This window comes from Enterobacter cloacae complex sp. 394F7, assembly GCF_057320385.1.
On the sequence record NZ_JBXWCS010000005.1, the window covers coordinates 288238 to 343178 of the forward strand.

Here is a 54941-nt window from a genome sequence, read left to right on the forward strand (position 1 = left end):
AATGATGGTTGCCGGTACGTTGCGCAGGAACAGATAGATGATCATCACCACCAGCGCAATCGCCAGCATCAGCTCAAACTGGGTATCGGTAACCGACGCGCGAATGTTGGTGGTGCGGTCGGAAAGCACCTTCACAGTGACCGATTTGGGCAGGCTTTCAATAAGCTGCGGGAGCATGGTGCGAATGCTGTCGGCGGTTTCAATGATGTTAGCGCCCGGCTGGCGCTGCACGTTCATCACAATCGCCTGCTGTTTGTTGGCCCACGCACCCAGCCAGCTGTTTTCCGCGCCTTGTTCAACGGTGGCGACGTCACCCAGACGTACCGGCGCACCGTTCTGGTAGGCAATAATCAGCTGACGGTACTCATCGGCAGACTGCATCTGATCGTTAGCCGAGAGCGTCACGGCGCGGGTGGGGCCGTCCAGCGAGCCTTTCGCCGAGTTGACGTTGGCGTTGCTGATGGCGGTGCGGATGGTTTCGCTGGTCAGCCCCAGCGCAGCGATGGCCTGCGCGTTAAGCTTCACGCGCACCGCCGGGCGTTGTCCGCCCGCCAGCGTTACCAGCCCGACGCCGGAGACCTGGGAAATTTTCTGCGCCACGCGGGTTTCGACCATGTCTTCCACCTGGGTCATTGGCATGGCGGAAGAGGTGACAGCAAGGGTCATGATCGGCGGATCCGCCGGGTTTACTTTGCTGTAGACCGGCGGGTTAGGCAGGTCTGACGGCAGCAGGTTGGTGGCGGCGTTGATCGCAGCCTGCACCTCCTGCTCGGCCACGTCCAGTGACAGCGAGAGCTGGAACTGCAGCGTTACCACCGATGCCCCACCGGAGCTTTGCGATGACATCTGTTTCAGGCCCGACATCTGACCAAACTGGCGTTCCAGCGGAGCGGTAATGGCGGAGGTCACCACATCCGGGCTGGCGCCAGGATAGAGGGTACCGACCTGAATGGTGGGGTAATCCACTTCCGGCAGCGCCGAGACGGGCAGGAAGCGATAGCCAATAATCCCGGCGAGCAGGATCGCCACCATCAGCAGCGTGGTGGCAACAGGGCGCAGAATAAACAGGCGTGATGGCCCACCTGTTGCGCCTGGCGGCATGACCTGCATCAGGAGTTCGCTCCCTGTTTTGCGGGTTCGACCACTTCGACTTTGGCGCCTTCGGTCAGACGATCGATACCGTCCGTCACCACTCGGTCGCCCGCAGAGAGTCCGGCGCTGATCACAACCGTCTGGCTGTCCTGAATCCCGGTTTTCACCAGGTGCTTGCTGACTTTATTGTCGCTGTTCAGCACCCAGACGAAGTTACCTTCGTTGCCCATCTGCAGCGCGGCGGTGGGGATTACCACCGCGTTTTCTTCGGTCGCCACCAGCATGCGTGCGTTTACAAACTGATTCGGGAAGAGGGCGTCGTCCTGGTTGTTAAAGCGCGCTTTCAGCTTGATGGTGCCGGTGGTGGTGTCGATCTGGTTATCCAGGCTAAGCAAAGAACCTTCGCTCAATTTCTGCTTGTTGGTACGGTCCCAGGCTTCCACCACCAGCCCCTTTCCGGCTTTCTGCGCCTGCACCACCGTCGCAATTTCGCTTTCCGGCAGGGTGAAGACTAAATCAATCGGGTGGGTCTGGGTTATGACCACGATGCCCGTGGTATCTCCGCTTGAGATCTGGTTGCCGATATCGACCTGCTTGAGGCCAACGCGTCCGTCAATTGGCGCGGTGATGCGGCTCCAGTCAAGCTGCAGCTGTGCGCTGGCCACCGCGGCTTCGTCAGCTTTGATGGTGCCCTGGGTTTCGCTGACCAGCGATTGCTGCGTGTCCAGCTCCTGACGAGAGACCAGATTGGTTTTCACCAGCTGCTGATAGCGCGCCAGATCGCGCCGGGCGTTAGCGAGCGTGGCTTTGTCTTTGGCAAGCTGCCCCTGAGCCTGGGCAAGGGCGACTTTGAACTGGCTTGGGTCGATCTCGGCCAGTAAATCGCCAGCTTTCACCTGCTGACCTTCCTGGAAGTGGATCGCCATGAGCTGACCGTCGACGCGGCTGCGTACCGTGACGGTGTTGGCGGCGGTAATGGTCCCGAGGCCTGTGAGATAGCGAGGCACGGCTTTATTCACCGCAGTGGCCGCCTGAACCGGTGCCAGCGCGCCGCCGCGCATACCGTGACGACCCCCGCCCGCAGGGCGTTTTGACTGACTGCTGGCCCCTGCCGGAGTAGAAGGCTCGGCGGATTGAGTGTGCCAGTACCAGGCGGCGGCAAGGACCACCACAATGATGCCAGCGGCGATTGCCCAGCGGGATTTATGACTGCCTTTCATCGTTATACGTTCTCATCCTGAAACACTTCGGGGAATGATACTAGTTTAGTCAGCTAACACAGCGGAAAAATGGAGGAAATATGGAAGACTGTCGGGAATTGTCTGAGTGTGGTGCCGCGGTTTTCCCCCTCTCCCCGTGGGAGAGGGTTGGGGTGAGGGCACCAGACCGCACTAACGCTAGCTAAACATCACCTGCGCCCAGCGCGCCAGCCCCGCCGTGACGGAGCCAAAGTCATCGCCGCCGGCAACTGGAATGCCCGGCAGCTGTTCTGCCAGCGCTTTCTTGATCAGCGGCGAACGGGCGCTACCGCCGGTCAGGTAAATCACGTCCGGCTTCTCTTTGCCGTTCTCCAGCGCCAGTTGCACCTGTTCCAGAATGCGCTGCAGCGGCTGGGCGAGCGCGGTTTCCAGTCCTTCCTGAGAAATGGCGGTTGCCAGATCTTCACTGATAAACGGCAAGGAAACCGCGTGCTCCTGGCGATCGGAGAGGGCGATTTTGCTCTCTTCGGCAGTACGCACTACGCGATAACTCAGACGCTGACGCCAGACTTTGTAGAGCAGGGCGACCTTGTCGGCCTCCCGGGCATCGCGCACCATATCGTTCAGGAAGCGGCCATTCGCGCTGCTGTAAAAATCGCTCTGCGCGGGGACGTCGTTGATGGCGATAGCGTTCCACCAGGGCAGGATCGGCAGAGCGATCCCTTTTTCCGTTTGCCCACCCATGCCCAGCAGTGGCATCAGGCTCTTAAAGGCGAGCGCGATATCCAGATCGTTACCGCCCACGCGGCAGCCGCTGTGCCCCAGCAGGCTGTTTTCGCGGTCACGACGGTTATGCCACTGCGGCCCCATCAGCAGCAGCGAGCAGTCGGTTGTGCCCCCGCCGATGTCGACGACCAGCACGCGCTTCTCTTCTGTCAGCGTGGCTTCAAAATCCAGCCCCGCCGCCACCGGCTCATACTGGAATACCACGTCGCGAAAGCCCGCGCGGTGCGCGGCACGCTCAAGGATCCCCTGCGCCTGCTGGTTAGCCTCGTCGCCACCCAGCCCCTGGAAGTTGATCGGACGGCCAATTACTGCCTGATCGATCGCCTCCGGTACCTGGGTTTGCGCCTGATTGCGAATGTGCAGCATCATGGCGCAGACCAGATCCTCAAACATCGCCACCTGCTGCGGCTTCAGCCCGCTGGCGCCGAGAAACGATTTTGGCGATTTAACGAAGTAGACCTCTTCCGGGTCGTCAATGTAGTGTCCGAGCGACGAGAGGCCGAACTGGACGCTCGACGGTGTGACGTCGATATCTTCTTCGCGGTTAAAACTGACGGCCCGGCGCAGCAACGCTTGTGATTCCGCCGCCGTGGCCGGAACCTGATGGTGGCGGAACAGCCATTCGCTGACCGCTTCGCGGGTTGGTGCGCAGAGCATTGACGGCAGCAGCGTACTCTCGTTTTCCATTTTCAGGAGCAATGGTTGTCCGTTTTGCATAATCGCAACCGAACAGTTCGCCGTACCGTAGTCGAATCCAATAAACACGATTAATCCCCATGCCAGTGAGAAGGGGCGAGACTTTAGCGGAATGCCCGACCGGCGACAACAGGAATATGAAAGCAAGGCGAAACAAGGCCTTTCGGTTTATGCTGAGGTGAACAAAAAAGGAGTGACAATGTATACCCTGACCTGGCAACCCCCTTACGACTGGCAATGGATGTTTGGCTTTCTTGGCGCGCGTGCGGTGGAGGGGATCGAGACGGTTACCGAACGCTACTACGAGCGCAGTTTCACCTGCCAGCGGCACCAGGGGATCTTTCGCGTCACCCCGGATCTGAACACCCATACGCTTAACGTCACGCTTAGCCCGGGGTTAATCCCGGTTGCGCAGACCTGTCTTGAACGCATCGCAGGTCTGTTCGATCTTGCCTGCGATCCGCAGCAAATTCAGCAGGCGCTGGGCGACCTTGGCGCTGCGCGACCAGGGTTGCGCTTACCGGGGGCGATGGATGCCTACGAGCAGGGCGTGCGGGCGATCCTGGGGCAACTGGTCAGCGTGGCGATGGCGGCGAAGCTGGCCTCACGGGTGGTAGCCCTGTGCGGCGAACCTGTAAAAGATGCGCCGGGCTATCTGTGCTTTCCCACACCTGAGGTGCTGGCTGCGGTGGATCCGCTGGCGCTGAAGGCCCTCGGCATGCCGGTCAAACGGGCGGAGTCGTTGATACATCTGGCCCGCTCCGTGGTCGACGGCACGTTTCCGCTGTTCCCGCCTGCGGATATTGAGGCCGGGATGAAAGCCTTACAGCAGCGGCCGGGGATAGGGCGCTGGACGGCAAATTACCTTGCCCTGCGCGGCTGGCAGGCGAAAGATGTGTTCCTGCCGGATGACTACCTGATTAAGCAACGCTTTGCCGGCATGACGCCCGCGCAAATTCGCCGCTACGCCCAGCGCTGGCAGCCGTGGCGCTCTTACGCCCTGTTGCACATCTGGTATACCGACGGCTGGACGCCATCAGTTGATGGCGAAATAGCTGGTGTTCAGCAGTAGATCCAGCGGCTGCGGCTCGCCGATGGTGTCACCGAAAATAAAATCAACGCCGATGCCGGAGAGCGTATCCATCATGATGGGTTGGTTACACGGACCGGCGATGGTACGCATCCCCAGACGCTGGGCATGGCCCTGAATAATGGTGACCATCATCTCATCCATCAGGTTGCCGTGCACATTGGTCACCACTTCGGCGTCCAGCATCAGATAATCAGCCACGTTGGCACCAAGGTGGCTAAAGAGCTCCATGTTGCGTCCCGCCTGGCTGAGCACCACGCGGCAGCCAGCGTGGCGGAGCTTTTGTAGCCCCGTCTGGACGTTTGGATCCGGGTTTGCCACAACGTCGATCGCGATGACCAGATGCAGCAGACGGCCCGGTAAAGGCCCTTTATCCAGCAGGTCGAGCAATTCGTCGATCAGCGTGGTGCTGGCTAAACCCGCGGCGGACAGGGGAAGGGCGACCCCGAGGCCTTTTTTGGCAACCGGAGCGGCATACGCGCGGAAGAATTCGCTAAATATACGGCGGTCCAGCGCATGTAAAAGCTCAGGCTCCGCCAGGCCGGAACGGAAGGCGTGCTCTTCCAGCACTTCTCCCTGGCTGGTCCACAGGCGCAGCGAAATCAGCCAGAAGTTGCAGCTTTCCGGGATGCGCGGGGAGGCCACGCTGCGGGCGATCATCATCAGATGGTTGTCTTTGATCATATGCCACTGTTCATCAAGCGACATCATGCTGCGCGCGCTGTGGGCCCGCTCCTGCTGCGGCTCGTACACTGTCACCACGCCGCGACCGTTGTTTTTCGAGGCGTAGCAGGCAATGTCGGCCTGGGACATGACTTCCGAGGCCTGATGATTATTTTCATCAATCAGCGTGATCCCCGCGCTGGCGCCGATCCGGTGCAGGCGGCCCTCCCACATAAAGTGATAGTCGTTGATGGTATGGACCAGCCGACCCGCAATATAGCGGGCACTTTCAATATTGCAGTCCGGCAGCAGCAGCCCGAATTCATCCCCGCCCAGACGCGCCAGCACGTCGCTGGAGCGCAGCATGGTCAGCATCAAGGACGCAAGCTCCCGCAACAGGGCGTCGCCCGCCGCGTGGCCTGCGGTATCGTTGACGGCTTTGAAGCGATCGAGATCGATAAACACCAGCGCATGTCGCTGGCGCGTCTCCTGCACGGTTTGCAGCAGCCGCTTGAGGTGATTTTCGAAACTGACCCGGTTTGCCAGATGGGTGAGGGCATCGTGAGAAGCGCTATAACTGAGCTGACGCAACATTTTGCGCGATTCGGTGACGTCCTGAATAACCAGCACCGAGCCGATATTCTGCCCGTCCAGCGTGCTGAGTGGGGTGATGCTGTAATGGATATCAAAAACGCCGCCGGTACGGCAGTTCAGCACCACATCCTGCTCGATATCTGAACGGGACATATCGCCGCTGTGAATATTCTCCATCAGCGGCCCTTTTTCGCCGAAGGTGATATGCAGAACCTTCAGCACCGGCTGGCCGATGGCCTCGGTTTGCAACCAGCCGCTCATTTTCTCTGCGACCGGGTTCATAAAGGTGACATTCATGTCGACATCGGTACACAGCACTGCTTCGCCGATGGAGTCGAGGGTAATATGCAAACGCTCTTTTTCCTGGAACAGGGCCTCATTGAGCTGCTTCACTTCGGTCATGTCCATATTGATACCGAGCAAGCGTTCGACTTCCCCCTGTTTGTTCAGGACCCGGTTCGCCAGGGAGCGAATATGGCGTACCCCCTCTTTCACGCGAATACGGAATTCAAGCTTAAACGGCAGCCGTGAAATGAGTGATTCCCGAAGCACTTTTTCCGCATGGGCGCGATCTTCAGGCAGCATCGTATCGTGCCAAAGCTGCCATGTAGGTTTGATGTGCGGCGGGATTTCATACAGCTCAAACATCCGCTTATCCCAGCTGATGATGTCCGGCTCAAGATCCCACTCCCAGATGCCAATGCCGCCCGCTTCATTGGCAAGGGTAATGCGCTCCATCAGCCGTTTATTGACCCATTCGGTCTGCTTAAGATCGTTAATATCTTCAATCTGGGCAATGAAATAGAGCGGTGAACCGTCGGCATGACGTACAACCGAGACCGCAAGCAGCGCCCAGACCACTTCGCCGCTGCGGGTGTAGTAGCGTTTCTCAAGGGTGTAGGTGTTAATATCCCCGTTGACCAGTTGTTCAAGCTGTTCGAGATCGGTGTGCAGGTCTTCCGGCCAGGTTAGCTGCTGGAAGGTGAGCGACTGCAGCTCCGTCTGGCTATAGCCGAGAAAGTTACACAGCGCTTTATTGGCCTGCAGCCACTGGCCGTCAATGCTGACCAGCGCCATGCCAATGGCGGAATACTCCATCGCATTACGAAAACGCTCTTCACTTTCAGTGATGTGTTTTCGCTCTGCGCGAAAGGCATACATCACCATGGTCATGACGTTGGCTGGCAGAAGCAGCATCAGGAACGGCAGCCAGGGGGCGTTCAGCATCGCGCCGGTGTGCTGCGTGGTCAGTGCCTCCGGGTTATGGGCAATCATCAGCGAAACCACCATCACGGTGACCAGAAACACCATAAAGGCTTCCATGCGCGGCAGGCGCACAGCGCTCCACATCAGCAGAACAATGACGCAGGTAAAAGGCCACGGCAGCCAGACGATGGCCGCCCAGCTGAGGACCAGCGTCACGGCCATGGTTACCAGCGTTTCCAGCAGCAGCTTCGGGTCTCGATGGCGCAGGAGATAGTGCGGCTTAAACAGTAACCCCAATGGCACCAGGGCCAGTGCGCCAACCGCTTCAGACAAGACCCACACGAGGAAATTACGCAGCGGCTCCGGGCTGGGTATCAGTAAATGCACCAGCACACCGCCCACCAGCGGGGGGATCAGCGCGCTGCCGATGGCCAGGCGGATCCAGTCATTCAGATTCTGCAGCGGGTTGTACCAGGGGAGCAGTTTGCGCAGTAATAATGCACCAACTACCGCTTCCACCACGTTAATGGCGGTATAGGTCGGATTAATCGACGACCAGGAAAAGAGCATCCACGAGGCCAGAATATTGCCAAACGAACAGGCCAGAGCAATACCGGGCCACATTTTTCCGGCGTGGCGATAAAACGCCACCATCATAATGGCGGTGGGAAACCAGAGCGGAGCCAGCAGCGCGCCGAAGCGGGTCAACTCCAGCGAAAAAAGGGTAAAGATAAAGGTGACCAGGCCCAGACAGACAAGTCGCATAAGAGGATGTGGGGTGGTAACCAAAACCCGCTGGTGTTGTTTATTCATTACCGCTTTATCCAGAGACGCCATGCCGTCAGGAGTGAAGGTCCGGACGAGTGAATGTGCTAATTTGGTTTATGCTAGTACAAACAATTTACAATTCATATGGCGACTGCTCATAATTTGACATCATAGATTTATTAAATAGTTAGTGTTTAAAAAAATCCTGTTAAACGCTGAAAAAACGCGCGTAAAAATTTCACTCAGGGAACATGACGTCACTTTTCAGCTTGTCTCGCATAACCTGCGCTTTCGACTGGTATCACGCCCGTGAAATCCCTATAATTGCCGCGTTTGACGCTCCGGCGTCGTCCTTCCTTAACATCCAGGTTAATCAGGTCGCTAAATTTATGACTGATAAGTCTCATCAGTGCGTCATTATAGGCATTGCCGGCGCATCGGCTTCAGGTAAAAGTCTTATTGCCAGTACGCTTTACCGCGAACTGCGTGAACAAGTTGGTGATGAGCACATCGGCGTCATTCCCGAAGACAGCTATTACAAAGACCAATCCCATCTGTCGATGGAAGAGCGCGTAAAAACGAACTATGACCATCCTAATGCCATGGATCACAGCTTGCTGTTCCAGCATTTAGAAGCGCTCAAGAGCGGCCAGGCGATTGAACTGCCTGTTTATAGTTACGTGGAACATACCCGCACGCAGGAAACGATTCGCATTGAGCCAAAGAAGGTGATTATCCTTGAAGGCATCCTGCTTCTGACCGACGCGCGTCTGCGCGAGTCAATGAACTTCTCCATCTTTGTTGATACCCCGCTGGACATCTGCCTGATGCGCCGCATCAAGCGTGACGTGAACGAACGTGGCCGTTCAATGGACTCCGTCATGGCGCAGTACCAGAAAACCGTTCGCCCAATGTTCCTGCAATTTATTGAACCATCCAAACAATACGCCGATATTATCGTGCCGCGCGGAGGCAAAAACCGCATTGCCATTGATATCTTAAAAGCGAAAATCAGCCAGTTTTTTGAATAAGCCGCGCGAATTGTGTACCGTTCAGAGATAACCTGCTTTGCCCTGAGTCGTTATCCTCAGGGCACGATGCACGAAAGGAGAGAGTGCCATGCGTCTTTGTGATCGCGATATAGAAGCCTGGCTGGATGAAGGCCGCCTGTCTATTACCCCACGTCCACCCGTGGAGCGTATCAATGGTGTCACCGTTGATGTGCGACTGGGGAATAAATTCCGCACCTTCAGCGGCCATACCGCACCGTTCATCGACCTTAGCGGGCCGAAGGATGAAGTCAGCGCCGCGCTTGATCGCGTGATGAGTGACGAAATCGTTATCGACGAAGGCGAGGCCTTTTATCTGCATCCGGGCGAGCTGGCGCTGGCGGTGACCTTTGAATCGGTGACGCTGCCCGCGGATCTGGTGGGCTGGCTCGATGGCCGTTCCTCTCTGGCGCGTCTGGGGTTGATGGTACACGTGACCGCGCACCGTATCGATCCAGGCTGGTCGGGCCGAATCGTGCTGGAGTTTTTCAACGCCGGTAAACTGCCGCTGGCGCTGCGCCCGGGCATGATGATTGGTGCGCTGAGCTTTGAACCGCTGACGGGTCCGGCCGATCGTCCTTACAACCGCCGTCAGGACGCAAAATACCGCGACCAGCAGGGTGCGGTTGCCAGCCGTATTGATAAAGACTGATCGTTAGTCCATTGAGGATGCCATGAGAAGAGTTCTGACAACGCTGATGATTTTGCTGGTGGTGCTGGTTGCTGGCCTTTCAGCGTTGGTTCTGCTGGTTAACCCGAATGATTTCCGCGCCTATATGGTGCGGCAGGTCGAAGCCCGCAGTGGTTATCAACTGAAGCTGGATGGGCCGCTGCGCTGGCACGTCTGGCCCCAGCTCAGCATTCTCTCTGGCCGCATGTCGTTAACCGCGCCGGGGGCTGTTCAGCCCCTGGTGTCTGCCGATAACATGCGCCTTGATGTGGCGTTAGTTCCGCTCTTTTCGCATCAGTTGCAGGTCAACCAGGTGATGTTAAAAGGGGCGGTGATTCAGCTTACCCAGCAAACTGAAGCCGTGCGTAACGCGGATGCGCCTGTTGCGCCGCGGGAAAATACCTTACCTGATGAACCGTCAGATACGGGCTGGTCATTCGATATCGGCAAACTGAAGGTGGCCGATAGCGTGCTGGTTTTCCAGCATGAAGACGATGAGCAGGTCACCGTACGGAATATCAACCTCAAGATGGAGCAGGATGAGCACCATCTTGCTTCGCTGGAGTTTAGCGGACGGGTCAACCGCGATCAGCGCGATCTCACTTTGTCTCTGAATGCCAGCGTCAATGCGTCGGATTATCCGCACCAGCTTACCGCCGACATTCAGCAGCTGAACTGGCAACTGACAGGAGCCGATCTCCCTGCCCAGGGTATTGCCGGTCAGGGAACGATGCAGGCCGTCTGGCGTGAAGAGTTAAAACAGCTTGAGATGAATAATCTCAACCTGCAGGCGAACGACAGCAGCCTGAAAGGGCAGGCGAGCGTCATTCTGGAGGCGAAGCCGAAATGGGTGCTCAATCTGCAGTTTGACAAGCTCAACCTGGAAAACCTGCTTCCTCCGCCTCCGGCGAGCGCTACGGACAACGATCCCGCGCAGCTCGGGCAAAACCAGGGGAAACAGACGCGTCCGGTTATCTCGTCTAATCTCGATCAGCCGGACTATAACGGTCTGCGGGGCTTCACGGCGGACATTCTGCTGAAGGCCAACAGCCTGCGCTGGCGCGGTATCGATTTCACCGACGTGAGCAGCCAGATGTTCAACCAGAACGGTTTGCTGGTGATCTCCGAACTGAGCGGCAAAATGGGCGCCGGGCACCTTTCCCTGCCGGGCACGCTGGATGTGCGTAAAGAGGCCTCGACTGCGGAATTTCAGCCGCGTCTCGACAACGTTGAGATTGGCACCATTCTGAAAGCCTTTGACTACCCCATCTCCATGACGGGTCAACTGACGCTGGCGGGGGATTTCTCGGGCACGAAGATCGATGCTGATGCTTTCCGCCGCGACTGGCAGGGGCAGGCTCACCTTGAACTGAAAGATGCCCGCATGGAAGGGCTCAACTTCCAGCAGCTGGTACAGCAGGCGGTGGAGCGCAGCAGCGATGTTAAAGCGCAGGAAAATTACGACAGCGCCACGCGTCTCGACAGCTTTAGCAGTGACCTGACGCTCGACAATGGGCAGCTCTCTCTGAACGGCATGCAGGGGACCTCCTCACTGTTGTCATTAACCGGCGAGGGCAAGCTCGATCTGGTAAAAGAGACGGCAGATACCCACTTCAACGTTCAGGTGCTGTCCGGCTGGCAGGGTGAAGGTAAGCTGATCGACTTCCTGAAAGAGACGCCGGTACCGCTGAGCGTATATGGCCAATGGCAGTCGCTGAACTACAGCCTGCAGGTGGATCAGATCCTGCGCAAGCATCTGCAGGATGAAGCCAAACGTCGGTTGAACGACTGGGCGGATCGTAATAAAGATACCCAAAACGGGAAGGACGTGAAGAAGCTGCTCGATAAGCTGTGATGCCTGTTGTGCCGGGTGGTGGCTGCCAGTGCGGCCTGATGCCCTCACCCCATCCCTCTCCCACGGGAGAGGGAGCAACGTGTTTTTCCTACACCTCAAAATCCATCTCGTCTTCGTCGCGCAGCGGTATCAGTTGCACCTTCTGCACGCGATGGTTTTCAATCTGCAGCGTCTTGAGCATATAGTCGCCTACCTGAACTTCTTCACCCGGCTGGGGAATGCGCTGCAGATATTCCATCAGCAGACCCGCAATGGTGTGATACTCGCGCTTTTCATCCAGCGGCAGGGGAACATACTGGACCAGGTCTTCAAGCGGCATATGGCCGTTGGCCGTCCATGAACCGTCCGCGTTTTTCTGAATGTCGTGGCGCGCATCGATTTCATCCACTTCGTTTGGCAAATTACCGGCGATGGTTTCCATCACGTCGCTGAGCGTGACCAGCCCCTCAACCGAACCAAACTCATCCACCACAAAGGCAAAGTGCGTACGCGCGTTACGGAATTGCTCAAGGGCAGAGAGCAGCTGCAGCCCCTCCGGGAACACCAGCGGCTGGCGCACCAGGGCGCGCAAATTGAGTGCCTCACCGTGCAACTGCTGTTGCAGCAGGTCAATGACGTGCACCACGCCCAGCAGCTCCTCTTCCTCGTCACCCCCCGTCACGACCACCCGGGTATGCTGGTTTCTGTCCAGCAGGGCGCGGATCTGCTCTTCCGGGGCGGTGAGGTCGATATGTTCGATGTCATGGCGCGACGTCATGATGCTGCTGACCGTGCGCTGGTTAAGATTGAGCACCCGCTCAATCATCAGCCGCTCCTGCGGGTTGAAGATCTGCCCGTCACTGTGATCGGCCAGCATCGCGGAGGATTTGGCATCCAGTTCCGCATCTTCTTTCTTCCCGCTGAGCAGGCGCATCACCGTGTCGGCGGTGCGTTGACGTAATGTCTGATTTGCCGAGAGGAAGCGGCGGCGGTTGAAAATCGCCAGCTGGTTAAGCGCCTCAATCATGACGGAGAAACCAATGGCGGCGTAGAGATAGCCTTTCGGAATGTGGAACCCAAAGCCGTCTGCCACCAGGCTAAAGCCAATCATTAACAGGAAACTCAGACAGAGAATCACAATGGTCGGGTGGCTGTTCACAAACCGGGTCAGCGCTTTACTTGCCATCACCATCAGCGTAATGGCAATGATCACCGCAGCCATCATCACCGCCAGATGGTCGACCATCCCGACGGCGGTAATGACGGAGTCCAGGGAGAAGACCGCATCGAGCACCACAATTTGCGCCACCACCGGCCAGAATTTAGCCCCACGCCGCTGGGTGGGGTTTTCGCTGTCTTTGCCTTCGAGCCGCTCGTTCAGTTCTACCGTGGCTTTAAACAGCAGGAATAACCCGCCGAAGAGCATGATCAATTCACGCGCGCTAAAGCTCAGGCCGTGAACGGAGAAAAGGGGCTTTGTCAGGGTCACCAGCCAGGAGATTGAGGCCAGCAGCAGCAGTCGCATCACCATCGCCAGCAGCAGGCCCGTTACCCGCGCACGGTCGCGCTGCGCCGGGGGGAGTTTTTCGGCGAGGATGGCGATAAAGACCAGGTTATCAATACCGAGCACTAATTCGATGACGACCAGCGTAACCAGCCCGGCCCAGATTGATGGATCGGCAATCCATTCCATAGTAATCGCAATACCTTCTGTTATATGAGCAATGTCACACTTCGATCATGGATAAAGCCAGGGGAAATTGCAATGCCGGGCTGAGATTTCTCTTAATACGATCCGGCAAAAAGGAAGAACAATGCGGAATCTGTAAATAAGCTAAATACGTAGATTTAATTACGGCGAAAGCATTTTAGGATATATCGCAATAAATGGTTTTTATTTTAATTTTGTCAATATAAAGAAAATCCTAAAACGTCAAAACTTTGCTCTTAATATTAATCTTAAAAACCGTTATTAGGACAGTTGTCTCCTTGCCTGCTATTAGGTTAGCTGCAACAATTCTCCCAGCATCAAATGTTAAATCTCCTTGTTGCTATTATTGTTCCGGTCTTCAGTGATGGTTATTCATTATCTGCCGTGTATCGCAAGCGGCTGATATATTTCCAGAAGGCCTTATCAAAGAGGGTGTCTATCCATAACGCATTGTTTAGTCAGTGGATTGGTAACTGAAAGCCAAGGGCGGTAGCGTGCCTGAAAGCGTGTGAATCAGCCTCGATTATTCTGTCAATAGCCAATGGATGAATAAGCTTTTTTTAGGACTGATGCCAGTTATATTTCTATTTGAACAACTGCATGCTGAAAGCCAAATCGACCCGGCTTATTTAATTGCACAGGATAATTACTCTGCCAAAGTGATAAATAATCAATGATGAAATCCAAAATGAAATTGATGCCATTATTGGTGTCTGTGACCTTGATGAGTGGTTGTACAGTCTTTCCCGGCAGCAATATGTCAACAATGGGTAAGGATGTGATCAAACAACAGGATGCTGATTTTGATCTCGACAAAATGGTGAATGTTTATCCACTGACACCACGTCTGGTCGAACAATTACGTCCACGTCCAAATGTTGCGCAGCCGAATATGTCTCTGGACCAGGAAATTGCCTCCTACCAGTACCGCGTAGGTCCGGGTGACGTCATTAACGTTACCGTGTGGGACCATCCGGAATTGACCACGCCAGCGGGCCAATACCGCAGCTCAAGCGACACCGGTAACTGGGTGCAGTCTGATGGCACCATGTTCTATCCCTATATCGGCAAAGTACACGTTGCCGGGAAAACCCTTGCCGAAATCCGTAGTGATATTACCGGCCGCTTAGCGCAGTACATCGCCGATCCGCAGGTGGACGTTAATATCGCCGCATTCCGTTCGCAAAAAGCCTATATCTCCGGACAGGTGAACAAATCTGGCCAGCAGGCCATCACCAACGTGCCGCTGACCGTGCTGGACGCCATTAACGCCGCGGGCGGCTTAACCGACGGTGCCGACTGGCGCAACGTCGTTCTGACCCACAACGGTAAAGAACAACGCATTTCTCTGCAGGCGCTGATGCAAAACGGCGACCTGACGCAGAACCGTCTGCTCTATCCGGGCGACATTCTGTATGTACCGCGTAATGACGACCTGAAAGTCTTCGTGATGGGTGAAGTGAAGAAACAGAGCACCCTCAAAATGGACTTCAGCGGCATGACCCTGACCGAAGCACTGGGTAATGCAGAGGGTATCGATCTCACCACCTCTAATGCCACCGGTATCTTCGTGATCCGTCCGCTGAAAGGCGAGGGCAGTGCGAAAGGCAAGATTGCCAATATTTACCAGCTGGATATGTCCGATGCGACTTCTCTGGTAATGGCAACGGAGTTCCGCCTCCAGCCTTATGACGTGGTGTATGTCACCACCGCACCGGTTGCCCGCTGGAACCGTCTGATCAACCAGTTGCTGCCAACCATCAGTGGCGTTCGCTACATGACGGATACGGCGCGCGACATTCATACCTGGTAATCCGCGATGTTTAATAAAATTCTGGTGGTATGCGTGGGGAACATTTGCCGTTCCCCAACGGCTGAGCGGTTGCTGAAACACTACCAGCCCGAGCTCACCGTCGAATCTGCAGGGCTGGGCGCGCTGGTCGGTAAAGGTGCCGATGAAAGCGCCGCGAGCGTGGCCCGCGATCATAACCTTTCTCTTGACGGGCACTGCGCCCGCCAGGTCACCGGCCGCATGTGCCGGGAGTATGACCTGATCCTGACGATGGAAAAACGCCATATTCACTCGCTATGCGAAATCGCACCGGAGATGCGCGGCAAAGTGATGCTGTTTGGTCACTGGGAAAACGAACGCGAAATCCCCGATCCCTATCGCAAAAGCCGTGAGGCCTTTGAGGCGGTGTATACCTTACTTGACCAGTCTGCCCGTCAGTGGGCGCAGGCACTGAAAGCTCAGCAGGGATAACAATGACAGAAAAAACAAAACCTTCTGCCGCCCCGATTTCGGGCAGTGATGAAATCGATATTGGTCGCCTGGTCGGCACCGTCATAGAGGCGAAGTGGTGGGTACTTGGGATCACCGCCGTGTTTGCCGCCGCGGCGATCGTCTATACGCTGTTTGCGACACCCATCTACAGCGCCGATGCGCTGGTGCAGATTGAGCAGAACACCGGCAACTCGCTGGTGCAGGATATTGGCTCTGCCCTGGCGAACAAACCGCCTGCCTCCGAGGCCGAAATTCAGCTGATCCAGTCGCGTCTGGTGCTGGGTAAAACGGTTCACGATCTGGGGCTTGATATCTCCGTCACCAAAAATACCTTCCCGATATTTGGTGCCGGCTGGGATCGCCTGACCGGGCACAGCAACGACACGGTAAAAGTTACCGACTTTGTGCTGCCGAAAGGGAGCGCGGATCAAACCTTTACCCTGACCGTGCTAGGGCCGAAGCAGTATCAGCTGACCAGCGACGCCGGCTTCAGCGCGCGCGGTGAAGTGGGGCAGATGCTGACAAAAGATGGCGTCAGCATGAAGGTGAGCGCTATTCAGGCGCAGGAAGGCAGCGAGTTTACCGTCACCAAATTCTCCACCCTGGGGATGATCAACAATCTGCAAAACAACCTGACGGTCACCGAAAATGGCAAGGACACGGGTGTCCTGAGCATGACCTTTACCGGTGAAGATAAGGATCAAATCCGCGAAATTCTCAACAGCATTACCCGCAACTACCTTGAGCAGAACGTCGAACGCAAGTCGGCTGAAGCGGCGAAAAGCCTGGCCTTCCTCGCCAAACAGCTCCCGGAAGTACGCGCACGTCTGGATGATGCAGAGAACAAACTGAACGCGTTTCGTCAGGATAAAGATTCCGTCGATCTGCCGCTGGAAGCGAAATCTGTGCTCGATTCGATGGTCAACATTGATGCGCAGCTTAATGAGTTGACCTTCAAAGAGGCGGAAATTTCTAAGCTCTACACCAAACGTCACCCGGCCTATCGCACGCTGCTGGAAAAACGTCGCACCCTCGAAGAGGAGAAAGCGAAGCTTAATGACCGCGTCACCGCAATGCCAAAAACGCAGCAGGAAATTGTGCGTCTGACCCGCGACGTGGAATCCGGCCAGCAGGTCTATATGCAGCTGCTGAACAAACAGCAGGAGCTGAAGATTACCGAAGCCAGTACCGTCGGCGACGTGCGTATTGTTGACCCGGCCATTACCCAGCCTGGCGTACTGAAGCCGAAGAAAGCGCTGATTATCCTCGGCAGCATTATCCTCGGCCTGATGCTCTCCATTGTTGGTGTGCTGCTGCGTTCGCTGTTCAACCGCGGTATCGAAAGCCCGCAGGTGCTGGAAGAGAACGGTATCAACGTTTACGCCAGTATCCCGCTCTCCGAATGGCAGAAGTCCCATGACCGTGTCAAAAGCGTCAAAGGCGTCAAGCGTTACAAACAGAGCCAGCTGCTGGCAGTGGGTAACCCGACGGACCTGGCAATTGAAGCGGTGCGCAGCCTGCGTACCAGTCTCCACTTCGCCATGATGCAGGCCAAAAACAACGTACTGATGTTAACCGGTGTCAGCCCGTCGATAGGTAAGACCTTTGTCTGTGCCAACCTGGCGGCGGTGGTCAGCCAGACCAATAAACGGGTGCTGCTGATCGACTGCGATATGCGTAAGGGCTATACCCACGAGCTGCTGGGGACCAATAACGTCAACGGTCTGTCGGAAATCCTGCTTGGCAAGGGTGAGATTAGCCAGAGCGCAAAACCGACCAGCATCCCGAAATTTGACCTCATCCCACGTGGTCAGGTGCCGCCAAACCCATCCGAACTGTTGATGAGCGACCGCTTTGCCGAGCTGGTGGAGTGGGCGAGCAAAAACTATGACCTGGTGCTGATCGATACACCACCAATTCTGGCCGTGACCGATGCGGCCGTGGTCGGTCGCCTGGCGGGAACCACGCTGATGGTGGCGCGCTATGCGGTGAACACCCTGAAGGAAGTGGAAACCAGCCTGAGCCGCTTCGAGCAGAATGGCATTGAGGTGAAAGGGGTGATCCTGAACTCCATCTTCCGCCGTGCGACCGGGTACCAGGATTACGGGTATTACGAGTACGAATATAAGTCTGACAGCAAATAACAATCTCCCTCACCCTAACCCTCTCCCGAGGGGAGAGGGAACTGCCCGGTGCAGCTATTCTCCCTCTCCCTTTGGGAGAGAGGCGGGGTGAGGGATCAGGGGAAGACTATGACCACACAACGCCCTTTAGTTTCTATTTATATGCCGACATGGAATCGTCAGCAGCTGGCGATCCGTGCAATCAAATCGGTGCTGCGCCAGGATTACGATAACTGGGAGCTGATCATTGTTGATGACTGTTCCTCTTCGTATGAGCAGCTGCAAAAGTTTGTCACTGACCTCAATGACCCGCGTGTCAGCTATACCCATAACGCGATCAACTCCGGGGCGTGTGCGGTGCGTAATCAGGCAATTATGCAGGCCAAAGGGCAGTATCTGACCGGCATCGACGACGATGACGAGTGGACACCAAACCGTCTGTCCATTTTCCTGTCGCACAAGGAACAACTGGTCACGCACGCTTTCCTGTATGCCAACGACTATGTCTGTCAGGGCGAGGTTTACTCGCAGCCTGCCAGCCTGCCGCTGTACCCGAAATCACCATACTCTCGCCGCCTCTTCTACAAGCGCAACATCATTGGCAATCAGGTGTTCACCTGGGCGTGGCGCTTTAAAGAGTGCCTGTTCGATACCGAACTGAAGGCCGCGCAGGATTACGACATCTTCCTGCGGATGGTGGTGGAGTATGGCGAGCCGTGGAAGGTGGAAGAGGCCACGCAGATCCTGCACATCAACCACGGGGAGATGCAAATCACCTCCTCACCAAAAAAATTCTCGGGTTACTTCCATTTCTACCGCAAGCACAAGGATAAGTTTGACCGTGCCAGCCGGAAGTACCAGCTCTTTACCCTCTATCAGATCCGCAATAAGCGGATGACCTGGCGTACCTTGCTGACGCTGTTTTCCGTGCGCAACGGCAAGCGACTGGCTGATGGACTGCGGGGGAAATAATGTTTCTGGAAGATTGCCGCGCTAACAGCTGGAGCCTGCGCCCGTGCTGCATGGTTCTGGCGTACCGCATCGCGCATTTCTGCTCGGTGTGGCGTAAGAAAAATGTTCTGAACAACCTCTGGGCGGCACCGGTTCTTGTGCTGTACCGGATTATCACCGAATGCATTTTTGGCTATGAAATTCAGGCTGCGGCCACCATCGGCCGCCGCTTTACCATTCACCATGGCTATGCGGTGGTTATCAATAAGTTCGTGGTCGCCGGGGATGATTTCACTATTCGTCATGCGGTCACCATCGGCAACCGGGGGCCGGAGAGCCTGGCCTGCCCGGTCATCGGCAACAACGTCGAGCTGGGGGCGAACGTGGTGATCATTGGCGACATTACCATTGGTAACAACGTCACGATTGGTGCAGGCAGCGTGGTGCTGGACAGCATTCCGGATAACGCGCTGGTAGTGGGCGAAAAAGCCCGCGTGAAGGTGATCAAATGAACATTCTGCAATTTAACGTCCGTCTCGCCGAGGGCGGGGCGGCTGGCGTGGCGCTGGATCTGCACCAGCGTGCGCTGCAAAAAGGGCTTCAGTCTCGTTTTATCTACGGCTATGGCAAAGGCGGTAAGAAAAGCGTCAGCCACGATATCTATCCGCAGGTGCACAAGCAGACGCCACGTCTGACGTCTGTCGCCAATATTGCGCTGTTCCGTCTGTTTAACCGCGATCTGTTTGGCAACCTGAACAACCTCTATCGCACGGTCACGCGCACTTCCGGCCCGGTTGTGCTCCATTTTCACGTGCTGCACAGCTACTGGCTGAACCTGCAAGAGGTGGTGACGTTTTGCCAGAAGGTACAGGCTCACAAGCCGGATACCCGCTTCATCTGGACGCTGCACGACCACTGGAGCGTAACCGGGCGCTGCGCGTTCACCGACGGCTGCGAAGGCTGGAAAAACGCCTGCCAGAAGTGTCCGACATTAACCAATTACCCGCCGGTGAAAGTGGATCGCGCTCACCAGCTGGTGGACGGAAAACGTCAGCAGTTCCGCGATATGCTGTCGCTCGGCTGCACGTTTATCTCCCCCAGCCAGCATGTGGCCGATGCCTTCAACAGTCTGTATGGGGCAGGGCGGTGTCAGATCATCAACAACGGGATCGACGTGGCGACGGAAGCGATTCTGGCCGAGTTGACCCCGGTTGCGGAAACCGCAGGCAAACCGAAAATCGCAATCGTCGCGCATGACCTGCGTTACGACGGCAAAACCAACCAGCAGCTGGTGCGCGACATGATGGCGCTGGGTGACAAAATTGAACTGCATACCTTCGGCAAATTCTCGCCGTTCGATGGCGCTAACGTGGTGAATCACGGGTTTGAAACGGATAAGCGCAAGCTGATGAGCGCCCTCAACGGGATGGATGCGCTGGTGTTCAGCTCGCGCGTCGATAACTACCCGCTGATCCTCTGCGAAGCGCTCTCGATTGGCGTGCCGGTGATCGCCACCCACAGCGATGCGGCGCGTGAAGTGCTGGAAAAATCGGGCGGGAAAACGTTCGCGGAACAGGAGGTGCTGCCGCTGGTGCAACTGCCGAAGCCGCAGATTGCGCACGCCGTTTTTGGCACTGACCTGGAATCGTTCCGCAACCGCAGCCGCAAGGCCTACAGTGGACAACAGATGCTGGAGGAATATGTCTCGTTCTATCAGAGTCTGTAGTTATCTGCTGCTGCCGCTGATCTATCTGCTGGTCAACGTCAAAATTGCCCAGCTCGGCGAAAGCTTCCCGATAACCATTGTGACCTTCTTGCCTGCTCTGCTTCTATTGTACGTCGATAAAATCAACCTCAAGAAGCTGATGATTGCCTTAGGGATGGGCTTTGGCCTGACGCTGTTTAACTACATCTTTGGCCAGTCGCTGGATCCCAGTAAGTACGTCACCTCTACCATGCTGTTTGTTTATATTGTCATTATTATTGGCATGGTGTGGAGTATTCGTTTTAAAACTATTTCTCCGCACAATTATCGGAAAATCCTCAGGCTCTTTTATATTGCCGTTGCGTTAATTGTTATGCTTGCTGCACTGGAAATGGCGCAAATTATTCTCACCGGTGGTAGCAGCCTGATGGAGATAATTTCGAAATATCTCATTTACAGTAACAGCTATGTACTGAACTTCATTAAGTTTGGCGGTAAGCGTACGACAGCCCTCTATTTTGAACCGGCGTTTTTCGCTCTGGCGTTAATCTCAATTTGGCTCAGCATCAAACAGTTTGGTATCAAAACCCCTAAGACCGATGCTATGATTCTTGCAGGAATCGTTCTGTCTGGTTCGTTCTCAGGGGTCATGACATTTATCCTGTTTTACCTCCTGGAGTGGGCATTCCAGTACCTGAACAAAGATGCGATTAAGAAAAAACTGCCGCTGGCGATCATCTCCCTGACGGTATTTTTAGTAGGCGTGATATTTGCATTCCCGTATATCTCAGAGCGTCTGGGGGATTTGGGAACGGAAGGTTCATCGTCCTATTATCGCATTATCGGGCCGCTGGTGATGGTGGGTTATTCCTTAACCCATATCGACGGTGTAGTAAGATTCGGCTCACTTTACGAATATGTTGCATCATTCGGAATCTTTAACGGTGCGGATGTCGGTAAAACCATAGACAATGGCCTGTATCTGTTAATTATTTATTTTTCGTGGTTCGCCGTACTGTTGACGCTCTGGTATCTGTTTAAAGTTTTCAAAATGATGATTCACGCGTTTGGGGATAACCAGAACTTTCGCGTGCAGCTTTATCTGTTTACGCCCGTGTCGCTGTTTTTTACGGGGTCAATATTTAGCCCGGAATATGCGTTCTTAATTGTTTGTCCGTTTATTTTGCGTAAAGCGCTTAATATTACGAATTCATGACGAGGTGGTCTTATGTTTCTTAGCGTCATTACTGTCGCTTTTCGTAATTACGAAGGGGTGGTAAAAACCTGGCGCTCGCTGCGCAACCTGGCGCGCGATCCGAGCCTCAGCTTTGAGTGGATCGTGGTCGATGGCGGCTCGAACGATGGCACGGCGGAGTTTCTGGAAAAACTCAACGGTGAGTTCAACTTACGCTTCGTTAGCGAGAAAGATAAAGGCATCTACGATGCGATGAACAAAGGCATTAACATGGCGCAAGGCCGTTATGCCATCTTCCTTAACTCGGGCGATGTGTTCCATGACGATGTGGCGCAGTTTGCCCGTCAGCTGGCGCGCCAGAAAGATGACGCGATGTATATTGGCGATGCGCTGCTCGATTTTGGCGACGGGCATAAAATTTGCCGCAGCGCGAAACCCGGCTGGTATATCTATCACAGTTTACCGGCCAGCCATCAGGCCATTTTCTTCCCGGTAAAAGGTCTGAAAAAACAGCCTTACGATCTGCAGTATAAAGTGTCATCAGATTATGCCCTGGCCGCCAGTCTGTATAAATCAGGCTACCCGTTCCGTCGAATTAAAGGGCTGGTGTCTGAATTTTCAATGGGCGGTGTATCCACCTCGAATAATCTGGAATTGTGCCAGGATGCAAAAAACGTACAGCGTAAGATATTACGCGTGCCTGCATTCTGGGCGGAATTGTCTTATTTATTCCGCCTGCGCACCACGGGTAAAACGAAAACCTTATATAACAAAGCCTGAATATAAGGAAATGTAATGCAGGATCTTAACGGGTTCACCGTGCCGAAAGGTTTTCGGGGCGGGAACGGAATTAAAGTGCAGTTATGGTGGGCCGTTCAGGCCACCTTATTTGCCTGGTCACCGCAAATACTGTATCGCTGGCGTGCCTTTTTATTGCGTCTGTTTGGCGCAAAAATCGGAAAAAACGTAGTCATTCGTCCATCGGTAAAAATTACTTACCCCTGGAAATTAACGCTTGGCGATTACGCCTGGGTAGGGGATGACGCCGTGTTATATACCCTTGGCGATATCACGATTGGTGCAAACGCGGTGGTGTCACAGAAGTGTTATTTGTGTACCGGCAGCCACGATTTTATGAGTCAGCATTTTGATATTACCGCTTCGCCAATTGTGATTGGCGAAAAATGCTGGCTGGCAACAGATGTATTTGTTGCACCTGGTGTTTCTGTTGGCGATGGCACGGTAGTCGGTGCCCGCAGCAGCGTTTTTAAATCGCTACCGGCAAATAAAATTTGCCGTGGCAACCCCGCAGTGGTGATACGCGAACGCGTTGAAACTGATTAAATTCATAAGTAGAGGAATATAAACATGTCTAAAGTCGCTCTCATCACCGGCGTTACCGGGCAGGATGGTTCTTACCTGGCAGAGTTACTGCTGGAAAAAGGTTATGAAGTTCACGGTATTAAGCGTCGTGCTTCTTCTTTCAACACGGAACGTGTGGATCATATTTACCAGGATCCGCATGCGGCGAACCCGAAATTCCATCTGCACTACGGCGACCTGACCGATACCTCCAACCTGACCCGCATCCTGCAGGAAGTACAGCCGGATGAAGTTTACAACCTGGGCGCGATGAGCCACGTAGCGGTTTCTTTCGAATCCCCGGAATACACCGCTGACGTTGACGCCATGGGTACGCTGCGTCTGCTGGAAGCGATTCGTTTCCTCGGCCTTGAGAAGAAAACCCGTTTCTACCAGGCATCCACCTCTGAACTGTACGGTCTGGTGCAGGAAATCCCGCAGAAAGAGACCACCCCGTTCTACCCACGTTCTCCTTACGCGGTAGCCAAACTGTATGCCTACTGGATCACCGTAAACTACCGTGAATCATACGGCATGTACGCCTGTAACGGCATTCTGTTTAACCACGAATCCCCACGTCGTGGCGAAACCTTCGTGACCCGTAAAATTACCCGCGCTATCGCCAACATCGCTCAGGGTCTGGAATCCTGCCTGCACCTCGGCAACATGGACTCCCTGCGTGACTGGGGCCATGCCAAAGACTACGTGAAGATGCAGTGGATGATGCTGCAGCAGGAGCAGCCAGAAGACTTCGTGATTGCGACCGGCGTGCAGTACTCCGTCCGTCAATTCGTGGAAATGGCTGCCGCACAGCTGGGTATCAAACTGCGCTTCGAAGGCACTGGCGTGGAAGAGAAGGGGATCGTTGTCTCTGTGACCGGCCATGACGCACCGGGCGTGAAACCAGGTGATGTGATTGTGCAGGTTGACCCGCGTTACTTCCGTCCTGCGGAAGTGGAAACCCTGCTGGGCGACCCAACCAAAGCGCACGAGAAACTGGGCTGGAAACCAGAAACCACTCTGCAGGAGATGGTCTCTGAGATGGTAGCCAAAGATCTTGAAGCAGCGAAAAAACACTCCCTGCTCAAATCTCATGGCTACGAGGTTGCCATCGCGCTGGAGTCCTGAGAATGACAAAACAACGTATTTTTGTCGCCGGTCATCGCGGAATGGTGGGTTCCGCGATTGTTCGCCAGCTGGAGCAGCGCGGTGACGTGGAAGTGGTTGTCCGTACCCGCGACGAGCTGAATCTGCTCGATAGCCGTGCGGTACAGGACTTCTTTGCCAATGAACGTATCGATCAGGTGTATCTGGCGGCGGCAAAAGTGGGCGGCATTGTCGCTAACAACACTTACCCGGCAGATTTCATCTACGAGAACATGATGATTGAGAGCAACATAATTCACGCGGCGCATCTGCACAACGTGAACAAGCTGTTGTTCCTCGGCTCATCCTGTATCTACCCGAAAATGGCGAAACAGCCGATCGCCGAGAGCGAACTGCTGCAGGGGACGCTGGAAGCAACCAACGAGCCTTACGCGATTGCCAAAATTGCCGGGATCAAGCTGTGCGAGTCCTACAACCGTCAGTACAACCGTGACTATCGCTCGGTGATGCCGACCAACCTGTACGGGCCGCACGATAACTTCCACCCGAGCAACTCGCACGTGATCCCGGCGCTGCTGCGTCGTTTCCACGAGGCGACCGCCGAGAACGCACCGGATGTGGTGGTGTGGGGCAGCGGCACGCCGATGCGCGAATTCCTGCACGTGGATGACATGGCCGCGGCCAGCATTCACGTGATGGAGCTGGATCGCGAGGTGTGGCAGGAGAACACCGAGCCGATGCTGTCGCACATCAACGTTGGCACCGGCGTGGATTGCACCATTCGCGAGCTGGCGCAGACCATCGCTCAGGTGGTGGGCTACAAGGGCCGCGTGGTGTTTGACGCCACCAAACCGGACGGCACGCCGCGCAAACTGCTGGACGTCACCCGTCTGCATCAGCTGGGCTGGTATCACGAGGTGTCGCTGGAACAAGGGCTGGCAAGTACCTACCAGTGGTTCCTGGAAAACCAGCACCGCTTCCGGGGGTAACAATGTTTTTAAGTCAGGAAGATTTTGCCACGGTAGTGCGCTCCACTCCGCTCATCTCAATTGATTTGATCGTGGAGAACGAACGCGGCGAGTTCTTGCTGGGGAAACGAACCAATCGTCCTGCTCAGGGCTTCTGGTTCGTGCCCGGCGGGCGCGTGCAGAAGGATGAGACGCTGGCCAACGCGTTTGAGCGTCTCACTCTGGCGGAACTGGGCCTGCAACTGCCGATGGCAGCAGGCCAGTTTTACGGGGTCTGGCAGCACTTCTATGACGATAACTTTTCAGGCACCGGCTTCACCACGCACTACATCGTGCTGGGGTTCCGCCTGAAGGTGAGTGAGGCAGACCTGCGTCTGCCTGATTCTCAGCACGACGACTACCGCTGGCAGACGCCAGAGGCGCTGCTGGCCAGCGACAATGTGCATGACAACAGTCGTGCCTATTTCCTGGCCGATCGTCAGTCTGAGGTGCCGGGACTATGAAGATCCTCGTATATGGAATCAACTACTCGCCGGAATTGACCGGTATCGGGAAATACACCGGCGAGATGGTCGAGTGGATGGCGAGCCAGGGACATGACGTGCGGGTCATTACCGCGCCGCCGTACTACCCGGAATGGAAAGTGGGCGAGCGCTACTCCAGCTGGCGCTATCGCCGCGAAGAGGGCGCAGCGACCGTCTGGCGTTGCCCGCTGTACGTGCCGAAGCAGCCCTCGACGCTGAAACGTTTAATTCATCTGGGCAGCTTTGCCCTGAGCAGTTTCTTCCCGCTGATGGCGCAGCGTCGCTGGAAGCCGGATCGCATCATCGGCGTGGTACCGACGCTGTTCTGCACGCCGGGCATGCGGCTGCTGGGCAAGCTCTCCGGTGCGCGCACGTTGCTGCACATTCAGGATTATGAAGTCGACGCCATGCTGGGCCTGGGGATGGCAGGTAAAGGCAAGGGTGGCAAAGTGGCGAAACTCGCCAGCGCTTTTGAGCGCAGCGGTCTGCATAACGTGGATTATGTCTCCACCATCTCGCGATCGATGATGAACAAAGCGCAGGAGAAGGGCGTCGCGCCGGAAAAGGTGATCTTTTTCCCGAACTGGTCCGAAGTGGCCCGTTTCCGTGATGTAACAGAACACGACGCGCAGGTGCTTCGCGCAGAGCTCGGTTTGCCTGATGACCAAAAAATGATTCTTTATTCAGGCAATATCGGCGAAAAGCAGGGGCTGGAGAACGTTATCGAGGCGGCTCAACAGCTTAGCGAACATCCGTGGATGTTTGTGATTGTCGGTCAGGGCGGCGGAAAAGCGCGGCTGGAGAAGATGGCCAGTGAACGCGGCCTGACTAACGTGAAATTCTTCCCGCTTCAGTCTTACGAGGCGCTGCCTGCGCTGCTGAAGATGGGTGACTGCCATCTGGTGGTGCAAAAGCGCGGCGCGGCGGATGCGGTGCTGCCGTCCAAGCTGACCAACATTCTGGCCGTAGGCGGGAACGCCGTGATCACGGCAGAAGCCGAAACCGAATTAGGCCAGCTGTGTGACAGCTACCCGGGGATCGCCGTTTGCGTGGAGCCGGAATCGGTTCCGGCGCTGGTGACCGGAATTGAACAGGCACTCGCCATGCCAAAAGTGAACACGGTGGCACGTGAATATGCCGAACGCACGCTCGAGAAAGAGAACGTGCTGAGCCAATTTATTGCAGATATACGGGGATAAATCATGAGTCAAACCACGTTGTATCCGGTTGTGATGGCAGGTGGCTCTGGTAGCCGGTTGTGGCCGCTGTCCCGCGTGCTCTATCCAAAACAGTTCCTCTGCCTGAAAGGGGATCTCACCATGCTGCAAACGACGGTTAACCGTCTGCAGGGTGTGGAGTGTGAAAGCCCGGTGGTGATTTGTAACGAACAGCACCGCTTTATTGTTGCCGAGCAGCTGCGCCAGCTGAACAAACTCACAGAAAACATCATTCTGGAGCCTGCCGGACGAAATACCGCCCCAGCGATTGCCCTGGCGGCGCTGGCGGCAAAACGCAGCAGCCCGGATTGCGATCCGCTGATGCTGGTCCTGGCGGCAGACCACGTCATTCAGCAGGAAGAGGCGTTCCGCGACGCAGTGCGGGCGGCCATTCCTTACGCAGAAAGCGGCAAGCTGGTGACCTTCGGCATCGTGCCGGATCTGCCAGAAACCGGCTATGGCTATATCCGCCGCGGCAGCGTGACGCCGGGCGAAGGCGACAGCGTGGCGTTTGACGTGGCGCAGTTCGTTGAGAAACCGAATCTGGAAACCGCGCAGGCCTACGTTGCCAGCGGTGAATACTACTGGAACAGCGGTATGTTCCTGTTCCGCGCCGGTCGCTATCTGGAAGAACTGCAAAAATATCGTCCGGATATCCTGAGCGCCTGCGAAAAAGCCATGAACGTGGTGGATCCGGACCTCGACTTTATTCGCGTCGACGAAGCCGCTTTCCTCGCCTGCCCGGAAGAGTCCATTGACTATGCGGTGATGGAGCGCACGGCGGATGCGGTGGTGGTGCCGATGGATGCAGGCTGGAGCGATGTTGGCTCCTGGTCCTCCCTGTGGGAGATCAGCGCGCATACCCCGGAGGGTAACGTCCATCACGGTGATGTGATTAGCCACAAAACCGAGAACAGCTACGTCTACGCCGAATCCGGCCTCGTGACCACGGTGGGGGTGAAGGATCTGGTGGTCGTCCAGACCAAAGACGCCGTGCTGATTGCCGACCGTAACGCCGTGCAGGACGTTAAAAAGGTGGTGGAGAAGATCAAAGCCGACGGTCGCCACGAGCACCATATTCACCGCGAAGTGTACCGGCCGTGGGGCAAATACGACTCCATCGATGCGGGCGAACGTTACCAGGTGAAGCGCATTACCGTGAAGCCGGGCGAAGGCCTGTCGGTACAGATGCATCACCATCGTGCCGAGCACTGGGTGGTGGTGGCGGGTACCGCCAAAGTGACCATCGACGGTGAAGTGAAACTGCTCGGTGAAAACGAGTCAATTTATATTCCGCTGGGGGCGACACACTGTCTGGAAAACCCAGGGAAGATACCTCTCGATTTAATTGAAGTGCGCTCCGGCTCATATCTGGAAGAGGACGATATTGTCCGTTTCCAGGACCGCTACGGTCGGGTGTAACCGCTTCGCATCATGCCCGGTGGCGCTGTGCTTACCGGGCCTACGAATGAATAAAAAATATTTTGCCTGTTAATTGGGCGGGCCAACTGTTGCCTGAAAAAGGGGTCATGATGGAAAAGTTAACCTGTTTTAAAGCCTACGATATTCGCGGCAAGCTGGGCGAAGAGCTGAATGAAGACATTGCGTGGCGCATCGGCCGCGCGTACGGCGAATACCTGAAACCGAAAACTATCGTACTGGGCGGCGACGTGCGTCTGACCAGCGAATCCCTGAAGCTGGCGCTGGCGAAAGGGCTGCAGGACGCGGGCGTGGACGTGCTGGATATCGGCCTTTCCGGTACCGAAGAGATCTATTTTGCCACCTTCCACCTGGGCGTGGACGGCGGGATTGAAGTCACGGCCAGCCATAATCCGATGGATTACAACGGTATGAAGCTGGTGCGCAAGGGTGCGCGCCCTATCAGCGGCGATACCGGCCTGCGCGACGTGCAGCGTCTGGCGGAAGCCAACGACTTCCCGCCGGTGAACGAGTCTGCTCGCGGCAGCTACAAGCAGATCGATCTGCGTAAAGAGTACATCGACCACCTGCTGGGTTACATCAACGTGGCGAACCTTAAGCCGCTGAAGCTGGTCATCAACTCCGGCAACGGCGCGGCGGGCCCGGTGGTGGATGCCCTGGAAGCCCGCTTTAAGGCGCTGAACGTGCCGGTGACCTTCGTCAAGGTACACAACACCCCGGACGGCAACTTCCCGAACGGTATCCCGAACCCGCTGCTGCCAGAGTGCCGCGACGACACCCGCAATGCGGTGATTGAACACGGTGCGGATATGGGCATCGCCTTTGACGGCGATTTCGACCGCTGCTTCCTGTTCGACGAGAAAGGGCAGTTCATCGAGGGCTATTACATTGTCGGCCTGCTGGCGGAAGCGTTCCTCGAGAAAAATCCGGGGGCGAAGATCATTCATGACCCGCGCCTCTCCTGGAACACCGTTGACGTGGTGTCAGCGGCAGGCGGTACGCCGGTGATGTCCAAAACCGGTCACGCGTTTATTAAAGAGCGTATGCGCGAAGAAGACGCCATCTACGGCGGCGAGATGAGCGCCCATCACTACTTCCGCGATTTTGCCTACTGCGACAGTGGGATGATCCCGTGGCTGCTGGTGACCGAGTTGCTGTGCCTGAAAGGTCAGACCCTGGGCGAGCTGGTGCGCGACCGTATGGCGGCCTTCCCGGCAAGTGGAGAGATCAACAGCAAACTGGCGCAGCCGGCTGAGGCCATTGCCCGCGTGGAACAGCACTTTGCAATTCACGCGCTGGAAATTGACCGTACCGACGGTATCAGCATGGCGTTCCCGCAGTGGCGCTTTAACCTGCGCTCGTCCAATACCGAGCCGGTGGTGCGCCTGAACGTGGAATCCCGCGCCGACACCGCGCTGATGGAAGCCCGAACGAAGGACATTCTGGCGCTGTTGAATCAGTAATCATTGCCCCTCACCCCAGCCCTCTCCCCACAGGGGAGAGGGTGTTCAAGTTCCCTCTCCCCTGTGGGGAGAGGGTTAGGGTGAGGGGTAAGGTTTTGAACTAAAGGAACAACGATGACGAATCTAAAAAAGCGCGAACGAGCGAGAACGAATGCATCGTTAATCTCTATGGTGCAGCGTTTTTCTGATATCACCATCATGGTCGGCGGATTGTGGGCGGTGTGTTGGATCAGCGGGCAATCGTTCTTATACATGCATCTGCTGATGGCACTGATTGCGCTGGTCGTGTTTCAGATGATCGGCGGGATGACGGATTTCTATCGTTCGTGGCGTGGCGTCAAGATGACCACCGAACTGATGTTGTTGCTGCAGAACTGGACATTAAGCCTGATCTTTAGCGCGGGCCTGGTGGCGTTCAGCCATGATTTTGATAATCGTCTGGTGACGTATCTGTGCTGGTATCTGTTAACCAGCGTCGGCATGGTGGTTTGCCGCTCCCTGATCCGCTTTGGCGCGGGCTGGTTGCGTAACCGTGGTTACAACCGCCGCTATGTCGCCGTTGCCGGCGATCTGCCGGTGGGCCAGGTGCTGCTTGATAGCTTCCGCAAAGAGCCGTGGTTAGGTTTTGAAGTGGTTGGGATCTACCACGACGCGAAACCGGGTGGCGTGCCGTCCGACTGGGCGGGCAACTACGATCAGCTTATTGACGATGCGAAAGCGGGCAAAATTCACAACGTCTACATTGCCATGCAGATGAAAGAGGAGTCCCGCATTAAGAAACTGATGCGCGACCTGGCGGACACCACCTGTTCCGTGATCCTCATTCCGGACGTCTTTACCTTCAACATTCTCCATTCCCGTATCGAAGAGGTGAACGGTGTACCGGTAGTGCCGCTGTACGACACGCCGCTGTCGGGGATCAACCGTGTTCTCAAACGCCTGGAAGACATTGTGCTCTCTTCACTGATCCTTCTGCTGATCTCCCCGGTGCTGTGCTGCATTGCCCTGGCGGTGAAGCTGAGCTCTCCCGGCCCGGTCATCTTCCGTCAGACGCGCTACGGCATGGACGGTAAGCCGATCATGGTGTGGAAATTCCGCTCCATGAAGGTGATGGAGAACGACAAAGTGGTGACGCAGGCTACGCAGAACGATCCGCGCGTGACCCGCGTGGGGAATTTCCTGCGCCGCACCTCGCTGGACGAGCTGCCGCAATTTATCAACGTCTTTACTGGCGGTATGTCGATTGTCGGGCCACGTCCGCACGCGGTTGCTCATAACGAGCAGTACCGCTCGCTGATTGAAGGCTACATGCTGCGCCATAAAGTGAAACCAGGCATTACCGGCTGGGCGCAAATCAACGGCTGGCGCGGTGAAACCGACACGCTGGAAAAAATGGAAAAACGTATTGAATTCGATCTTGAGTACATCCGTGAGTGGAGCCTCTGGTTCGATATCAAAATTGTTTTTCTGACCATCTTCAAAGGTTTCGTGAACAAAGCGGCGTACTAAGATGAGCTTACGTGAAAAAACCATCAGCGGCGCCAAGTGGTCAGCGATGGCGACTATCGTCATCATTGGCCTGGGGCTGGTGCAGATGACCGTGCTGGCGCGCATTATCGATAATCATCAGTTCGGTCTGCTGACCGTCTCGCTGGTGATTATCGCGCTGGCCGACACGCTGTCTGACTTCGGTATCGCCAACTCGATTATCCAGCGCAAAGAGATTAGCCAACTGGAGCTGACCACGCTCTACTGGCTGAACGTGGGGCTGGGGATATTTGTTTTTGTGCTGGTGTTCCTGCTGAGCGATGTGATCGCCAGCGTGCTGCACAACCCGGATCTGGCACCGCTGATGCGCACGCTGTCGTTTGCCTTTGTGGTGATCCCGCACGGGCAGCAGTTCCGCGCGCTGATGCAAAAAGAGCTGGAGTTCAACAAGATCGGCATGATTGAAACCAGCGCCGTGCTGGCGGGCTTTACCTTCACGGTGGTGAGCGCCCATTTCTGGCCGCTGGCCATGACCGCCATTCTGGGGTATCTGGTGAACTCTACCGTGCGTACGCTGCTGTTCGGCTACTTTGGCCGCAAGATCTACCGCCCGGGGCTGCATTTCTCCCTCGCGTCCGTCTCCTCGAACCTGCGTTTTGGCGCCTGGCTGACGGCCGACAGCATCATCAACTACGTCAATACCAACCTTTCCACGCTGGTGCTGGCGCGCATTCTGGGGGCGAGCGTCGCGGGGGGCTATAACCTGGCCTACAACGTTGCGGTCGTCCCGCCGATGAAGCTCAACCCGATTATCACCCGCGTGTTGTTCCCGGCGTTCGCCAAAATTCAGGACGACACTGAAAAGCTGCGCGTCAACTTCTACAAGCTGCTCTCCGTGGTCGGCATTATTAACTTCCCGGTACTGCTGGGTCTGATGGTGGTGTCGAGCAACTTTGTGCCGCTGGTATTTGGCGAGAAGTGGAACAGCATCATCCCGATCCTGCAGTTGCTCTGTGTAGTGGGGCTGCTGCGCTCCGTGGGTAACCCGATTGGCTCCCTGCTGATGGCGAAAGCGCGCGTGGATATCAGCTTTAAATTCAACGTATTTAAAACCTTTCTGTTTATTCCGGCAATTATCGTCGGCGGACACATGGCGGGCGCCATTGGCGTCACGCTGGGCTTTCTGCTGGTGCAAATCATCAACACCGTGCTGAGCTACTTCATCATGATCAAGCCGGTGCTGGGCTCCAGCTACCGTCAGTACATCCTGAGCCTGTGGCTGCCGTTTTATCTCTCCTTGCCGACCCTGGTGGTGAGCTACGGTCTGGGCGTGCTCCTGAAGGGCCATTTGCCGCTGGCCGCGCTGCTGGCAGTGCAGGTTGCCGCGGGCGCACTGGCGTTTGGGGTGATGATTGTGCTGTCACGCAATGCGCTGGTGGTGGAGATGAAGCGCCAGTTTTGCCGTAACGAAAAAATGAAAACGCTGCTTCGCGCAGGCTAGTTATTTAAGAGGCCATTATGAAATTATTAATTCTTGGCAACCATACCTGCGGCAACCGTGGCGACAGCGCCATCCTGCGCGGTTTACTGGATGCAATTAACACCCTTAAGCCTGAGACAGAAGTGGACGTGATGAGCCGTTACCCGGTCAGCTCATCCTGGTTACTGAACCGCCCGGTGATGGGCGACCCGCTCTACAGCCAGATGAAACAGCACAATAACGCTGCGGGCGTGATGGGACGCGTGAAGAAAGTGTTGCGTCGCCGTTACCAGCATCAGGTGCTGCTTTCTCGCGTAACCGACACCGGCAAGCTGCGCAACATCGCCATTGCGCAGGGCTTTACCGATTTCGTACGTCTGCTTTCCGGCTATGACGCCATTATTCAGGTGGGCGGTTCGTTCTTTGTCGATCTCTACGGCGTGCCGCAGTTTGAGCATGCGCTCTGTACCTTTATGGCGAAGAAGCCGCTGTTTATGATTGGTCACAGTGTCGGGCCATTCCAGGAACCTCAGTTCAACCAGCTGGCAAACTATGTGTTTGGCCACTGCGATGCCCTGATTTTACGTGAGTCAGTCAGCCTCGACATGATGAAGCGCAGCGAGATCGACACCTCGAAAGTCGAGCACGGGGTGGATACCGCGTGGCTGGTGGATCACCAGGACGACAGCTTCCAGCCGAGCTACGCGGTGCAGCACTGGCTGGACGTGGCGGCGAAACAGAAAACCGTCGCCATTACCCTGCGCGAGCTGGCACCTTTTGATAAGCGTTTAGGTACGACTCAGGCCGCCTACGAGAAGGCCTTTGCCGAGGTCGTTAACCGCGTGCTGGACAGCGGTTATCAGGTGCTGGCGCTCTCCACCTGTACCGGTATCGATAGCTACAACAAGGATGATCGCATGGTGGCGCTTAACCTGTGCCATCTGGTGAACGATCCGTCCCGGTATCACGTGGTGATGGACGAACTGAACGATCTGGAGATGGGCAAACTGCTCTCCGCCTGTGACCTGACCGTGGGTACCCGTCTGCACTCTGCCATCATCTCGATGAACTTTGGCACGCCAGCCATTGCCATCAACTATGAGCACAAGTCTGCCGGGATTATGCAGCAGCTGGGGATGCCGGAAATGGCCGTGGATATCCGTCATCTGCTGGATGGCTCGCTCGGCGCAATGGTGGGCGACACCCTTGGGCAACTGCCCGCCGTGAATGAGCGCCTGGCCGTGGCGGTGAAAGCCGAGCGCGAAAAGGGAATGGGGATGGTGAAGTCGGTGCTTGACCGCGTGCGGGAGGGGAAATGAAGGTTGGTTTCTTCTTACTGAAATTTCCACTGTCGTCTGAAACCTTTGTACTCAATCAAATCACCGCGTTTATCGATATGGGATATGACGTGGAAATTATCGCCCTGCAAAAGGGCGATACGCAAAACACCCATGCGGCGTATACCCAGTATGGGCTGGAGGCGAAAACCCGCTGGCTGCAGGATGAGCCATCCGGAAAAGTGAACAAGCTGCGCTACCGTGCCAGCCAGACCTTACGCGGGCTCCATCGCGCGTCGACCTGGCGAGCGCTGAATATCTCCCGCTATGGCGCGGAGTCGCGCAATCTGATCCTGTCGGCCATCTGTGGGCAAACGGCGCAGCCGTACCGCGCTGATGTCTTTATCGCCCACTTTGGCCCGGCAGGGGTGACCGCAGCCAAACTGCGCGAGCTGGGGGTGATTGACGGGAAGATCGCCACGATCTTCCACGGCATTGATATCTCCAGCCGTGAAGTGCTGAACCACTACACGCCGGAGTATCAGCAGCTGTTCCAGCGCGGCGACATGATGCTGCCCATCAGCGACCTGTGGGCCGGACGCCTCAAAAAGATGGGTTGCCCGGGCGAGAAAATCACCGTCTCGCGGATGGGGGTGGATTTGGCGCGCTTTACCCGACGTCCGGTCAAGGTGCCGGGTAAACCGCTGCAGATTATCTCCGTTGCCCGACTGACCGAGAAAAAAGGGCTGCATGTGGCGATTGAAGCCTGCCGCCAGCTCAAGGCGCGCGGGGTGGATTTCCGTTATCGCATTCTCGGTATCGGCCCGTGGGAGCGTCGCCTGCGTACGCTTATTGAACAGTATGAGCTGGAAACGCACGTGGAGATGCCGGGCTTTAAGCCGAGCCACGAGGTGAAGGCCATGCTCGATGAAGCCGACGTGTTTCTGCTGCCGTCCGTTACCGGCGCCGATGGCGACATGGAAGGCATACCGGTGGCGCTGATGGAGGCGATGGCGGTGGGGATTCCGGTGGTATCGACGCTGCACAGCGGGATCCCGGAGCTGATCAAGTCAGATCATTCCGGCTGGCTGGTCCCCGAAAATAACGCCATGGCCCTGGCCGATCGGCTGGCCGCGTTTAGCGATATCGACCAGCAGGCGCTGGAGCCCGTGCTGCACAATGCCCGACAAAAAGTCGAGGCAGATTTTAACCAGCAGGTGATCAATCGCCAGTTAGCGAGCCTGCTGCAAACGTTGTAACGCCGAGGTTGTATGCTGAAAAAGATTACCCGACGCAGCTTTGTCTCTTCTCTGTCCGTCCTGGCGGCAATGCCGCTACTGTCGCCCCGCGTTGCGCGGGCGGCAACCGGCAAGACGGTCTCTGTTAATCAGTACAATAACAACGACTGGATCGCCGCCTTTAAGCAGGCGTTTAACGAAGGCGACACCGTCGTAGTGCCTGCAGGGCTCACCTGCAAAAACATCAACACGGGCATTTTCATTCCTGACGGCAAAACGCTGCTGATTCGCGGGGCGTTAACCGGGAATGGCCGGGGGCGCTTTGTCCTGCAGGAGGGCAGCAAAGTCATCGGTGAGGGCGAAGGCCGTACCGAAAATATTACCCTTGACGTTCGTGGCTCTGACTGTGTCATCAAAGGGCTGGCGATGAGCGGATTTGGCCCGGTAACGCAAATCTACATTGGCGGCAAAAAGCCCAGCGTGATGCGTAATCTGGTTATTGATAACATCCGCGTGAGCCAGGCCAATTACGCCATCCTGCGTCAGGGGTTTCATAACCAGGTGGATGGCGCCCGCATCACCAACAGCAAATTCAGCCACCTGCAGGGCGATGCGATCGAGTGGAATGTGGCCATCAATGACCGCAATATTCTGATCTCCGACCATGTGATCGACAACATCAACTGCACCAACGGTAAGATTAACTGGGGGATTGGTATTGGCCTTGCGGGCAGTACCTACGACAACGACTACCCGGAAAAACAGACCGTGAAGAACTTTGTGGTTGCCAATATCACCGGCAGCAACTGCCGCCAGCTGGTGCACGTTGAGAACGGTAAACACTTTATTATCCGCAATATTAAAGCCAAAAATATTACGCCTGATTTCAGTAAAAAGGCGGGAATAGACAATGCCACGGTAGCAATTTATGGCTGTGATAATTTCGTTATTGATAATGTCGATATGGTCAATAGTGCCGGCATGTTAATCGGTTACGGCGTGATTAAAGGTGACTACCTGTCGATTCCGCAGAACTTCAAGCTTAACGATATTCGTCTGGATAATAGCCAGCTTGCCTATAAGCTGCGCGGCATACAAATTTCATCCGGTAATGCGACCTCGTTTGTGGCCATCACCAACGTCGAGATGCAGCGCGCGACGCTTGAGCTGCATAACAAACCTCAGCACCTTTTCTTACGCAATATCAACGTGATGCAGGAAGCAGCAATCGGACCCGCGCTGAAGCTGAACTTCGACCTGCGTAAGGATGTGCGGGGTAAGTTTATGGCGAAAGACGAGACGTTGCTGTCACTGGCAAACATCAAAGCAGTGAATGAGAAAGGGCAGAGCTCGGTGGATATTGACCGGGTGGATCAGCATGTGGTGAATACGGAACGGCTGAATTTTGCGCTGCCGCACAGATAATCGTCAGTGGGCTTTTTGCGACTATTCCTGGCACGGAATCGCATTCTATTCAGATTACAACTACTGTAATTTGTGGTGCTAAGGCGTAATATCATTACAGGATTACGGCAAATCATACTGGCGAAAACAGGTTTAAGAGCTATAATTCGTCAACCATTTTAAGGTGGAAGAAATAATGATTAATTTGAAAGCAGTCATTCCGGTAGCCGGACTGGGCATGCATATGCTGCCAGCCACAAAAGCCATTCCTAAAGAGATGCTACCGATCGTCGACAAGCCGATGATTCAATACATCGTCGACGAGATTGTTGCTGCAGGGATCAAAGAAATCGTTCTGGTTACGCACTCGTCCAAGAATGCGGTTGAAAACCACTTCGACACCTCTTACGAACTCGAAGCGCTGCTGGAGCAGCGTGTTAAACGTCAACTGCTGGCCGAAGTGCAGTCCATTTGTCCTCCTGGCGTGACCATCATGAACGTGCGTCAGGCGCAGCCGCTGGGCCTTGGCCACTCCATCCTGTGTGCTCGCCCTGTTGTTGGCGACAACCCGTTTATCGTAGTCCTGCCGGATATCATCATCGATACCGCTTCTGCGGATCCGCTGCGCTATAACCTGGCGGCGATGGTGGCGCGTTTCAACGAAACAGGCCGCAGCCAGGTGCTGGCGAAACGCATGAAAGGCGATCTGTCCGAGTACTCTGTTATCCAGACCAAAGAAGCGCTGGAGACAGAAGGGCAGGTGAGTCGTATCGTTGAATTTATCGAAAAACCGGATCAGCCGCAGACGCTGGATTCTGACCTGATGGCGGTTGGTCGTTATGTCCTGAACGCAGATATCTGGGCCGAGCTGGAAAAAACCGAACCAGGCGCCTGGGACCGTATCCAGTTGACCGATGCCATTGCCGAGCTGGCGAAAAAGCAGTCTGTTGACGCGATGCTGATGACCGGTGAGAGCTACGACTGCGGTAAGAAGCTGGGCTACATGCAGGCGTTTGTGAACTATGGGCTGCGCAACCTGAAGGAAGGGGCGAAGTTCAGAAGCCGTATTGAGAAGTTGTTAGCTAACGACTGATTTTATCTTACTTGATTTGCACAAGCGGCAGTCATCATTTGGGTATGTTGAAACATAACCAAAATGGTAGCTGCCGTTTTTTGTTATTAATTCTAATGATAACATGGATTTATCTGATTTAAATCTGGTCAGATTTGTAACGATTTGTGCTTGTTTCTGAGGTCATTTAGGACGACAATTAACGGCAGTTTTTGTCTGAATCCAGACCAGAAAAATCTTTTATTCAAACTTCGCTCAGTGCACTGGTAGCTGTTAAGCCAGGGGCGGTAGCGTGCAAAATTTCTGAAGCCGATATTAATTACCCGGTATCAGAACGCCAATATCTCGACAAATTCAATAGACGGAACAGATCACGTGAAAATTCTTGTGACGGGCGGGGCCGGCTTTATCGGCTCAGCAGTGGTACGACATATTATTAAAAATACCCAGGATGAAGTCGTCAATGTGGATAAACTGACGTATGCCGGCAACCTTGAGTCGCTTACCGAAGTGAGTGATAGCGCCAGATATGTCTTTGAGCATGCGGACATTTGCGACAAGAATGCTATGGATCGTATCTTTGCTGAGCATAAGCCGGATGCCGTTATGCACCTGGCGGCTGAGAGTCATGTCGATCGTTCCATCACCGGCCCGGCCGCGTTTATTGAAACCAATATCGTCGGTACCTATATATTGCTCGAAGCGGCTCGTGCTTACTGGTCCACTTTAGATGATGTAGCGAAGAAGGCGTTTCGTTTCCATCATATCTCGACCGATGAAGTGTATGGCGATTTGCTGCACCCGGACGAGCATCCGGTTTCTACCGATCTGCCGCTCTTTACCGAAACCACAGCTTATGCGCCAAGCAGCCCGTATTCTGCTTCAAAAGCTTCCAGCGATCATCTGGTTCGTGCCTGGCTGCGTACCTATGGGTTCCCGACCATCGTCACTAACTGCTCCAATAACTACGGCCCGTATCATTTCCCTGAGAAACTGATCCCGCTGGTCATCCTGAATGCGCTCGATGGCAAACCACTGCCAATTTATGGCAAAGGTGACCAGATCCGCGACTGGTTGTATGTTGAAGATCATGCTCGTGCGCTCTACACCGTCGTAACCCAGGGTAAGCCGGGTGAAACTTACAACATTGGTGGTCATAACGAGAAGAAAAACCTCGAGGTGGTTCATACCATTTGCGATCTGCTGGATGAAATTGTTCCGAAAGAGGGCTCTTATCGCGACCAGATCATGTATGTTGCCGATCGTCCAGGCCACGATCGCCGCTATGCTATCGACGCACATAAGATTGCCGCTGAATTGGGTTGGAAGCCTGCAGAAACATTTGAAAGTGGCATTCGTAAGACAGTGGAATGGTATTTGAATAATAAAAAATGGTGTATTCGAGTGCAGGATGGAAGTTATCAACGTGAGCGTCTGGGGTTAGTATAAATGAAAGGTATTATTTTAGCGGGTGGATCCGGAACCAGACTCTATCCTATTACGATGGGTGTCTCAAAGCAATTATTACCTATTTATGATAAACCGATGATCTATTATCCATTATCGGTTTTAATGCTTGCAGGCATAAGAGATATTTTAATAATTACTACCCCGGAAGATCAGGAAGGATTTATCCGTCTTCTCGGCGATGGTTCTAATCTCGGTTTGAACCTGCAGTATGCTATTCAACCTTCTCCTGATGGACTTGCTCAGGCGTTTATTATTGGCGAAGAGTTCATCGGCAACGATTCTGTTTGTCTGGTTTTGGGAGACAACATTTTCTATGGTCAGGGGTTCTCGCCAAAATTAAAAGAGGCTGCTGTTCGGGCAACGACAAAAGCAACAGTTTTTGGTTATCAAGTAAAAGATCCTGAGCGATTTGGCGTTGTCGAATTTGATGAAAATCGTAATGTCCTCTCGATAGAGGAAAAACCTGCTAAACCTAAAAGTAATTATGCCGTGACGGGTTTGTATTTTTATACAAATGAAGTAGTGAAATTTGCAAAAAAAGTTAAACCCTCTGAACGAGGCGAGCTGGAAATAACTTCGATCAACCAAATGTACCTGGAGAAGGGAGATCTGGTTGTTGAGATGTTGGGTCGTGGCTTTGCCTGGCTGGATACCGGCACTCATGAAAGCCTTTTGCAGGCAGCACAGTTTGTTGAAACTATCGAAGTCCGACAGGGCTTTAAAGTCGCATGTCTGGAAGAGATTGCGTATAACAACGGGTGGTTGGCAAAGGAAGACGTGCTGAAGCAGGCGGCCTTAATGTCAAAAAATGGTTATGGTCAGTATCTTTCTCAACTTATTAAGTAATACATAGTGTCTGAACTTAAAAGTAAGACCGTCAATGGTCTAAAATGGAGCGCTCTCGAAAGAATTCTTTCACAGGGTGTTCAGCTCATTCTGATGCTGATATTGGCACGTCTTTTAGGACCAAAAGCTTTCGGTCTCATCGGGATGTTAGCTATCTTTATTGCGATAGGGCAGGTCTTTATTGATAGCGGATTTAGCTCAGCACTCATAAGAAAGACCGATCGTACTGATGTAGATTATTCTACGGCATTTTATTTTAATATCATTGTCGCCTTTTGCTTCTATGTTTTGCTTTATATAAACTCAGGTTACATCGCTGAGTTCTATCAGCAGCCAGAATTAGCCTTATTGACAAAAGTGATAGGTCTGACCCTGATGGCGAACAGCTTTTCAGTGGTTCCCAGAACAATTTTGACGGTCTCGATGAATTTTAAAGCGCAAGCAAAAGCATCGATCTGCTCTGTTGTTCTGGGGGGAGTCGTTGCTTTGATTATGGCGTGGAATGGCTTTGGTGTTTGGGCTCTGGTAGCACAAACGCTAACCGCAGCCGTGTTCAGCGCTGTTTTTCTTAATCTCATCACTCGCTGGGTTCCTGTCTTTTGCTTTTCAAAGAAATCGTTTGATTATCTGTTTGGTTTTGGTGGGAAATTATTAATTTCAGGCCTGTTAGATTCGGCTTATAATAACCTTTATCAAATTATTATTGGTAAAAGATTTAGCGCTGAAAATGTTGGGCAGTTCACTCAGGCTAACCAAATTTCCAGCATACCTGCTATGACCATGACCAACATTATTCAACGCGTCACATATCCTATGTTTAGTCATATGCAAAGTGATCAACATAAGATGGATGAGTATTATTTGTTGACCATGAAAGTGGCTGCACTATTTATTTTCCCGCTAATGGCTGGGGTTGCCATTCTAGCTCAGCCATTATTGCAATTAGTTTTAGGCATGCAATGGAACGAGGCTGCGGAACTTGTAGTTGTACTGGCTTTAGCATATATGCTTTACCCAATTCATGCAATTAACCTGAATGTGCTACAGGTCAAAGGGCGTAGCGATCTTTTCCTGAAGTTAGAAATTATAAAAAAAATCATAGGTATTTGTATCATAGCAATAACAATGAATTACAGTATTTACCTTATGTGTGTCGGCTTGTTAATTCATTCTTATTTAGCTCTTCTGTTAAATACTTATTATACGGGAAAATTAACCGGATTAACGGTATGGCGTCAGTTCAAAGAAATTTCGCCTATCTGGTTGATTACAATGACCTCTTGTTTAATAGCCAAAATTATTGCTGTCTATCTCACGGCGCAAGATGTTTGGCAGATCGTTACAATGTTAACTTTAGCGCCTGGTATATATGTTGTCTTGATTTACCTCACGCAAAGAAAATTATTTAAGATTGTGTTGTCTATCAAAGAATAGAGAAAGCTAAATGAAAAATATACCAGTGACTCAACCGTTTCTTCCTGAACTCAGCGAGTTTATTCCTTATCTTGAACAGATTTGGGATAATAAATGGTTGACTAATAATGGTCCCTTCCATCAGCAACTCGAAAAAGAACTGTGTGAGTATTTGGGTGTTGAGTACATATCACTTTTTAATAATGCAACCATCGCGCTCATTACCGCGCTTCAGGCACTACGTATTTCTGGTGAAGTGATCACGACGCCATATTCCTTCATTGCGACCAGTCATTCGATTTTATGGAATGGATTGAAGCCGGTATTCGTTGATATTGATCCTAAGACCTTTAATATCGATCCAAAGAAAATCGAAGCTGCCATTACGCCAAATACAACAGCTATCATGCCTGTGCACTGTTATTCTAGTCCTTGTGATGTTGAAGCTATTCAGGAGATTGCGGACAATTACGGACTGCGCGTGATTTACGACGCGGCCCATGCTTTTGGGGTTAATTACAAAGGCCAAAGCATTTTACGATTTGGTGACATGTCTATACTCAGTTTCCATGCAACCAAAGTATTCAATACATTTGAAGGCGGAGCGATTATTTGTCAGGATGCCAAGACTAAACAGCGGATTGACAGATTAAAGAATTTTGGTATTGCGGATGAGCTCACCGTAACGGCGCCTGGAATTAACGGGAAAATGAGTGAAATCAACGCTGCCTTTGGTCTGGTTCAGCTCAAGCATATCAACAGCGCAATTGAGCAGCGTAAAAAAATTGACCGGGCCTACCGTGAAGTGCTGTCGAGCATCGAAGGTATTACCGTTCCTGCACCATCAGAATATTCAAACAGTAACTATTCTTATTTCCCTGTACTTATTGAACCTCAATTCCGTATTTCAAGGGATGAGCTTTATCTTGAGCTAAAACGAAATGACATTCTTTCTCGTCGTTATTTCTATCCGTTGATTAGTAACATGCCAATGTACAGAGGAATTGAATCCGCAGCCGTTGAGAATCTTCCTTTATCAAATGCTATCTCTGATAAAGTTCTGTGCTTACCCATTTTCAACGAATTAAGTGAAGATGATTTCTCGCGTATTATAAATGTTATTCGAGGGTAGAAATGGCTATCTTAACCCGTGAAGAAATTGAACAGATAGGATTTGCCTCCGTTGGAAATAATGTTTTTATCTCAACGAAAGCGTCTTTCTATGGCTCATCAAAAATCCATATCGGGAATAATGTTCGGATAGATGATTTCTGCGTCATTTCTGCAGGTGAGGGTGGCGTGTATATCGGGAATTATATTCATATTGCAGTGTATTCTTCTCTGATTGGTTCAGGCCGAATCACATTAATGGACTATTCAAATATTTCTTCACGGGTTTCTATTTATTCAAGTAATGATGACTACTCAGGTAATTATATGAGTAACCCGATGGTGCCTACTGAATTTACCAATGTAATGCATGCGCCTGTGGTTATTGGCAGGCATGTGATAATTGGATCGGGTAGTGTAATATTACCTGGTGTAGTTTTAGGTGATGGTGCTGCTATTGGCGCCCTTTCGTTGGTTAAAGATAATTGTGATAATTTTTATATTTACGCAGGTAATCCTTTAAAAAAGATAAAACAACGAACACAAAACTTACTTAAAAAAGAAAAATTATTAGTATCACTTGCTGAAAAAAACGAGAAGAACGAATGACAGGAATAGATATGGCTGGCGATATAATAATCTCAGTATGTTGTATTACTTACAACCAGGAGTCATACATAGATAATTGTATCGAAAATATTCTGTCTCAAGAAACATCATTCAAATTTGAAATTATTATTGGGGATGATTGTAGCTCTGATGCGACACGACAAAAACTTGAAACATGGAAGTTGAAATATCCAGGAAAAATAAAATTAATCTTTAATGAAAAAAATTTAGGTCCAAATGGAAATATCCTTTCTGTATTTCATCAGGCAAGAGGCAAATATATTGCTTTTTGTGAGGGGGATGATTATTGGATCGATAACAAAAAACTGCAAAAACAATATGATATCTTAAAATTAAACCCGGATATCGATTTTTGCTTTCATGCTGCCTTCATGGAGCAAGATGGTAAAAGAAAGTTGTCTTTCAATTATGGGGAATCTAAAAAGATTTTATATATAAAAGACGTATTAAATGTAGTTGGTCAATTTGCACCCACTGCATCATATATGTTTAAAAGAAGTATATGGGAAAAACTACCTACTTGGTTCTCTGAATGTTGTATAGGAGATCTTTTCCTCGAATTATATTCCATGAGTAATGGTGGAATTTATCTGCCTCAGCCAATGTCGGTGTATAGAGTAAATGCAGTTGGGTCTTGGTCCGAGACAATTCATAATGATATTCATAAATTTACTGCTCGGCATTTAAATATTGCGAAACACTTACAATTAGCTAAATTGCAGTTCGTGAAATATGATTTTGAATTCAATAGGAAAATTGCAAATGTTTATTTGAATATGTGCACGAGATTTATTTTTGAACAGGAATATCAATCATTTGTTTATTATCTAAATGAGGCGAATAGAATAAATCCTATATTTACTGCAAAACAGAAATTATATAATAGATTAAAATGTTTTCCACGGGTTATATATTTTATTCATTATCTTAATTCATTTATTCGAAAATAAGAGTCTTCAATATGTATTGGATTTACTCTTTGGGCTTACTGTTGATGACCTCGCTTTTTGACCGTGGCCGTTATTCATTAGTTATATATAAATTGTCACTCTTCGTCTTTTTTATTGCTGTAACAGGTAATTATTATAATGGAATAGATTGGATAAATTACCAATACCATTATTCATCAATAGTTCATAATGGTACTTCGATAGGATATTTTACTTACGAGCCAGGATTCATGCTCGTGATGTACTTTTTCGGAACTATTCTCGGCTTTGAAAATTTTCACGCGGTAGTTTTCTTTTCTTGTGCGATTTCCGTTCTTTCAATATCTAAGTTTATAAAGAAAGTTCCTTATAAATTCAACCGTAGCTTGTTTATATTTATAACTTTAGCCTTCATTTATCCACTTTTTAATGATGCTATTAGGCAACTGTTAGCTTTTAGTATATTGCTTCCTTTCTTACCAAATCTTCATAGAAGTTCGATAAAGAAAATATTTTTTATTTGCATTGGCGCATCAATGTTTCATGCCTCAGCAATTTTAATGATCCCTGTCTTGATCTTACTGAAAATGCATCTATCTAAGCAAAATATGCTAATGTTGCTGCTCTTTGCTTCGATTTTTATAGTTGTTCTGCTAAGTCTGAATGTTATTGTCTCATCTTTAGGCAGCATTCTTCCTCAATTGCTCTATGCAAAATTGATAAGTTACCTTTCTAAAATATCTGATTTTAAATTAGGTTTCTTTGCGGTAATAGATTGTCTTGGACTGTTGCTAATTTACTTTACCTCGCATAATACCACTGAGGAGCGTGGCAGGAATCTCTATGCAATGGGAGGCTATATATTTTTCCTTTTTCATTTGGCTTTCTATACAGCTCCGTTTCTTCAGCGTTTATTGTATTATATTTTCCCTCTTTTGGTTATTCATGCGCAACTTATTTTCTTCCGTGGTAATGTCAGTTCAATAACCAAGTTATTATTACCTGTAACTTTTATTATGGCGGTTTCCGTTTTTGCGCGTAACATAACAAATCCTTACTACGCATATGACTTCTCTCAGCCAAAATTTTTCTATACCAACATTTTGAGCAGCAATCCATATGATATTAATCTATTAAAGTCTCAGAAATGCATGGTGATAGATGAATTTGATCCGGAATTTTGCCCAAGATAAAATATTATGAATGTATTAATTTTAACTGATGAGTATTATCCATATCATATTGGTGGTGCTGGCGTAGTAGCATCTCAGATAAATCAGGCATTAGGTGCACGAAATATAAAATGTAGAATTAATTGCTCTAACCCTAAAAATGGGCAACTCAAAAAAATATTCAATGTGATCTGGCCTGTTTGGGCTTTGTTTGTCTATTTGTTTTCATTGTTTCAAAAGAACGACATTATTATTGTGAATGATTTGCGATCTGCCTATATCTTGGGTTTGATTGGTAATAAAAAGATCCTCAGCAAATGTGTATATATTATACATGGGACTGAAGTTGATATAGTTTTCCGTTCAAGAAGTAAGAAAAACTCTCTGATTTTGCTTCCTTTATTTTATAGTAATTTTTTAAAACACTGCAAAAAGGTAATCTATGTTAGTCAATATGTAGCCTCACGGGTTGCTGACGAATTTCAGAATAGAAAAATCAAGCCTAAATGCGAGGTTGTAAGTTATGCAGGTTTGAATGCTGATATGCAAGATTTAGTCAGAAATATTATTGAACTCAGTGCACAAAAAATATTTCCCATCCGTTTAGTTTCATTTTCTCGCTTAGAAAAGCGAAAGGGTTACCTCGATATGGTTGCTATTTTTGAGACGCTTATAAATAGCGGATACGATCTCACATGGGATATTTACGGTAAGGGCAGCTTAGAAAATGAAATTGCTAATATGATTAATGATAAAAAACTTAGCAATCGGGTCCGTATGATGGGTAAACTTGAACGTAATATGCTATCAAATAATATCGAACCAAATTCTTATGATGCATACTGGTTGCTACCAAACAAACCTGAAGCTTTTGGTCTCACATTTATAGAATCAGCCGCAGCTGGAGTCCCAACATTTGGCCCAGATAAATATGGCGTTACAGAGGCCATCTGCGAAAATCAGAGTGGTTTTTTTTATAAGAATAATGAGAAGTTTATTTCTGATTTGGTTAATATAAAAAAGAATAAAAGAGAGTTTATGATGTCTTGTAAAAGATGGGCATCAAAATTCAATGTGGAAAGTTTTATTAATGACATATTAAATTGAGGTAAAGGAATGAAAATAGTTTATGTCATTACTGGCTTAAGTATGGGAGGAGCAGAAAAACAAGTTTGCTTGCTTGCAGATAAAATGGCCGATAGAGGAAATGAAGTCACGCTAATATCATTAGGTAAAGATGCTAGAACGTTACCTGAAAATAGTAATGTTATTGTTTATCAAATGTCGCTATCTAAGAACCCATTTTCTTTTATAAAAACTTATTTTAAAGTAAGAAGAATTGTCAAAACTGCAGATCCTGATGTTTTACATAGTCATCTTTTTCATGCAAATTTACTTTGCCGATTACTGCGTTGTACTACAAGACTCAAATGCCTAATATCCTCATCTCATAGTAGGTATGAAGGAGGGTGGTTAAGGATGTTTTTATATAAGATCACGTCACCATTATGTGATTTAATTACTAATGTTAGTGTTGATGCAGTAAAAGAAAATATTCGGAAAAAAATCGCAAAACCGGAACAGATAATCTCTGTTTCGAATGGCATTGATACATCTAAGTTTAAATTCATACCGACAGCAAGAAAATCCATAATTGATGAACTCTCCTTGTCTGATGAGCATACATTATTACTTGCAGTTGGTCGATTTACCGAAGCTAAAGATTATCCAAATTTGCTTGAGGCTTTTCAAATTTTGATTCATGAAAAAAATCAAACTCATTTGAGGTTGTTGATAGCAGGCGAAGGGGCTCTGTTCCCACAGATATCAGTATTACGAAAAAAACTAAACTTGGAATCGCATCTTTTTTTCTTAGGTGTTCGTCACGATGTACCAGAATTAATGAGTGCTGCTGATATATATATAATGTCATCGTCATGGGAGGGTTTGCCATTAGTCATCGGAGAAGCTATGGCTTGCAATTCACTTATTATTACAACCAATTGTGGCGGAGTTTCTGAAATACTAGGTGATTGCGGTACAATTGTCCCAGTACATTCATCGAATCTTCTTGCTGAAGGTGTGATTAAAATACTTGGATTGAATGATGATGAACGTAACGATTTAAAATCGAGAGCAAGGTCCCGCATAGAGGGTAAATTCTCTATTAATGCTGTAGTTGATAATTGGTTACGGATTTACAAGAACAAATATGAAAAATAAAATAATTGCTATTACAGCTAACACTTGCTGGTATATATATAATTTTCGTAAGAACACTATTATTTCTCTAATTGAACATGGCTATCGTGTTATTGCCTGTGCACCCAAGGATGATTACACTGCCTCATTAGAACAGTTAGGATGTGTATATGAAGAAGTAAAAATTGATAAAAGTGGTATTAATCCTTTACACGATATTTGCACTACGATTAATTTTTTTCAGGTTTTTAAGAAAAATAATGTCAATATCGTTTTGAATTTCACTCCAAAAAACAACATCTACAGTACGATCGCGGCTAAAATTCTCAATGCGAAAGTTATAAATAACATCGCTGGCTTAGGCGCTGCATTTGGTAATACTGGTTGGCTGAATTTTATAGTTAAAAGCTTATACAAATTTAGCCAAAGAAATGCAGATTTCATTTTTTTTCAAAATGAAGATGATTATAACATTTTTAAAAAATTAGGTATTAATAGTATTAATACAGATATCTTGCCTGGCTCTGGGGTCGATCTTAAACGTTTTAAAATTACACACTCCCGTATGGATGGTGTTACTCGGTTTGCTTTAGTTGCCAGGATGCTAGCTGATAAGGGAATAATGCAATATGTTGGAGCTGCAAAGAAGCTTAAATCAAAATATAATAATGTCGAATTTTTACTTGTAGGTTTTATTGATGATGCAAATCCAAGGTCAATTACTACTACACAGATGAATGAATGGGTAAGCGAGGGGCATGTAAAGTATCTCGGTGTATCGAATAGCATTGAAAAAATCCTTAGCGATGTTGATTGTGTCGTTTTACCCTCATATTATCGTGAAGGGGTCCCAAAGTCTCTACTTGAAGCGGCGGCAATGGGCAAACCTCTTATTACTACAGATAATGTTGGCTGTAAGGAAACTTTACAAGACGGAATTACCGGATTTTTATGTGAACCGCGTTCAGTGGAAAGTTTGTCTGACAAAATGGAAATTATTATCAATATGCCTGAACCAAAAAGAAGTGCAATGGGCAAAGCTGGTCGTAATTTTATTGAGGCTAGGTTTGATGAACAAATAGTCATCAATAAGTATTTGAAAGCTATTGATACTATTATCGGTAAATGATCCAATATTCTTATAGGTAAACCGGATGAGTATTTTAGTTACTGGTGGTGCGGGGTATATTGGTTCACATACTCTTATTGACTTATTATCAAATGATTATGATTTGGTTGTTGTTGATAATTTGTGTAACTCATCTTTTGAATCCATAAAGAGAGTTGAAATCTTATCTGGAACAAAAATCAAATTTTATAATATAGATATTCGAAATAAAGGTCAGTTAAAGTCGTTATTTGAAGAATTTAATTTTGAGTGTGTTATTCATTTTGCTGGCCTAAAATCTGTTGGTGAATCAGTTTCTGAACCTTTGAATTACTATGATAATAACTTAACTGGATCTTTAAATTTATTATCGGTAATGAAAGATTATGGAGTTAAAAAAATCATATTTAGCTCATCAGCAACTGTTTATGGTTTCCCAGAGCAAGTTCCTCTCGTTGAGGCTTGTCGCACCGGTGGTACTACAAACCCTTACGGAACATCCAAACTGTTCATGGAGCAGATTTTAAAAGATGTGGCTTCATCGGATGGAGATTGGAATATTATTTCTTTGCGTTATTTCAATCCTGTAGGTGCACATCCATCCGGTTTGATTGGTGAAGACCCCTCCGGCATTCCTAACAATCTTGTTCCATATATAACAAAAGTTGCTATTGGCAAACTTGAGAAATTATCGGTTTATGGGAATGACTACCCTACCAAAGATGGTACCGGGGTAAGGGATTTTATTCATGTGCAGGATTTGGCATCAGGACATACAGCAGCACTTAAAAAAATTGACACCTTAGTCGGTTACCATGTTTTCAATTTAGGTACAGGTAAACCTCATTCTGTTCTGGAATTAATTGCCTGCTTCAAAAAGGTCACTCATATAGATATACCATTTGTATTTGCCACAAGAAGACCCGGCGATGTTGGTGAATGTTGGTCCTCTCCTGAGTTAGCAAATGAAGTTCTTGAATGGAAAGCAAAATACACACTTGAAGATATGCTTCGAGACTCATGGAACTGGCAAATTAAAAACCCAGATGGTTATAAATAAATCCAAATGATTTGGTATCTTAATAGTAAGGTTCGTTAATTTTTTGCAACTTATAACGCACATATTAAACTATCCACACGATATAAAGTTGAGTTAACATTGTTGATACATTCAAGCCGCGCACAGTCGCGGCGACCACACCTGACAGGAGTATGTAATGTCCAAACAACAGATCGGCGTTGTCGGTATGGCAGTGATGGGGCGCAACCTGGCGCTCAACATCGAAAGCCGTGGTTATACCGTCTCCGTTTTCAACCGCTCCCGTGATAAGACCGAAGAAGTCATCGCTGAGAATCCGGGTAAGAAACTGGTTCCTTTCTATACGGTTAAAGAGTTTGTTGAATCTCTGGAAACGCCTCGTCGTATCCTGTTAATGGTGAAAGCGGGCGCAGGTACCGATGCAGCCATCGACTCCCTGAAACCTTATCTGGAAAAAGGCGACATCATTATTGATGGCGGTAACACCTTCTTCCAGGACACTATTCGTCGTAACCGTGAACTCTCAGCCGAAGGTTTCAACTTCATCGGTACCGGTGTCTCCGGTGGTGAAGAGGGCGCGCTGAAAGGCCCATCTATCATGCCTGGCGGCCAGAAAGAAGCGTATGAACTGGTTGCGCCAATCCTGACCAAAATCGCTGCGGTTGCGGAAGATGGTGAACCGTGTGTGACCTATATCGGTCCGGACGGTGCAGGCCACTATGTTAAGATGGTTCACAACGGCATCGAATACGGCGACATGCAACTGATTGCTGAAGCGTACTCTCTGCTGAAGGGTGGCCTGAACCTCTCCAACGAAGAACTCGCAGAGACTTTCACCGAATGGAACAAAGGCGAGCTGAACAGCTATCTGATCGACATCACCAAAGATATCTTCACGAAGAAAGATGAAGAAGGTAAATACCTGGTCGATGTGATTCTGGACGAAGCGGCGAACAAAGGTACCGGCAAATGGACCAGCCAGAGCTCTCTGGACCTGGGCGAACCGCTGTCTCTGATCACCGAGTCCGTATTTGCTCGCTACATCTCTTCTCTGAAAGATCAGCGCGTTGCGGCTTCCAAAGTGCTGTCTGGTCCGCAGGCTAAACCAGCTGGTGACAAAGCGGAATTCGTTGAGAAGGTTCGTCGTGCTCTGTACCTGGGCAAAATCGTCTCTTACGCGCAAGGTTTCTCTCAGCTGAGCGCGGCTTCTGACGAAAACAACTGGGATCTGAACTACGGTGAAATCGCGAAGATCTTCCGTGCAGGTTGCATCATCCGCGCCCAGTTCCTGCAGAAAATCACCGATGCCTATGCTGAAAATGCAGGTATCGCGAACCTGCTTCTGGCACCTTACTTTAAGAAGATTGCTGACGAATATCAGCAGGCGCTGCGTGATGTGGTTGCATACGCTGTACAGAACGGTATTCCGGTGCCGACCTTCTCCGCTGCAGTGGCGTACTACGACAGCTATCGCGCTGCCGTACTGCCTGCCAACCTGATCCAGGCGCAGCGTGACTACTTCGGTGCGCATACGTATAAACGTACGGATAAAGAAGGTGTGTTCCACACCGAATGGCTGGATTAATCTGATTTAATGCAGTTGGATAGCAAAGCCCGATGAACCTCATCGGGCTTTTTTTATCGCGCTTACGCCCATGTGGACTTGCTTTGCGCAACGAGCGTCTTTCAACGCCACATAAACCACTGCATTTACTGAATTCTGTAGCCAGGCATTCGCCTTGACAGCCGCTCAACATAAGAGGTAAAAACCTCAACAGTTGTTTATTGCGGTGGGGTGTTTACGCCTCCTGAAACTCAAACTTGAAGAAGTTGATCGAATGAAAATAACTATCTCCGGAACGGGCTATGTCGGGCTTTCAAACGGCATCCTGATTGCACAAAACCATGAAGTGGTTGCACTGGATATTGTGCAGGCCAAAGTGGACATGCTTAACCAGAAGAAGTCCCCAATTGTCGACAAAGAAATCCAGGATTATCTGGCAAATAAGCCGCTGAATTTCCGTGCAACGACTGATAAAGAAGATGCCTATCGTAATGCGGATTTTGTCATCATCGCGACCCCTACCGATTACGACCCCAAGACTAACTACTTCAATACCTCAACGGTTGAAGCAGTAATCAGGGACGTTATCGCAATAAACCCAAATGCGGTGATGATTATCAAGTCAACCATTCCGGTAGGTTTCACTAAATCCATCAAAGAAGAGTTGGGCATCGATAACGTCTTCTTCTCGCCAGAGTTCCTGCGCGAGGGCAGGGCGTTATACGATAACCTGCATCCTTCCCGTATCGTGATTGGTGAGCGTTCTGAACGTGCTGAACGTTTTGCCGCGCTGCTGCAGGAAGGCGCCATCAAGAAAGATATTCCGGTACTGTTTACCGACTCCACTGAAGCGGAGGCGATTAAGCTTTTCGCCAATACCTACCTGGCAATGCGTGTCGCTTACTTCAACGAACTGGACAGCTACGCTGAGAGCCTGGGTTTGAACACCCGCCAGATTATCGAAGGTGTTTGTCTCGACCCACGCATTGGTAACCACTATAACAACCCGTCATTTGGCTACGGTGGTTACTGCCTGCCAAAAGATACCAAGCAGCTGCTGGCCAACTATCAGGCTGTGCCAAACAACCTGATTTCAGCCATTGTGGATGCCAACCGCACGCGTAAGGATTTCATTTCTGATTCCATCCTCGCGCGTCAGCCGAAAGTGGTGGGTGTATATCGTCTGATCATGAAGAGTGGTTCCGATAACTTCCGCGCCTCGTCCATTCAGGGGATCATGAAGCGTATTAAAGCGAAGGGTGTTCAGGTCATTATTTATGAACCTGCAATGCAGGAAGATGAGTTCTTCCATTCACGCGTGATTCGCGATCTGGATGCGTTCAAGCAGGAAGCGGATGTGATCATCTCTAACCGTATGGCAGCAGAACTGTCAGACGTGGCGGATAAAGTGTATACCCGCGATCTGTTTGGTAGCGACTGATATTCTGCGTTAAGTACGTAAAAAACCCGGCCTGTGTGCCGGGTTTTTTGTTTTAGACGTTGTAGAAAGCGCGATACCAGTCCACGAAGTTTTTTACCCCGTCTTTGACTGAGGTCTGCGGTTTAAAGCCAATAACGTCATACAACGCTTTCGTGTCCGCGCTGGTTTCCAGCACGTCACCTGGTTGAATCGGCATCATGTTTTTCTCTGCTTCTTTGCCGAGTGCTTCTTCCAGCGCCGTAATGTAATCCATAAGCTCAACCGGAGAGCTGTTACCAATGTTGTAAACGCGATAAGGCGCGGAACTGGTCGCCGGCGAACCGGTTTCGACAGTCCAGTTTTCATCAGCCTGAGGGATGACATCCTGTAGGCGGAGAATAGCTTCGGCGATGTCATCAATATAGGTAAAGTCGCGCTTCATCTTGCCGTAGTTATAGACATCGATGCTTTTGCCTTCGATCACTGCCTTTGTAAACTTAAACAGCGCCATGTCCGGACGTCCCCACGGGCCATACACGGTAAAGAAACGCAGGCCGGTGGTCGGCAGGTTGTACAAATGAGAGTAGGTATGCGACATCAGCTCGTTGGCTTTTTTGGTCGCCGCATACAGTGACACCGGGTGATCTACGGAGTCGTCAGTGGAGAACGGCATCTTGCGGTTCAGACCATAAACGGAGCTTGATGAGGCATACAGCAGGTGCTGTACCTTGTTATGACGACAACCTTCCAGCACGTTAAGGTGACCGACCAGGTTAGCATCCGCATACGCGAGCGGATTTTCCAGCGAGTAGCGAACACCTGCCTGCGCGGCCAGATGTATCACGCGATCAAACTTTTCGCTGGCAAACAGCGCTGCCATGGCCTCACGATCGGCTAACTCCATCTTGTGGAAGGTGAAATTCCCGGATTTCAGTAAATCCAGACGTGCCAGCTTGAGATTGACGTCGTAGTAGTCGTTCAGATTATCAATACCGACGACCTGGTGCCCGGCATCCAGCAAGCGTTTGCTGACATGCGATCCGATAAAACCTGCCGCACCCGTGACCAAAAATTTCATATCTTCCCTCATTATATTTCTATCTTGTCGATGCCTGAGGCATCAGAATTGCTATATGATAGCGCGTTGACCGCGAGTTACATAACCCATCTTTCCGATATAACTCATCGGATTCTGATAGAAAAATCGCTGGCAACAGATACACTATGTAAACATCACTGTTTTTGCCCTTTTTCATCTGTTAGGGATTGTATGACGCAGAACAACAATACTCCGGTTAATAGCAGTAATGGTCCGGAGCAAATTGATTTACTTGATTTAGTGCTACAGCTGTGGCGTGGAAAGTGGGTAATTGGCGCTTTTGTTGCTGTTTCTATCATCATTGCGGGTATTTACATCACCATTGCAAAAGAAAAATGGACCTCGTCCGCAATTATTGCCCAGCCGGATGCGGCACAGATTGCCACTTACGCGAATGCACTGAATATCCTTTACGGTAGTGCGGCACCTTCAATGCAGGATATCCAAAACCGTGCCATTGGCCGTTTCAATTCGTCGTTTTCTGCTTTAGCTCAGGCGCTTGAAAATCAGGAAATGCCAGAAAAACTGACCATCGATTCAACCGTTAAAGGGCAACCGCTGCCGTTAAGCGTCACGTATCAAGGTGAGTCAGCAGAAGCGGCACAAAAACAGCTTGCGCAGTACATCCAACAGGTGGATGAGCAAACGGCGAAGGAACTTGCGCTCGATCTTAAAGATAACATTAAGCAGCAGATCACCAGCCTCAACGACTCCCTTGAAAACCAGGAGAAAGTCGCTCAGGAGCAGAAAGATCTGCGCATTAAACAGATTTCTGAGGCGCTTAAGAATGCGGAAGCGGCGAAAATTACCACTCCGCAGATCCAGCAGACCCAGGACGTGACTCAGGAAACCATGTTCCTGCTGGGGAGCGAAGCGCTGAAATCGATGATTGATAACGAAGCGTCTCGTCCACTGGTCTTCTCTGGCGCGTATTATCAGACCAAACAAAACTTACTGGATATTGAGAAGCTAAACGTTAAGCCGGACACTATTCATGTCTATCGTTACGTCATGAAGCCGGATCTTCCCGTCTATCGTGACAGCCCGAAAAAGGCCATCACGTTAATTCTGGCAGTCTTGCTCGGTGGGATTATCGGTTCAGGTGTGGTTCTCGGCCGCAACGCGTTGCGTAACTACAAACCAAAAGCCTGACTTGCAGGTAAAAAAACCGGGGAAATTCCCTAATGCCGATCGTTTAAGGATCGGTTGACCGATCCGGTGGCTGGTGTAAAAAGGGTTCATGTTCATCATGGACCCTTTTTTAAATGGAACTTTCACAAGCC

The 54941-nt window shown here is 51.1% G+C and carries 45 protein-coding genes (1 of these 45 running past the window's edge); 39 read left to right on the top strand and 6 right to left on the bottom strand.

All coding sequences use genetic code 11. From position 1 onward, the window contains the following. The 3 genes from AC2FAK_RS10235 to yegD all read right to left on the bottom strand — a co-directional run. Positions 1–1110, bottom strand: the 5' end (the start) of a protein-coding gene (locus AC2FAK_RS10235; protein WP_095454999.1) for an MdtB/MuxB family multidrug efflux RND transporter permease subunit. It extends 2013 nt beyond the left edge of the window; only the first 1110 of its 3123 coding nucleotides appear in the window; it begins with the start codon at positions 1108–1110; its stop codon lies off the left edge, out of view. After that, a complete protein-coding gene (locus AC2FAK_RS10240; RefSeq protein WP_013097899.1) occupies positions 1110–2312 on the bottom strand; it encodes an MdtA/MuxA family multidrug efflux RND transporter periplasmic adaptor subunit in 1203 nt (400 codons plus the stop codon). Before AC2FAK_RS10240 ends, AC2FAK_RS10235 begins: the two co-directional genes overlap by 1 nt. A gap of 177 nt (positions 2313–2489) precedes the next feature. Next, positions 2490–3842 (bottom strand): molecular chaperone, encoded by a 1353-nt coding sequence (gene yegD / locus AC2FAK_RS10245; protein WP_095454998.1) that lies wholly within the window; start codon positions 3840–3842, stop codon positions 2490–2492. 130 nt (positions 3843–3972) lie between these two features. Here yegD and alkA point away from each other — a divergent pair, with 130 nt between their 5' ends. Further along, the gene (gene alkA / locus AC2FAK_RS10250; RefSeq protein WP_013097889.1) at positions 3973–4845 is read left to right on the top strand and encodes a DNA-3-methyladenine glycosylase 2; all 873 of its coding nucleotides are present in this window, start codon (positions 3973–3975) and stop codon (positions 4843–4845) included. Here alkA and AC2FAK_RS10255 read toward each other — a convergent pair. Beyond that, positions 4810–8139, bottom strand: coding sequence for a diguanylate cyclase (locus AC2FAK_RS10255; protein WP_038420943.1), 3330 nt, complete (start codon positions 8137–8139; stop codon positions 4810–4812). The genes alkA and AC2FAK_RS10255 overlap by 36 nt on opposite strands. A 344-nt stretch (positions 8140–8483) precedes the next feature. Here AC2FAK_RS10255 and udk point away from each other — a divergent pair, with 344 nt between their 5' ends. The 3 genes from udk (at position 8484) to asmA (ending at position 11668) form a co-directional block, all read left to right on the top strand. Further along, on the top strand, positions 8484–9125 hold the full coding sequence (gene udk, locus AC2FAK_RS10260) for a uridine kinase (RefSeq protein WP_008500855.1): 642 nt from the start codon (positions 8484–8486) through the stop codon (positions 9123–9125). 88 nt (positions 9126–9213) lie between these two features. Then, positions 9214–9795, top strand: coding sequence for a dCTP deaminase (gene dcd, locus AC2FAK_RS10265; RefSeq protein ID WP_013097886.1), 582 nt, complete (start codon positions 9214–9216; stop codon positions 9793–9795). Between the two features lie 22 nt (positions 9796–9817). Continuing rightward, entirely contained in the window at positions 9818–11668 is a 1851-nt protein-coding gene (gene asmA, locus AC2FAK_RS10270; protein WP_095454997.1) for an outer membrane assembly protein AsmA, read from the top strand. Positions 11669–11756: 88 nt separating this feature from the next. Here the strand turns inward: asmA and AC2FAK_RS10275 are convergent, their stop codons facing one another. Then, complete coding sequence (locus tag AC2FAK_RS10275; RefSeq protein WP_095454996.1) at positions 11757–13340, bottom strand: TerC family protein; 1584 nt, start codon at positions 13338–13340, stop codon at positions 11757–11759. A gap of 691 nt (positions 13341–14031) precedes the next feature. Here AC2FAK_RS10275 and AC2FAK_RS10280 point away from each other — a divergent pair. The 34 genes from AC2FAK_RS10280 to ugd all read left to right on the top strand — a co-directional run bounded on the left by AC2FAK_RS10280 (position 14032) and on the right by ugd (position 52580). Further along, positions 14032–15171: a polysaccharide export protein gene (locus tag AC2FAK_RS10280; protein WP_014170829.1), complete on the top strand. Its 1140-nt coding sequence runs from the start codon at positions 14032–14034 to the stop codon at positions 15169–15171. A 6-nt stretch (positions 15172–15177) separates the two neighbouring features. Further along, positions 15178–15621, top strand: a complete 444-nt coding sequence (wzb, locus tag AC2FAK_RS10285) for a low molecular weight protein-tyrosine-phosphatase Wzb (protein WP_013097882.1) — start codon at positions 15178–15180, stop codon at positions 15619–15621. 2 nt (positions 15622–15623) lie between these two features. Next, positions 15624–17786, top strand: coding sequence for a tyrosine-protein kinase Wzc (gene wzc / locus AC2FAK_RS10290; RefSeq protein WP_047023873.1), 2163 nt, complete (start codon positions 15624–15626; stop codon positions 17784–17786). A gap of 108 nt (positions 17787–17894) precedes the next feature. Beyond that, positions 17895–18737 (top strand): colanic acid biosynthesis glycosyltransferase WcaA, encoded by an 843-nt coding sequence (gene wcaA / locus AC2FAK_RS10295; RefSeq protein WP_013097880.1) that lies wholly within the window; start codon positions 17895–17897, stop codon positions 18735–18737. Then, the gene (wcaB, locus tag AC2FAK_RS10300) at positions 18737–19228 is read left to right on the top strand and encodes a colanic acid biosynthesis acetyltransferase WcaB (RefSeq protein WP_013097879.1); all 492 of its coding nucleotides are present in this window, start codon (positions 18737–18739) and stop codon (positions 19226–19228) included. Before wcaA ends, wcaB begins: the two co-directional genes overlap by 1 nt. Continuing rightward, positions 19225–20442, top strand: a complete 1218-nt coding sequence (gene wcaC, locus AC2FAK_RS10305; protein WP_095454995.1) for a colanic acid biosynthesis glycosyltransferase WcaC — start codon at positions 19225–19227, stop codon at positions 20440–20442. Before wcaB ends, wcaC begins: the two co-directional genes overlap by 4 nt. Continuing rightward, positions 20417–21637, top strand: coding sequence for a colanic acid polymerase WcaD (gene wcaD / locus AC2FAK_RS10310; RefSeq protein ID WP_095454994.1), 1221 nt, complete (start codon positions 20417–20419; stop codon positions 21635–21637). The genes wcaC and wcaD overlap by 26 nt, the downstream gene beginning before the upstream one ends. A gap of 12 nt (positions 21638–21649) precedes the next feature. Beyond that, complete coding sequence (wcaE, locus tag AC2FAK_RS10315; protein WP_013097876.1) at positions 21650–22396, top strand: colanic acid biosynthesis glycosyltransferase WcaE; 747 nt, start codon at positions 21650–21652, stop codon at positions 22394–22396. Between the two features lie 15 nt (positions 22397–22411). Then, complete coding sequence (wcaF, locus tag AC2FAK_RS10320; RefSeq protein WP_013097875.1) at positions 22412–22960, top strand: colanic acid biosynthesis acetyltransferase WcaF; 549 nt, start codon at positions 22412–22414, stop codon at positions 22958–22960. A 24-nt stretch (positions 22961–22984) separates the two neighbouring features. Further along, positions 22985–24106, top strand: a complete 1122-nt coding sequence (gene gmd, locus AC2FAK_RS10325; RefSeq protein ID WP_003863514.1) for a GDP-mannose 4,6-dehydratase — start codon at positions 22985–22987, stop codon at positions 24104–24106. Between the two features lie 2 nt (positions 24107–24108). Next, positions 24109–25074 carry a GDP-L-fucose synthase gene (gene fcl / locus AC2FAK_RS10330; RefSeq protein WP_013097874.1) on the top strand — a complete coding sequence of 322 codons (966 nt, stop codon included), beginning with the start codon at positions 24109–24111 and terminating at the stop codon, positions 25072–25074. A 2-nt stretch (positions 25075–25076) separates the two neighbouring features. Then, a complete protein-coding gene (locus AC2FAK_RS10335; protein WP_013097873.1) occupies positions 25077–25556 on the top strand; it encodes a GDP-mannose mannosyl hydrolase in 480 nt (159 codons plus the stop codon). Then, positions 25553–26776: a colanic acid biosynthesis fucosyltransferase WcaI gene (gene wcaI, locus AC2FAK_RS10340; protein ID WP_095454993.1), complete on the top strand. Its 1224-nt coding sequence runs from the start codon at positions 25553–25555 to the stop codon at positions 26774–26776. Before AC2FAK_RS10335 ends, wcaI begins: the two co-directional genes overlap by 4 nt. Before the next feature lie 3 nt (positions 26777–26779). Next, positions 26780–28216: a mannose-1-phosphate guanyltransferase gene (gene cpsB / locus AC2FAK_RS10345; RefSeq protein WP_014832618.1), complete on the top strand. Its 1437-nt coding sequence runs from the start codon at positions 26780–26782 to the stop codon at positions 28214–28216. Between the two features lie 110 nt (positions 28217–28326). Next, positions 28327–29697 (top strand): colanic acid biosynthesis phosphomannomutase CpsG, encoded by a 1371-nt coding sequence (gene cpsG, locus AC2FAK_RS10350; RefSeq protein WP_013097871.1) that lies wholly within the window; start codon positions 28327–28329, stop codon positions 29695–29697. 114 nt (positions 29698–29811) lie between these two features. Further along, the gene (gene wcaJ / locus AC2FAK_RS10355; RefSeq protein WP_014832616.1) at positions 29812–31206 is read left to right on the top strand and encodes an undecaprenyl-phosphate glucose phosphotransferase; all 1395 of its coding nucleotides are present in this window, start codon (positions 29812–29814) and stop codon (positions 31204–31206) included. 1 nt (position 31207) lies between these two features. After that, positions 31208–32686, top strand: a complete 1479-nt coding sequence (gene wzxC, locus AC2FAK_RS10360) for a colanic acid undecaprenyl disphosphate flippase WzxC (protein ID WP_023622057.1) — start codon at positions 31208–31210, stop codon at positions 32684–32686. Between the two features lie 17 nt (positions 32687–32703). Further along, positions 32704–33984 carry a colanic acid biosynthesis pyruvyl transferase WcaK gene (gene wcaK, locus AC2FAK_RS10365; protein WP_095454992.1) on the top strand — a complete coding sequence of 427 codons (1281 nt, stop codon included), beginning with the start codon at positions 32704–32706 and terminating at the stop codon, positions 33982–33984. Continuing rightward, the gene (wcaL, locus tag AC2FAK_RS10370) at positions 33981–35201 is read left to right on the top strand and encodes a colanic acid biosynthesis glycosyltransferase WcaL (RefSeq protein WP_020690194.1); all 1221 of its coding nucleotides are present in this window, start codon (positions 33981–33983) and stop codon (positions 35199–35201) included. Before wcaK ends, wcaL begins: the two co-directional genes overlap by 4 nt. Before the next feature lie 12 nt (positions 35202–35213). After that, positions 35214–36605, top strand: coding sequence for a colanic acid biosynthesis protein WcaM (wcaM, locus tag AC2FAK_RS10375; RefSeq protein ID WP_048971164.1), 1392 nt, complete (start codon positions 35214–35216; stop codon positions 36603–36605). A 175-nt stretch (positions 36606–36780) separates the two neighbouring features. After that, the gene (gene galF, locus AC2FAK_RS10380; RefSeq protein ID WP_013097865.1) at positions 36781–37677 is read left to right on the top strand and encodes a GalU regulator GalF; all 897 of its coding nucleotides are present in this window, start codon (positions 36781–36783) and stop codon (positions 37675–37677) included. Between the two features lie 354 nt (positions 37678–38031). Further along, a complete protein-coding gene (gene rfbB, locus AC2FAK_RS10385; protein ID WP_095454991.1) occupies positions 38032–39105 on the top strand; it encodes a dTDP-glucose 4,6-dehydratase in 1074 nt (357 codons plus the stop codon). After that, positions 39106–39972 (top strand): glucose-1-phosphate thymidylyltransferase RfbA, encoded by an 867-nt coding sequence (gene rfbA / locus AC2FAK_RS10390; protein ID WP_020690198.1) that lies wholly within the window; start codon positions 39106–39108, stop codon positions 39970–39972. It begins immediately after the preceding gene. Positions 39973–39978: 6 nt separating this feature from the next. Continuing rightward, positions 39979–41406 (top strand): lipopolysaccharide biosynthesis protein, encoded by a 1428-nt coding sequence (locus AC2FAK_RS10395; RefSeq protein ID WP_095452778.1) that lies wholly within the window; start codon positions 39979–39981, stop codon positions 41404–41406. A gap of 10 nt (positions 41407–41416) precedes the next feature. Then, the gene (vioA, locus tag AC2FAK_RS10400; RefSeq protein WP_045294472.1) at positions 41417–42517 is read left to right on the top strand and encodes a dTDP-4-amino-4,6-dideoxy-D-glucose aminotransferase VioA; all 1101 of its coding nucleotides are present in this window, start codon (positions 41417–41419) and stop codon (positions 42515–42517) included. 2 nt (positions 42518–42519) lie between these two features. Continuing rightward, positions 42520–43104 (top strand): acyltransferase, encoded by a 585-nt coding sequence (locus AC2FAK_RS10405; RefSeq protein WP_095454990.1) that lies wholly within the window; start codon positions 42520–42522, stop codon positions 43102–43104. Continuing rightward, positions 43101–44075, top strand: coding sequence for a glycosyltransferase family 2 protein (locus tag AC2FAK_RS10410; protein ID WP_095454989.1), 975 nt, complete (start codon positions 43101–43103; stop codon positions 44073–44075). Before AC2FAK_RS10405 ends, AC2FAK_RS10410 begins: the two co-directional genes overlap by 4 nt. A gap of 11 nt (positions 44076–44086) precedes the next feature. Then, the gene (locus AC2FAK_RS10415) at positions 44087–45247 is read left to right on the top strand and encodes an EpsG family protein (protein ID WP_095452775.1); all 1161 of its coding nucleotides are present in this window, start codon (positions 44087–44089) and stop codon (positions 45245–45247) included. Between the two features lie 6 nt (positions 45248–45253). Next, entirely contained in the window at positions 45254–46333 is a 1080-nt protein-coding gene (locus AC2FAK_RS10420) for a glycosyltransferase family 4 protein (protein ID WP_095454988.1), read from the top strand. Positions 46334–46342: 9 nt separating this feature from the next. After that, entirely contained in the window at positions 46343–47449 is a 1107-nt protein-coding gene (locus tag AC2FAK_RS10425) for a glycosyltransferase (protein ID WP_095454987.1), read from the top strand. Continuing rightward, positions 47439–48557 carry a glycosyltransferase family 4 protein gene (locus AC2FAK_RS10430; protein WP_095452772.1) on the top strand — a complete coding sequence of 373 codons (1119 nt, stop codon included), beginning with the start codon at positions 47439–47441 and terminating at the stop codon, positions 48555–48557. The genes AC2FAK_RS10425 and AC2FAK_RS10430 overlap by 11 nt, the downstream gene beginning before the upstream one ends. Before the next feature lie 25 nt (positions 48558–48582). Then, the gene (gene galE / locus AC2FAK_RS10435; RefSeq protein ID WP_095452771.1) at positions 48583–49596 is read left to right on the top strand and encodes a UDP-glucose 4-epimerase GalE; all 1014 of its coding nucleotides are present in this window, start codon (positions 48583–48585) and stop codon (positions 49594–49596) included. A 157-nt stretch (positions 49597–49753) separates the two neighbouring features. Further along, entirely contained in the window at positions 49754–51160 is a 1407-nt protein-coding gene (gene gndA, locus AC2FAK_RS10440) for an NADP-dependent phosphogluconate dehydrogenase (protein WP_095454986.1), read from the top strand. A gap of 253 nt (positions 51161–51413) precedes the next feature. Beyond that, positions 51414–52580 carry a UDP-glucose 6-dehydrogenase gene (ugd, locus tag AC2FAK_RS10445; RefSeq protein ID WP_095452770.1) on the top strand — a complete coding sequence of 389 codons (1167 nt, stop codon included), beginning with the start codon at positions 51414–51416 and terminating at the stop codon, positions 52578–52580. 52 nt (positions 52581–52632) lie between these two features. Here the strand turns inward: ugd and AC2FAK_RS10450 are convergent, their stop codons facing one another. Further along, positions 52633–53637, bottom strand: coding sequence for an NAD-dependent epimerase (locus tag AC2FAK_RS10450; protein ID WP_095452769.1), 1005 nt, complete (start codon positions 53635–53637; stop codon positions 52633–52635). Positions 53638–53829: 192 nt separating this feature from the next. Between AC2FAK_RS10450 and wzzB the strand changes: the two genes are divergently transcribed. Continuing rightward, a complete protein-coding gene (gene wzzB, locus AC2FAK_RS10455; protein WP_095454985.1) occupies positions 53830–54810 on the top strand; it encodes an LPS O-antigen chain length determinant protein WzzB in 981 nt (326 codons plus the stop codon). Positions 54811–54941 lie beyond the last annotated feature (131 nt).

Coding starts and splice junctions, on each gene's coding strand:
- AC2FAK_RS10240 (WP_013097899.1), bottom strand. CDS start 2,312: ATGAAAGGCAGTCATAAATCCCGCTGGGCAATCGCCGCTGGCATCATT.
- alkA (WP_013097889.1), top strand. CDS start 3,973: ATGTATACCCTGACCTGGCAACCCCCTTACGACTGGCAATGGATGTTT.
- AC2FAK_RS10255 (WP_038420943.1), bottom strand. CDS start 8,139: ATGAATAAACAACACCAGCGGGTTTTGGTTACCACCCCACATCCTCTT.
- udk (WP_008500855.1), top strand. CDS start 8,484: ATGACTGATAAGTCTCATCAGTGCGTCATTATAGGCATTGCCGGCGCA.
- dcd (WP_013097886.1), top strand. CDS start 9,214: ATGCGTCTTTGTGATCGCGATATAGAAGCCTGGCTGGATGAAGGCCGC.
- asmA (WP_095454997.1), top strand. CDS start 9,818: ATGAGAAGAGTTCTGACAACGCTGATGATTTTGCTGGTGGTGCTGGTT.
- AC2FAK_RS10275 (WP_095454996.1), bottom strand. CDS start 13,340: ATGGAATGGATTGCCGATCCATCAATCTGGGCCGGGCTGGTTACGCTG.
- AC2FAK_RS10280 (WP_014170829.1), top strand. CDS start 14,032: ATGATGAAATCCAAAATGAAATTGATGCCATTATTGGTGTCTGTGACC.
- wzb (WP_013097882.1), top strand. CDS start 15,178: ATGTTTAATAAAATTCTGGTGGTATGCGTGGGGAACATTTGCCGTTCC.
- wzc (WP_047023873.1), top strand. CDS start 15,624: ATGACAGAAAAAACAAAACCTTCTGCCGCCCCGATTTCGGGCAGTGAT.
- wcaA (WP_013097880.1), top strand. CDS start 17,895: ATGACCACACAACGCCCTTTAGTTTCTATTTATATGCCGACATGGAAT.
- wcaB (WP_013097879.1), top strand. CDS start 18,737: ATGTTTCTGGAAGATTGCCGCGCTAACAGCTGGAGCCTGCGCCCGTGC.
- wcaC (WP_095454995.1), top strand. CDS start 19,225: ATGAACATTCTGCAATTTAACGTCCGTCTCGCCGAGGGCGGGGCGGCT.
- wcaD (WP_095454994.1), top strand. CDS start 20,417: ATGTCTCGTTCTATCAGAGTCTGTAGTTATCTGCTGCTGCCGCTGATC.
- wcaE (WP_013097876.1), top strand. CDS start 21,650: ATGTTTCTTAGCGTCATTACTGTCGCTTTTCGTAATTACGAAGGGGTG.
- wcaF (WP_013097875.1), top strand. CDS start 22,412: ATGCAGGATCTTAACGGGTTCACCGTGCCGAAAGGTTTTCGGGGCGGG.
- gmd (WP_003863514.1), top strand. CDS start 22,985: ATGTCTAAAGTCGCTCTCATCACCGGCGTTACCGGGCAGGATGGTTCT.
- fcl (WP_013097874.1), top strand. CDS start 24,109: ATGACAAAACAACGTATTTTTGTCGCCGGTCATCGCGGAATGGTGGGT.
- AC2FAK_RS10335 (WP_013097873.1), top strand. CDS start 25,077: ATGTTTTTAAGTCAGGAAGATTTTGCCACGGTAGTGCGCTCCACTCCG.
- wcaI (WP_095454993.1), top strand. CDS start 25,553: ATGAAGATCCTCGTATATGGAATCAACTACTCGCCGGAATTGACCGGT.
- cpsB (WP_014832618.1), top strand. CDS start 26,780: ATGAGTCAAACCACGTTGTATCCGGTTGTGATGGCAGGTGGCTCTGGT.
- cpsG (WP_013097871.1), top strand. CDS start 28,327: ATGGAAAAGTTAACCTGTTTTAAAGCCTACGATATTCGCGGCAAGCTG.
- wcaJ (WP_014832616.1), top strand. CDS start 29,812: ATGACGAATCTAAAAAAGCGCGAACGAGCGAGAACGAATGCATCGTTA.
- wzxC (WP_023622057.1), top strand. CDS start 31,208: ATGAGCTTACGTGAAAAAACCATCAGCGGCGCCAAGTGGTCAGCGATG.
- wcaK (WP_095454992.1), top strand. CDS start 32,704: ATGAAATTATTAATTCTTGGCAACCATACCTGCGGCAACCGTGGCGAC.
- wcaL (WP_020690194.1), top strand. CDS start 33,981: ATGAAGGTTGGTTTCTTCTTACTGAAATTTCCACTGTCGTCTGAAACC.
- wcaM (WP_048971164.1), top strand. CDS start 35,214: ATGCTGAAAAAGATTACCCGACGCAGCTTTGTCTCTTCTCTGTCCGTC.
- galF (WP_013097865.1), top strand. CDS start 36,781: ATGATTAATTTGAAAGCAGTCATTCCGGTAGCCGGACTGGGCATGCAT.
- rfbA (WP_020690198.1), top strand. CDS start 39,106: ATGAAAGGTATTATTTTAGCGGGTGGATCCGGAACCAGACTCTATCCT.
- vioA (WP_045294472.1), top strand. CDS start 41,417: ATGAAAAATATACCAGTGACTCAACCGTTTCTTCCTGAACTCAGCGAG.
- AC2FAK_RS10405 (WP_095454990.1), top strand. CDS start 42,520: ATGGCTATCTTAACCCGTGAAGAAATTGAACAGATAGGATTTGCCTCC.
- AC2FAK_RS10410 (WP_095454989.1), top strand. CDS start 43,101: ATGACAGGAATAGATATGGCTGGCGATATAATAATCTCAGTATGTTGT.
- AC2FAK_RS10415 (WP_095452775.1), top strand. CDS start 44,087: ATGTATTGGATTTACTCTTTGGGCTTACTGTTGATGACCTCGCTTTTT.
- AC2FAK_RS10420 (WP_095454988.1), top strand. CDS start 45,254: ATGAATGTATTAATTTTAACTGATGAGTATTATCCATATCATATTGGT.
- AC2FAK_RS10425 (WP_095454987.1), top strand. CDS start 46,343: ATGAAAATAGTTTATGTCATTACTGGCTTAAGTATGGGAGGAGCAGAA.
- AC2FAK_RS10430 (WP_095452772.1), top strand. CDS start 47,439: ATGAAAAATAAAATAATTGCTATTACAGCTAACACTTGCTGGTATATA.
- galE (WP_095452771.1), top strand. CDS start 48,583: ATGAGTATTTTAGTTACTGGTGGTGCGGGGTATATTGGTTCACATACT.
- gndA (WP_095454986.1), top strand. CDS start 49,754: ATGTCCAAACAACAGATCGGCGTTGTCGGTATGGCAGTGATGGGGCGC.
- ugd (WP_095452770.1), top strand. CDS start 51,414: ATGAAAATAACTATCTCCGGAACGGGCTATGTCGGGCTTTCAAACGGC.
- AC2FAK_RS10450 (WP_095452769.1), bottom strand. CDS start 53,637: ATGAAATTTTTGGTCACGGGTGCGGCAGGTTTTATCGGATCGCATGTC.
- wzzB (WP_095454985.1), top strand. CDS start 53,830: ATGACGCAGAACAACAATACTCCGGTTAATAGCAGTAATGGTCCGGAG.